This is a genomic window from Leucobacter faecis, assembly GCF_054456695.2.
The window spans coordinates 316,724-374,394 of the sequence record NZ_JBTJER020000001.1 but is presented as its reverse complement, the minus strand read 5'-3'; the positions used below and the strand labels follow the sequence as shown (position 1 = coordinate 374,394).

Annotated in this window: 47 protein-coding genes, 2 tRNA genes and 2 pseudogenes (1 of these 51 cut by a window edge); 17 read left to right on the top strand and 34 right to left on the bottom strand. The window is 64.4% G+C overall.

Annotation, left to right across the window (positions count from 1 at the left end; genetic code table 11):
• The 4 genes in view from sufC to sufB are tightly spaced (at most 4 nt apart) and all read right to left on the bottom strand, a layout consistent with a single transcriptional unit that may run on beyond the window.
• Positions 1-558 carry the 5' portion of a Fe-S cluster assembly ATPase SufC gene (sufC, locus tag ACXR2W_RS01720; protein WP_458812655.1) on the bottom strand. 201 nt of this gene lie to the left of the window's left edge, so the window shows 558 of its 759 coding nt (coding positions 1-558); its start codon is at positions 556-558; its stop codon lies off the left edge, out of view.
• Positions 559-562: 4 nt separating this feature from the next.
• Complete coding sequence (locus tag ACXR2W_RS01715; RefSeq protein WP_458812653.1) at positions 563-889, bottom strand: non-heme iron oxygenase ferredoxin subunit; 327 nt, start codon at positions 887-889, stop codon at positions 563-565.
• Positions 889-2,067 (bottom strand): Fe-S cluster assembly protein SufD, encoded by a 1,179-nt coding sequence (gene sufD, locus ACXR2W_RS01710; RefSeq protein ID WP_458812651.1) that lies wholly within the window; start codon positions 2,065-2,067, stop codon positions 889-891. Before sufD ends, ACXR2W_RS01715 begins: the two co-directional genes overlap by 1 nt.
• Before the next feature lie 2 nt (positions 2,068-2,069).
• A complete protein-coding gene (gene sufB, locus ACXR2W_RS01705) occupies positions 2,070-3,488 on the bottom strand; it encodes a Fe-S cluster assembly protein SufB (protein WP_458812649.1) in 1,419 nt (472 codons plus the stop codon).
• Between the two features lie 297 nt (positions 3,489-3,785).
• Between sufB and ACXR2W_RS01700 the strand changes: the two genes are divergently transcribed.
• Positions 3,786-4,691: a COX15/CtaA family protein gene (locus ACXR2W_RS01700; RefSeq protein ID WP_458812647.1), complete on the top strand. Its 906-nt coding sequence runs from the start codon at positions 3,786-3,788 to the stop codon at positions 4,689-4,691.
• 7 nt (positions 4,692-4,698) lie between these two features.
• Here ACXR2W_RS01700 and ACXR2W_RS01695 read toward each other — a convergent pair whose 3' ends face one another.
• Both ACXR2W_RS01695 and ACXR2W_RS01690 read right to left on the bottom strand, forming a co-directional pair.
• Positions 4,699-5,499 (bottom strand): methyltransferase domain-containing protein, encoded by an 801-nt coding sequence (locus tag ACXR2W_RS01695; protein ID WP_458812645.1) that lies wholly within the window; start codon positions 5,497-5,499, stop codon positions 4,699-4,701.
• Between the two features lie 469 nt (positions 5,500-5,968).
• On the bottom strand, positions 5,969-6,895 hold the full coding sequence (locus tag ACXR2W_RS01690) for a heme o synthase (protein WP_458812643.1): 927 nt from the start codon (positions 6,893-6,895) through the stop codon (positions 5,969-5,971).
• An 80-nt stretch (positions 6,896-6,975) separates the two neighbouring features.
• Here ACXR2W_RS01690 and tkt point away from each other — a divergent pair, with 80 nt between their 5' ends.
• From tkt to ACXR2W_RS01675, 3 genes are all read left to right on the top strand, one after another.
• A complete protein-coding gene (gene tkt / locus ACXR2W_RS01685) occupies positions 6,976-9,042 on the top strand; it encodes a transketolase (protein ID WP_458812641.1) in 2,067 nt (688 codons plus the stop codon).
• 83 nt (positions 9,043-9,125) lie between these two features.
• On the top strand, positions 9,126-10,241 hold the full coding sequence (tal, locus tag ACXR2W_RS01680) for a transaldolase (RefSeq protein WP_458812613.1): 1,116 nt from the start codon (positions 9,126-9,128) through the stop codon (positions 10,239-10,241).
• Complete coding sequence (locus tag ACXR2W_RS01675; RefSeq protein ID WP_458812610.1) at positions 10,238-11,929, top strand: phosphoglucose isomerase-related protein; 1,692 nt, start codon at positions 10,238-10,240, stop codon at positions 11,927-11,929. The genes tal and ACXR2W_RS01675 overlap by 4 nt, the downstream gene beginning before the upstream one ends.
• A 99-nt stretch (positions 11,930-12,028) precedes the next feature.
• Here the strand turns inward: ACXR2W_RS01675 and ACXR2W_RS01670 are convergent, their stop codons facing one another.
• The 13 genes from ACXR2W_RS01670 to ACXR2W_RS01610 all read right to left on the bottom strand — a co-directional run bounded on the left by ACXR2W_RS01670 (position 12,029) and on the right by ACXR2W_RS01610 (position 27,838).
• Positions 12,029-12,394, bottom strand: coding sequence for an RNA polymerase-binding protein RbpA (locus tag ACXR2W_RS01670; RefSeq protein WP_458812607.1), 366 nt, complete (start codon positions 12,392-12,394; stop codon positions 12,029-12,031).
• Positions 12,395-12,466: 72 nt separating this feature from the next.
• Complete coding sequence (gene secG / locus ACXR2W_RS01665) at positions 12,467-12,712, bottom strand: preprotein translocase subunit SecG (RefSeq protein ID WP_458812604.1); 246 nt, start codon at positions 12,710-12,712, stop codon at positions 12,467-12,469.
• Between the two features lie 61 nt (positions 12,713-12,773).
• Positions 12,774-13,568 carry a triose-phosphate isomerase gene (tpiA, locus tag ACXR2W_RS01660; RefSeq protein WP_458812601.1) on the bottom strand — a complete coding sequence of 265 codons (795 nt, stop codon included), beginning with the start codon at positions 13,566-13,568 and terminating at the stop codon, positions 12,774-12,776.
• Positions 13,565-14,767 (bottom strand): phosphoglycerate kinase, encoded by a 1,203-nt coding sequence (locus ACXR2W_RS01655; RefSeq protein ID WP_458812598.1) that lies wholly within the window; start codon positions 14,765-14,767, stop codon positions 13,565-13,567. Before ACXR2W_RS01655 ends, tpiA begins: the two co-directional genes overlap by 4 nt.
• Positions 14,768-14,844: 77 nt before the next feature.
• On the bottom strand, positions 14,845-15,462 hold the full coding sequence (locus ACXR2W_RS01650; RefSeq protein WP_458812595.1) for a superoxide dismutase: 618 nt from the start codon (positions 15,460-15,462) through the stop codon (positions 14,845-14,847).
• A gap of 168 nt (positions 15,463-15,630) precedes the next feature.
• Positions 15,631-16,605, bottom strand: coding sequence for a DNA-binding protein WhiA (whiA, locus tag ACXR2W_RS01645; RefSeq protein WP_458812592.1), 975 nt, complete (start codon positions 16,603-16,605; stop codon positions 15,631-15,633).
• A gap of 65 nt (positions 16,606-16,670) precedes the next feature.
• Entirely contained in the window at positions 16,671-17,549 is an 879-nt protein-coding gene (gene rapZ / locus ACXR2W_RS01640; RefSeq protein WP_458812590.1) for an RNase adapter RapZ, read from the bottom strand.
• Positions 17,546-19,507: an excinuclease ABC subunit UvrC gene (uvrC, locus tag ACXR2W_RS01635; RefSeq protein ID WP_458812587.1), complete on the bottom strand. Its 1,962-nt coding sequence runs from the start codon at positions 19,505-19,507 to the stop codon at positions 17,546-17,548. Before uvrC ends, rapZ begins: the two co-directional genes overlap by 4 nt.
• Positions 19,504-22,353 carry an excinuclease ABC subunit UvrA gene (gene uvrA / locus ACXR2W_RS01630; protein ID WP_458812638.1) on the bottom strand — a complete coding sequence of 950 codons (2,850 nt, stop codon included), beginning with the start codon at positions 22,351-22,353 and terminating at the stop codon, positions 19,504-19,506. Before uvrA ends, uvrC begins: the two co-directional genes overlap by 4 nt.
• Before the next feature lie 940 nt (positions 22,354-23,293).
• Positions 23,294-25,384, bottom strand: coding sequence for an excinuclease ABC subunit UvrB (gene uvrB / locus ACXR2W_RS01625; RefSeq protein WP_458812584.1), 2,091 nt, complete (start codon positions 25,382-25,384; stop codon positions 23,294-23,296).
• Between the two features lie 34 nt (positions 25,385-25,418).
• Positions 25,419-25,739: a hypothetical protein gene (locus ACXR2W_RS01620; RefSeq protein ID WP_458812581.1), complete on the bottom strand. Its 321-nt coding sequence runs from the start codon at positions 25,737-25,739 to the stop codon at positions 25,419-25,421.
• Between the two features lie 231 nt (positions 25,740-25,970).
• On the bottom strand, positions 25,971-27,203 hold the full coding sequence (locus ACXR2W_RS01615; protein ID WP_458812578.1) for a HipA domain-containing protein: 1,233 nt from the start codon (positions 27,201-27,203) through the stop codon (positions 25,971-25,973).
• Positions 27,203-27,838: a helix-turn-helix domain-containing protein gene (locus ACXR2W_RS01610; RefSeq protein ID WP_458812575.1), complete on the bottom strand. Its 636-nt coding sequence runs from the start codon at positions 27,836-27,838 to the stop codon at positions 27,203-27,205. Before ACXR2W_RS01610 ends, ACXR2W_RS01615 begins: the two co-directional genes overlap by 1 nt.
• A 117-nt stretch (positions 27,839-27,955) precedes the next feature.
• Here ACXR2W_RS01610 and ACXR2W_RS01605 point away from each other — a divergent pair, with 117 nt between their 5' ends.
• On the top strand, positions 27,956-28,723 hold the full coding sequence (locus tag ACXR2W_RS01605; protein WP_458812572.1) for a metal-dependent hydrolase: 768 nt from the start codon (positions 27,956-27,958) through the stop codon (positions 28,721-28,723).
• A 7-nt stretch (positions 28,724-28,730) separates the two neighbouring features.
• Here ACXR2W_RS01605 and ACXR2W_RS01600 read toward each other — a convergent pair whose 3' ends face one another.
• On the bottom strand, positions 28,731-29,000 hold the full coding sequence (locus ACXR2W_RS01600) for a MepB family protein (RefSeq protein ID WP_458812636.1): 270 nt from the start codon (positions 28,998-29,000) through the stop codon (positions 28,731-28,733).
• Positions 28,978-29,043 (bottom strand): annotated as a pseudogene (locus ACXR2W_RS01595) (MepB family protein); the annotation flags it as partial. The gene ACXR2W_RS01600 and the pseudogene ACXR2W_RS01595, both read right to left, overlap by 23 nt.
• 217 nt (positions 29,044-29,260) lie before the next feature.
• On the opposite strand from ACXR2W_RS01595, the gene ACXR2W_RS01590 reads away from it, so the two are divergent.
• Both ACXR2W_RS01590 and ACXR2W_RS01585 read left to right on the top strand, forming a co-directional pair.
• Positions 29,261-29,716, top strand: a complete 456-nt coding sequence (locus tag ACXR2W_RS01590; protein ID WP_458812569.1) for a MarR family winged helix-turn-helix transcriptional regulator — start codon at positions 29,261-29,263, stop codon at positions 29,714-29,716.
• A 40-nt stretch (positions 29,717-29,756) separates the two neighbouring features.
• Positions 29,757-30,911, top strand: a complete 1,155-nt coding sequence (locus tag ACXR2W_RS01585) for a serine hydrolase domain-containing protein (protein ID WP_458812566.1) — start codon at positions 29,757-29,759, stop codon at positions 30,909-30,911.
• A gap of 58 nt (positions 30,912-30,969) precedes the next feature.
• Here the strand turns inward: ACXR2W_RS01585 and ACXR2W_RS01580 are convergent, their stop codons facing one another.
• From ACXR2W_RS01580 to ileS, 6 genes are all read right to left on the bottom strand, one after another.
• Complete coding sequence (locus ACXR2W_RS01580; RefSeq protein ID WP_458812563.1) at positions 30,970-31,770, bottom strand: SDR family oxidoreductase; 801 nt, start codon at positions 31,768-31,770, stop codon at positions 30,970-30,972.
• Between the two features lie 106 nt (positions 31,771-31,876).
• Positions 31,877-33,064: a winged helix-turn-helix domain-containing protein gene (locus ACXR2W_RS01575; protein WP_458812560.1), complete on the bottom strand. Its 1,188-nt coding sequence runs from the start codon at positions 33,062-33,064 to the stop codon at positions 31,877-31,879.
• 4 nt (positions 33,065-33,068) lie between these two features.
• A complete protein-coding gene (ndk, locus tag ACXR2W_RS01570; protein WP_458812557.1) occupies positions 33,069-33,485 on the bottom strand; it encodes a nucleoside-diphosphate kinase in 417 nt (138 codons plus the stop codon).
• A gap of 69 nt (positions 33,486-33,554) precedes the next feature.
• Positions 33,555-34,058 carry a DUF4233 domain-containing protein gene (locus ACXR2W_RS01565; RefSeq protein WP_458812554.1) on the bottom strand — a complete coding sequence of 168 codons (504 nt, stop codon included), beginning with the start codon at positions 34,056-34,058 and terminating at the stop codon, positions 33,555-33,557.
• Positions 34,055-35,395, bottom strand: a complete 1,341-nt coding sequence (locus ACXR2W_RS01560) for a bifunctional folylpolyglutamate synthase/dihydrofolate synthase (protein ID WP_458812551.1) — start codon at positions 35,393-35,395, stop codon at positions 34,055-34,057. The genes ACXR2W_RS01565 and ACXR2W_RS01560 overlap by 4 nt, the downstream gene beginning before the upstream one ends.
• Positions 35,392-38,763, bottom strand: a complete 3,372-nt coding sequence (ileS, locus tag ACXR2W_RS01555; RefSeq protein WP_458812548.1) for an isoleucine--tRNA ligase — start codon at positions 38,761-38,763, stop codon at positions 35,392-35,394. The genes ACXR2W_RS01560 and ileS overlap by 4 nt, the downstream gene beginning before the upstream one ends.
• A 656-nt stretch (positions 38,764-39,419) precedes the next feature.
• On the opposite strand from ileS, the gene ACXR2W_RS01550 reads away from it, so the two are divergent.
• The 10 genes and pseudogenes from ACXR2W_RS01550 to ACXR2W_RS01505 all read left to right on the top strand — a co-directional run.
• A complete protein-coding gene (locus ACXR2W_RS01550) occupies positions 39,420-40,793 on the top strand; it encodes a quaternary amine ABC transporter ATP-binding protein (protein WP_458812545.1) in 1,374 nt (457 codons plus the stop codon).
• The gene (locus ACXR2W_RS01545; protein ID WP_458812542.1) at positions 40,793-41,674 is read left to right on the top strand and encodes an ABC transporter permease; all 882 of its coding nucleotides are present in this window, start codon (positions 40,793-40,795) and stop codon (positions 41,672-41,674) included. Before ACXR2W_RS01550 ends, ACXR2W_RS01545 begins: the two co-directional genes overlap by 1 nt.
• Before the next feature lie 30 nt (positions 41,675-41,704).
• Positions 41,705-42,604: a glycine betaine ABC transporter substrate-binding protein gene (locus tag ACXR2W_RS01540; RefSeq protein WP_458812539.1), complete on the top strand. Its 900-nt coding sequence runs from the start codon at positions 41,705-41,707 to the stop codon at positions 42,602-42,604.
• A gap of 104 nt (positions 42,605-42,708) precedes the next feature.
• Entirely contained in the window at positions 42,709-43,434 is a 726-nt protein-coding gene (locus ACXR2W_RS01535) for a glycine betaine ABC transporter substrate-binding protein (RefSeq protein WP_458812537.1), read from the top strand.
• 158 nt (positions 43,435-43,592) lie between these two features.
• Positions 43,593-46,175 carry a valine--tRNA ligase gene (valS, locus tag ACXR2W_RS01530; RefSeq protein WP_458812534.1) on the top strand — a complete coding sequence of 861 codons (2,583 nt, stop codon included), beginning with the start codon at positions 43,593-43,595 and terminating at the stop codon, positions 46,173-46,175.
• Positions 46,176-46,178: 3 nt separating this feature from the next.
• Positions 46,179-46,493, top strand: a complete 315-nt coding sequence (locus ACXR2W_RS01525) for a Fe-S oxidoreductase (RefSeq protein WP_458812531.1) — start codon at positions 46,179-46,181, stop codon at positions 46,491-46,493.
• A complete protein-coding gene (locus ACXR2W_RS01520; protein ID WP_458812528.1) occupies positions 46,481-47,440 on the top strand; it encodes a carbohydrate kinase family protein in 960 nt (319 codons plus the stop codon). Before ACXR2W_RS01525 ends, ACXR2W_RS01520 begins: the two co-directional genes overlap by 13 nt.
• Positions 47,441-48,264: 824 nt before the next feature.
• Positions 48,265-50,778: an HNH endonuclease signature motif containing protein gene (locus tag ACXR2W_RS01515; protein ID WP_458812525.1), complete on the top strand. Its 2,514-nt coding sequence runs from the start codon at positions 48,265-48,267 to the stop codon at positions 50,776-50,778.
• A 503-nt stretch (positions 50,779-51,281) separates the two neighbouring features.
• Positions 51,282-51,548 carry a hypothetical protein gene (locus ACXR2W_RS01510; RefSeq protein WP_458812522.1) on the top strand — a complete coding sequence of 89 codons (267 nt, stop codon included), beginning with the start codon at positions 51,282-51,284 and terminating at the stop codon, positions 51,546-51,548.
• A 14-nt stretch (positions 51,549-51,562) separates the two neighbouring features.
• Positions 51,563-52,192 (top strand): annotated as a pseudogene (locus ACXR2W_RS01505) (tyrosine-protein phosphatase); the annotation flags it as partial.
• Between the two features lie 77 nt (positions 52,193-52,269).
• Here ACXR2W_RS01505 and clpX read toward each other — a convergent pair.
• From clpX to ACXR2W_RS01470, 7 genes are all read right to left on the bottom strand, one after another.
• A complete protein-coding gene (clpX, locus tag ACXR2W_RS01500; RefSeq protein WP_458812519.1) occupies positions 52,270-53,544 on the bottom strand; it encodes an ATP-dependent Clp protease ATP-binding subunit ClpX in 1,275 nt (424 codons plus the stop codon).
• 111 nt (positions 53,545-53,655) lie between these two features.
• Positions 53,656-54,327: an ATP-dependent Clp protease proteolytic subunit gene (locus tag ACXR2W_RS01495; protein ID WP_458812516.1), complete on the bottom strand. Its 672-nt coding sequence runs from the start codon at positions 54,325-54,327 to the stop codon at positions 53,656-53,658.
• 23 nt (positions 54,328-54,350) lie between these two features.
• Complete coding sequence (locus tag ACXR2W_RS01490; protein WP_458812513.1) at positions 54,351-54,998, bottom strand: ATP-dependent Clp protease proteolytic subunit; 648 nt, start codon at positions 54,996-54,998, stop codon at positions 54,351-54,353.
• Positions 54,999-55,092: 94 nt separating this feature from the next.
• Positions 55,093-56,568 carry a trigger factor gene (gene tig, locus ACXR2W_RS01485; protein WP_458812510.1) on the bottom strand — a complete coding sequence of 492 codons (1,476 nt, stop codon included), beginning with the start codon at positions 56,566-56,568 and terminating at the stop codon, positions 55,093-55,095.
• A 57-nt stretch (positions 56,569-56,625) separates the two neighbouring features.
• Positions 56,626-56,703 (bottom strand) — tRNA-Pro (locus ACXR2W_RS01480).
• Between the two features lie 175 nt (positions 56,704-56,878).
• Positions 56,879-56,952 (bottom strand) — tRNA-Gly (locus ACXR2W_RS01475).
• A gap of 80 nt (positions 56,953-57,032) precedes the next feature.
• Complete coding sequence (locus ACXR2W_RS01470; protein WP_458812507.1) at positions 57,033-57,626, bottom strand: gamma carbonic anhydrase family protein; 594 nt, start codon at positions 57,624-57,626, stop codon at positions 57,033-57,035.
• Between the last annotated feature and the right edge of the window lie 45 nt (positions 57,627-57,671).

The following is a 57,671-nucleotide window of genomic DNA, read 5'->3' as shown; positions in this document are numbered from 1 at the left end:
GATCTTGAGCGCGTCAACGTCGAGGCCAGAGTCGGTCTCGTCGAGCACTGCGAACTTGGGCTTGAGGAGCTCGAGCTGAAGAATCTCGTTGCGCTTCTTCTCGCCACCCGAGAAGCCCTCGTTCACGTTGCGGTTCGCGAACGACTGGTCCATGCGGAGGTTGTCCATCGCGGTCTTGACGTCCTTCATCCACGTACGGATCGCGGGTGCCTCGCCGTCGATCGCGGTCTTCGCGGTGCGCAGGAAGTTGGAGTTGGTGACGCCGGGAATCTCGACGGGGTACTGCATCGCGAGGAAGAGGCCCGCGTGCGCGCGCTCGTCAACGCCCATTTCGAGCACGTCTTCGCTGTCGAGGTGAATCGAGCCGCTCGTGACCTCGTAGCGGGGGTGACCTGCGATCGCGTACGACAGGGTCGACTTGCCCGAGCCGTTGGGGCCCATGATCGCGTGGATCTCGCCCTGCTTGAGCGTGAGGTCGACGCCCTTCAGAATCTCTTTGTCGCCCTGCTCGGTCGTGACGCTGACGTGCAGGTCCTTGATTTCAAGAACGGAAGCCATAGCTTTAAATCTCTTTCGTGATGGTGGGGTCAATGTACACGTCGCCGTCTTCGATCTCGACGACATAAACGGGAACCGGCTCGTAGGCAGGCAGGTTCTGCGGCACACCCGTGGTGAGTGAGAACTGGGATCCGTGCGCCCAGCACTCGAGCGTGTCGCCTTCAACAAAGCCTTCTGAGAGGCTGATCTGGCCGTGAGTGCAGGTATCGCCAATGGCATGCACCACGCCACTCGAATCGAGGACGAGAGCAATCGGCACCCCGTCGATGTCAACCTTTACCGCTTGGTCTTGGGTGAGATCAGCGAGGGCAATTGCTTTCTGCCTGGCCATTACGCGAGCACGCTCTGTTCGAGCTCAGCGTCGATTGCCTGCTGCAGACGAGCCTCAATCTCCTCGTTACCGATGCGCTGAATCACGTCGACGAGGAACCCGCGCACAACAAGCTTGCGCGCCTCGTCTTCTGAGATACCGCGGCTCTGGAGGTAGAAGATGTGCTCTTCGTCGAACCGGCCCGTGGTCGAGGCGTGGCCCGCGCCCGCAATGTCACCCGTCTCGATTTCGAGGTTGGGGATTGAATCGGTGCGCGTGCCCTCGGTGAGGGTCAGGTTGCGGTTCTCTTCGTAGCTATCAGTACCTGCTGCCACGCGGCGGATCAGCACATCGCCGATCCATACGGCGTGCGCACCCTCGCCCTGCAGTGCGCCCTTGTAGGCGACACGGCTGCGGGTGTGGGGAGCGTTGTGGTCCATGTAGACCTGGTGCTCGAGGTGCTGGCCAGCGTCGGCGAAGTATGCGCCGTAGCTTTCGCCGTTGGCGCCCTGCTCATCAAGGTGAATCGAGGGGTTGAGCCGCACGATCTTGCCACCGAGCGAGACAACAATGTGCTGTAGGTTCGCGTCGCGTCCCACCGTCACGTTGTGGCTTGCCAGGTGAACCGCGTCCTCGTCCCACTCCTGGATCGATACGACGGTGAGGTTTGCGCCCGCGCCGACAACGATCTCGACGTTCTCGGTGAGGTTTACCTGGCCCGTGTTCTCGATGATCACGAGACCCTCTGACTGCGGAGCCGCCTCGATCACCGTGTGCGCGGCGGTCGCCGCGGTGCCGAGCTCCTGGCGCTTAACCGTGACGGTCTGACGCTCGGGGCTTGTCAGCAGAATGTGCTGCGCCACCTGGGCCTGGCCCCACGCGTTCGCGGCGGCCTGATCCTCAGGGATACCAGCGCGGCCCACGAGCTCAGAGTCCATGGGAATGTAGCTCACCTTGAGGCCGTCGGCCTCGCTGATCACGCTCGGCAGCTCGCCGCCACGCAGTTCGCCGGTCAGCAAGCCCTTGAGCTGGGCCACCGGGGTGAACTTCCAGTTGACCTCGCGGCCGGTAACCTCGGGGAAGTCAGCGACGTTGGTCGACTTGAAACGATCTGAGCGGGTCTGAATCGGTGCCCGATTGCCCCAGTCGCCGTCAGTGTGTGCCTTGAAACCGTGTTGTTCAGTCTGAAGCGTTGACATCTTTAACCGACGGATCCTTCCATGCTCATCTCAATGAGCTTGTTCAGTTCGAGTGCGTACTCCATGGGCAGCTCGCGCGAAATCGGCTCGATGAAGCCGCGCACGATCATGGCCATTGCCTCTTCTTCAGACAGGCCGCGGCTCATGAGGTAGAACAGCTGTTCTTCGCTCACGCGCGTCACGGTCGCTTCGTGTGCCAGCGTCGCATCATCGGTACGAATATCGATCGCTGGATAGGTGTCGCTGCGCGAGATCGTGTCAACGAGCAGCGCGTCACACACCACCGAGTTTGCTGCGTGGTGCGCGTTCGCCTCGACGCGGATCTCACCGCGGTAACCGGTGCGCCCACCGCCACGTGCGATCGACTTCGACAGAATTGACGACTTCGTGTTGGGGGCGAGGTGCACCATCTTGGCGCCCGCATCCTGGTGCTGGCCGGGGCCCGCGAAAGCAACCGAGAGGGTTTCGCCCTTTGCGTGCTCACCGACGAGGTACACCGAGGGGTACTTCATGGTGACCTTCGAGCCGATGTTGCCATCAACCCACTCCATCGTTGCGCCCTCTTCAGCGATCGTGCGCTTCGTAACGAGGTTGTAGACGTTGTTCGACCAGTTCTGGATCGTCGTGTAACGCACGCGTGCGTTCTTCTTCACGATGATCTCCACGACTGCCGAGTGCAGGGAGTCAGACTTGTAAATCGGGGCCGTGCAACCCTCGATGTAGTGCACGTAGCTGCCCTCGTCAGCGATGATGAGCGTACGCTCAAACTGGCCCATGTTTTCCGTGTTGATACGGAAGTAGGCCTGCAGCGGGATCTCGACGTGCACACCCTTGGGGACGTACACGAACGAGCCACCCGACCACACCGCGGTGTTCAGGGCCGCGAACTTGTTGTCGCCCGACGGGATGACGGTGCCGAAGTACTCCTTGAAGATCTCGGGGTGCTCGCGCAGCGCGGTGTCGGTGTCGAGGAAGAGCACGCCCTGCTCCTCGAGGTCCTCGCGGATCTGGTGGTACACCACCTCCGACTCGTACTGTGCAGCGACGCCGGCAACGAGACGCTGACGCTCGGCCTCGGGGATCCCGAGACGCTCGTACGTCTCTTTGATCTCCTCGGGCAGCTCTTCCCAGCTCGTCGCCTGCTTCTCAGTCGACCGCACGAAGTACTTAATGTTGTCGAAGTCAATTTCCGACAGATCAGCACCCCACGTGGGCATGGGCTTGCGTTCGAAGATCTTAAGGGCCTTCAGGCGGCGCTCAAGCATCCACTCTGGCTCATTCTTCAGAGCCGAGATTTCACGCACGACCTGCTCGTTGAGGCCACGCTTGGCTAGCGCGCCGGCCTCATCAGTGTCGTGCCAGCCGAACTCGTACTGACCCAAGCCTTCAAGCTCGGGCCGGTCGATCAATACCTCTGGCATGATCCCTCCCTCATTAGTTCAGTTCCGTTTCGCGAGAAACCCCATGCCGCGCCGAATTAGCGACCCATGCGACTGATGCCGCACTCATCGGGTTCCCTGCCACGGTGCAGTAGTCTGGGCCGCGAACGATGGCGATCCGTAGCGAGAAATTGCCTATCGGATCGACGATCACAACCACAGCTTCCTATTCTACAGTTTTTTGTATGAAAACGGGAGGGGCACGCCCTGCCCCATGGTGTATGTAGGAGCTGCCTGAGAGGAGCCCAGTTGTCTCGCGCGACCACCAGCCATTCACCCGTGAGCAGTCCCCCCGCCACGGGTCACACGATTTCACGCTGGCTGCGCTTCAGCGCGTGGACCTCGTTCGTGCTCAACACTGTCATTATTGCGACGGGCGGGGCCGTGCGTCTCACGGGTTCTGGGCTCGGCTGCCCCGAATGGCCGCTGTGCGCCCCGGGATCGCTCGTGCCCACGGAAGAGCTGAGCTACCACTCGCTCATTGAGTTTGGCAATCGCACCATTTCTGGCCCGCTGCTGGTCTTTGGCATACTCGTGGTGCTTCTGAGCTGGCGCATTCGTCGTGCTCGCCGTGATCTGTTCAGCATGTCGGTGATCGTGTTGGCACTCGTAGTGCTCCAGGCACTCGTCGGCGGCGTCATCGTCTGGATGCACCTGAACGCAAACCTGGTCGCGTTCCACTACGTAGTGTCACTCATTCTGGTGTGCCTAACGGCTGCCTATGTTGCTCGCATGTACGAGGCCGCTGGCCCCCGCGAAATCGTCGTACCCAAGCCGTTTCTCATCACCACGCACATTGCAACACTGGTCATGGCGATCACGGTGTTGTTTGGCGTGATTACTACGGCCTCGGGCCCACACTCGGGAGATGCCACGATTCAGCGGGACGGTGTTGACGCAGTGTTCATGAGCCATGTGCACTCGTGGCCCGGTTACGCCTCCCTCGCCCTCACCATCACGCTCGTCATTTGGGCTGCCGCACAAAAGCTGCGCCCGCTCCGCTGGTTCGTGGCGCTTCTTGCGGTGCTCGTTGTGCAGATCCTAGTGGGTGTCTTTCAGGCGCGCGCCGGCCTGCCGCCGTTCCCAGTGGGCGTGCACATGGTCCTTGCGACGCTGACGACCGCAGCGATGACGGTCGCCGTGCTGCGACTCAAGCGCCCAGTCGCGCTCGAGCCCGCCGCTTAAACAGGCACTATACGGTCGCGAGGATCTCGGCGTGCGGCATCAGCAGCCAGCCGTCGGGATCCTCCGCGAAGTGCCTCCAGCCAGCTGCGATCCGTTCGAGTGTCGCCCGGTCTGCGAGCCCTAAACGCAGCGCGTTCTCGGCAAACGCAGATTCGAGCGCACGCTCGGCCCACATGCCACCCCACCAGACACGATCCTCGTCGCTCTCAAAGAGCCACAGCGACGCCGAGCAGGTAACGTCTGACAAACCGGCCGCTCGAGCCCAGCGCTTCAAGTGGCGGCCCGCCGCGGGCTCTCCGCTCACTCCGCGGTGTACACGGAGGTACAGTTCAAGCCACTCATCGAGTGCGGGCGAATCGGGCGCCCAAATCACGCCCTCATAGTCGACATCGCGTACGGCCACCGTACCGCCGGGTGCCGTCACCCGTTTCAGTTCTCGCAGCATGGCAATCGGATCGCCAACGTGCTGCAGCACCTGGTGCGCGTGCACGACATCGAACGACGCGTCAGGGTACTCGAGCGCGTACGCGTCGCCCGTCTCAAACCGCAGATTGGGTAAGCTCGCCACATCAAACTCGGCTGCGGCCCTGGCGACCACGTCGGCCGAAGCATCGAGGCCAACGGTGAGCCCCGGGGCCACGATCCGGGCCAGATCGGCCGTGATTGTGCCGGGCCCCGCACCGACATCGAGTACGCGCTGGCCCGCGACGAGCCTCGGCAGCAGGTAAGCTGCCGAGTTCTCGGCGGTACGCCAGGTGTGCGAGCGCAGCACGCTCGCGTGATGGCCGTGGGTGTATTCGTCTGCCATGCCCGCAGCCTAGCGACTTTCGCGCGCCCGCGCGCCCGCGCGGGCGCTTAGAAACTGGGCAGTCCAGCGAGCTTGCCCTAGGTGGGTGGGTCGGTACCGTGTCCCAGCCCTCCGGCACCGTCACCACATAGCGCGCCAGTGGCCTCGCACCCCACGCACACAGCGCGAGGAGCTGGGTGAACAGCACACTGAATGCCTCGAGGTGACACTTCTCTGAACCGCGCGAGGGACCGATAGTCGGGTGGCTGGTGGTCTACACGGCGGGGGTCGACTGGTGTGATTGGGGGCAGACCGCGTGAGTCTTGCATCGTCGACGAGGCGGCATCGAAATGACGAGTCGCCACGATAAAAGCGTACTTATCGTGGCGACTCGTCATTTCGATGCATAGTCATGGTTGCTCGAGGGCGCGGCTACAGGGCAGAACGCATTACTGACCCACGCATCTAGGGCAGGCCGGCGAGATGCGCCCTAGAACGGCAGCAGCGGGTCGACCGCGATCGCGATCGAAAGCACCGAGAGGTACGTGATCGAGCCGTGGAACACGCGCATCGGCTTGCCCTCACGGCCGCGAATCGCGCTGCCGTACAGGCGGTGCGCCTCGAACAAGAAGTGCGCCCCGGCGGCGACAGCGACGACCGTGTACACCCAGCCCATCGGGCCAAAGGGGATCAGCAGCAGGCTCGACACGACGGTCGCCCACGTGTACAGAATGATCTGCAGGCCCACGGTCACGCGGCCGCGCACGACCCCGAGCATGGGCACGCCAGCGGCGGCATAGTCGTCGCGGTAGCGCATCGACAGCGGCCAGTAGTGTGCCGGGGTCCACAGGAAGATGATGAGGAAGAACACCCAGGCAGCCCACCCGAGCGTGCCGGTGACGGCGGCCCAGCCGATGAGCACGGGGAAACAGCCTGCGATGCCGCCCCAGATGATGTTTTGTTCGCTGTGGCGCTTGAGCAGCAGCGTGTAGATCACCACGTAGAAGAAGATGGCGCCGGCGCCGAGCGCGGCAGCGAGCCAGTTCGTGGTGAGTGACAGCCACACCACCGAGAGTACGCCCAGCACCCACGAGAAGATGAGCGCGTTGCGATCAGAGATCTCGCCCGTGACGAGCGGCCGGTTCTTGGTGCGCTTCATCTTGCGATCCATGTCGCGGTCGATGTAGCAGTTGAATGCGCCAGCAGACCCGGCGCTCAGCGCGCCACCGATGAGGGTGGCGAGCACGAGCCAGAGGTTCGGCAGCCCGCCCTCTGCGAGAATCATCGCGGGCACGGTCACGACGAGCAGCAGCTCCATCACTCGCGGCTTGGTGAGCGCGACATAGTTCTTGATCGTGCGCCCAATCGACCGAGGGGTCTTGGGAACCTGAACATGAGCTTCATTCTGGGTGGACATCACACCCCATGGTACCTGTTCAACTCTGTAGGATCATTGAGGGTGCGTATTCACGCGCGCGTAACGAGGAAAGGTTTGCCTTGGGTAACGAACTTCAGTGGGATGAGCTCGACAATAAAGCGGTAGACACCGCCCGCGTGTTGGCGGCCGACGCCGTCGAGAAGGTGGGTAATGGTCACCCCGGCACGGCGATCAGCCTGGCACCGGTGTCGTATCTCTTGCACCAGAAGGTCATGAACCATGACCCCGCCGACCACAAGTGGGCGGGGCGCGATCGTTTTATTCTGTCGATCGGCCACTCGTCACTCACACAGTACGTACAGCTGTACCTGGGCGGGTACGGTCTCGAGCTCGACGACATTAAGGCACTGCGCACATGGGGTTCGAAGACCCCCGGCCACCCCGAGTACGGTGACACCGACGGTGTCGAGATCACCACCGGCCCGCTCGGCCAGGGCCTCGCGTCGGCCGTCGGCTTTGCGTACGCGGCCCGCTACGAGCGTGGCCTGTTCGACCCCGAGGCCGCGCCCGGCACGAGCCCCTTCGACCACAACATCTACGTGATCGCGGGCGACGGTGACCTGCAGGAGGGCGTCACCAGCGAGGCTTCGTCGCTGGCGGGCCACCAAGAGCTCGGCAACCTGATCGCGATCTACGATTCGAACCAGATCTCGATCGAAGACGACACCGACATCTCGTTCTCTGAGGACGTGGCGAAGCGCTACGAGTCGTACGGCTGGCAGGTCATCGAGGTTGACTGGAAGAAGACCGGCGCCTACGTCGAAGACATCGTCGAGCTGAACGATGCGATCGAAGCGGCAAAGGCCGAGACCGGCAAGCCGAGCCTCATCATTCTCAAGACCATTATCGGCTGGCCTTCACCCGGCAAGCAGAACACGGGCGGCATTCACGGCTCGAAGCTGGGTGCTGACGAGCTCGCTGGCCTGAAGACCGCTCTGGGCTTTGATCCGGATCAGCATTTCGCCGTAGCGCCCGAGGTCATTGAGCACACTCGCCTCGCCGTGGCCCGCGGTGCCGAGCGCCGCGCCGCGTGGCAGGAGCGCTTCGATGCTTGGGCCGCCGCAAACCCCGAGCGCAAGGCACTGTTCGACCGACTCGAGGCGCAGGAGCTGCCCGAGGGGGCACTCGAGGCGCTGCCCGAGTTCGAGACCGGTTCGAGCATCGCGACGCGCGCCGCCAGCGGCAAGGTGCTCGCGGCCCTTGGCCCGATCATGCCCGAGCTGTGGGGCGGCTCTGCAGACCTCGCAGGCTCCAACAACACTACGATTCCCGGCGCCGCGTCGTTTGTGCCCGCGAACCACTCCACCTCGACCTGGACGGGTAACGAGTACGGGCGCGTGCTGCACTTCGGTATTCGCGAGCACGCCATGGCCGCGATTTTGAACGGCATTCAGCTGCACGGCAACACGCGCAGCTACGGCGGCACGTTCTTGCAGTTCGCCGACTACATGCGCCCCGCTGTGCGTCTCGCCGCCCTCATGAACGTGCCCAGCGTCTTCGTGTGGACCCACGACTCGATCGCGCTGGGCGAAGACGGTCCGACGCACCAGCCCGTGGAGCACATGGCCGCGCTGCGCGCTATTCCGAACCTCGCAATGGTGCGCCCCGCCGACGCCAACGAGACCGCGATCGCGTGGCACGAGGTGCTCAGCCGCCACGCGGGCCCCACCGGCCTCGCGCTGACGCGCCAGAACGTGCCCGTGTTTGAGGGCACCGCCACTGACGCGGTGCGCCGCGGTGCGTACGTGCTCGCAGACACCCCGACCGGGCAGCTTGACGTGATCATTATCGCGACGGGCTCCGAGGTGCAGTTGGCTGTCGAGGCGCGCGAGCGTCTCGCCGCTGAAGGCGTAGGCGCGCGCGTTGTGTCGGCGCCCTGCCTCGAGTGGTTTGCTGAGCAGACCGCTGAGTACCGCGCAGAGGTGCTCCCCGCTACCGTGAAGGCCCGCGTGAGCGTTGAAGCCGGCATTTCGCTGGGCTGGGAGCGCTACATTGGCGACGCCGGCCGCTCGGTCTCGATCGAAACGTTTGGCGCTTCAGCCGACTACGAGACCCTGTTTGAGAAGTTTGGCATCACCACCGACGCCGTGGTCGCCGCCGCACACGACAGCATCGCCCAGGTCTAATCCGGGCACCCGGTGTGGCACGGCCCTGCGCCGTGCCACACCCCCAAAGCCAACACCCCCTATCAAGAACGGAGACGCATTCTATGACGAATTTGCGTACCCAAGCGCTCAGCGATGCTGGCGTAAGCATTTGGCTCGACGATCTCTCGCGCGAGCGCCTCGAAACCGGCAGCCTCGTGAAGGCTGTTGAAGAGCTCAACGTGGTGGGCGTGACCACGAACCCCACCATTTTTCAGAAGGCCATTGGTGCGGGCATCGGTTACGGCCCGCGCATCGCCGAGTGCGCACGCCAGGGTCTTGACGTCGACGCCACCATCACCGAGCTCACGAGCGCCGATGTGGCCGATGCCTGCGACGTACTGCGCGGCGTATATGACGCCACCGCGGGCCGCGACGGCCGCGTCTCGATCGAGGTCGAGCCGAACCTTGCGCGAGACACCGCGGGCACCGCACAGCGTGCCAAGGAGCTGTGGGCGAAGGTTCAACGCCCCAATGCGATGATCAAGATTCCCGCCACGCGCGAGGGACTCGAGGCCATCACTGAGGCCACCGCGGCGGGCATCAGCGTGAACATCACACTGATTTTTAGCCTCGAGCGCTACCGCGAGGTCATCAACGCTTACCTCACGGGTCTCGAGCAGGCCCGTGCGGCAGGCCACGACCTGTCAACCATTCACTCGGTCGCTTCGTTCTTCGTATCGCGCGTCGACACCGAAGTTGATGCTCGCCTCGAGAAGATCGGCACGGCCGAGGCGCTCGCGCTCAAGGGCAAGGCAGGCCTCGCCAATGCCCGCCTCGCATACGAGGTCTACGAAGAGTCATTCGCGAGCGAGCGCGCGGTGCACCTTGTGTCGCTCGGCGCGAATAAGCAGCGCGCGCTGTGGGCTTCGACCGGCGTGAAGGACCCGGCGCTGCCCGACACGCTCTACGTGACCGGACTCGTCGCCCCGAACGTCGTCAACACGATGCCCGAGGCCACGCTCGAGGCCGTGGCAGATCACGGTGACTTCGCAGACGCCGCCACCGTTGTTACGAGCTCCTACGCCGAGTCGAACCAGGTGCTCAACGCACTCGACGGGCTGGGGATCGACTACGCCGAGGTGACAGAGCTGCTCGAGACCGAGGGACTGTCGAAGTTCGATGATTCGTGGGACGACCTCACCGCTACGGTTGAGGCGGCTCTGAAAGCGCAAAAGTGACCGCCCAGCCTCTCGCTGAGGTGCACGTGCGCATCGCCGATCACCTCGCCGCCGCACCCGTGTTTCGTGACGCCCTCGCCGCACTCGTGCGCGATCAGGTCGCGAGCCGCACGTTCGCGCTTGACGCGACGCTGTGGGGCGAGGCTGCACAGCCCGAAGCTCAGGTGAGGCTCGGGTGGACCAACGTTGACGCGGCGGCGGCCGAGCTGCTGCCGCGCATCGCGGCGCTGCGCGCCGAGTTCGCGGCCCAGGGCGTCGATCGCTTTGTGCTCTGCGGCATGGGCGGTTCGAGTCTCGGCCCGGCCGTGATCGCGCAGTGGGCCGGCGTCGAGCTCACGATGCTCGACTCGACCGACCCCGCCGCCGTGGCGCGTACGCTCGCGGGCGATCTCGCTCGCACGGCCGTCATCGTGAGCTCGAAGTCGGGCAGCACGATCGAGACACGCAGCCACCTCGACACCTTTGAGCAGGCGTTCGAAGCCGCGGGTATTGAGCCGGGTAGCCGTCTCGTGATTGTCACCGACCCGGGTTCTCCCTTCGAGGGCGAATCACGCGACGCGGGCCGCCACGTGTTTCTCGCCGACCCCAATGTGGGCGGGCGGTTCTCGGTGCTCACGGCGTTCGGGCTGGTGCCCGCGGGGCTCGCAGGCGCCGACGTCGCGGGCCTCGTACGCGAGGCCGATGCGGTACGCACACTACTCGGCAAGGACTCCCCCGCGAACCCCGCGCTGCAGCTCGCAGCCGCCATGTTCGCGGGTCTCCCCGCAAGGTTTGTGCTCGCCCTCGACGAGGCACCCTCGGCTCGCTGGGGCCTCGGCCGCTGGGCCGAGCAGCTCGTCGCCGAGTCGACGGGCAAAGAGGGCCTCGGGGTGCTGCCTATCGCGCTGCCCTCCGATGCGCCTGAGTTCGCGGCCGTACCGCCTTGCGTCGTCACCGCACGGGTCGCCGGCCCTGGCGCTGAGGCGGCAGAAGCTGCCGCGACGACAGAGACGGCAGAGGCCGGATCCGGAGCGCGAGACCTCACGGTCTCGGGCGCGCTCGGTGCGCAATTTCTTGCGTGGGAGCTCGCGACCGCGGCGCTCGGCCGGCTCATGGGCATCGACCCGTTCAACCAGCCCGACGTCGAATCGGCGAAGGTTGCGGCACGCGCCGCCCTCGCTGAGGCAGAGTCCGTCGCCGCTGATGACGCAAGTGCGGCCGCGGCCACGCGAATAACTGCGTCCAAGGGGAACACCACCGTGCTCGCGAAGCCCGCTGGCGCCACGGTAGAGACCGCTGCTGACATCGTGTGCACCCTGCGCGCGATGACTCCCGCAGGCGGCTACCTCGCGGTGCAGTGCTACGTTGACCCGCAGGGGGCGCTGCGCGCACCCCTCGAGCTGCTGCGCACGCGCCTCGCCACCGCCCTCGGGGTACCCGTGTCACTCGGCTACGGGCCCAGCTACCTGCACTCTGTCGGGCAGCTACACAAGGGCGGGCCGACGCTCGGCGCGTTTTGGCAGCTCACTGATCCGGGGTCTGAAGACCTTGCGATCGCGGGCGCCGAGAGCAGCTTTGGCACGCTGCTGAGCGCGCAGGCGCGCGGAGACCGCGGTGTGCTCATTGAGCGGGGCAGGCCCGTGCTCGCTCTAGCGCTCGCGCCGGGCGATGCGAGCGTGATCGAGCAGGTCATCGAGCTGCTCGCGTAGCGACCTCTCCTGGCACGCTGCCGCGCCTAGCATTCGGCCGCGTACAGCAAAGCGGGCGAGACCAAAAGGTCTCGCCCGCTTTGCTGTATCTAGCTCGGTCTATGCCTTGCTGCGTGCGGTGCCGCGACGTGCGCGCAGCTTCTCGAGGGCGGCGTCAAGCAGTTCGACGGCCTCCTCCTCGGTGCGGCGCTCCTTCACGTAGGCGAGGTGCGTCTTGTACGGCTCGTTCTTGAGCACCTGCGGCGGGTTCGCCTGGTCGCGGCCCGCGGGGAGGCCCGAGGCCGGGCAGTCGATCTGCTCGGGAATGTCTTCGGGCGAAACATCTGATGCGAAGTAACGCACCGTTTCGTTTCCGAGGGCATCCCAGTATGAAATTGCCGTGCGTTCTGCGCGTGCGCCGTGATCCATCTCCCCCATGGGGCCCGATCCGACACGTGCGCCGCGAATGGCGTTACTGCCTGCCACTAGAAACCTTTCTTTCGAGTACGAACGTGTGCCCGACGCCTCACAGGCGCCGGGCACACGTGTGATGAAGCTTTAGAGCGAGAACCGCTCGAGCAGCCCCAGGCCCACGATGGAGGCCACCCACACCACCGACACGATCACGGTGATGCGGTTCAGGTTGCGTTCGGCGACCCCTGATGAGCCGAGGCTCGAGGTCACACCGCCACCAAACATGTCAGACATGCCGCCACCCTTGCCCTTATGGAGCAGAATGAACAGCGTCAGCAGGAGGCTCGTCAGCACGAGGATGACGATCAGGGCGATCTTAAAAATGAGCACGCGAGTGACCTTTCACGGGTTGCGGGCGTGGAAAACCTACGCCCCAGTATAGTCGGGCTACCTAGGCGCCCGTGACGTGCTTGCGAAACTGCGCGATCCGCGAGAACTCATCGGCTTTGAGGCTTGCGCCACCGATGAGCGCGCCGTCAATGTTGGGCTGCGCCATGAAGCCCGCGATGTTCTCGCTCGAGACCGAACCTCCGTACAAAATGCGGGTCGCGTCTGCGCGCTCGTCGCCCACCACATCGCGCAGGGCTGCGCGCAGCGCCGCGATAACCTGTTCGGCTTGCTCGGCTGACGCCGCCTGGCCGCTGCCAATCGCCCAGACCGGTTCATACGCAATCACAAACTCGGCCCCCTCGGGGAGCTTCGCGACCGCAGCCGTCATCTGAGCGAGCGGGATCGCGGCCGGGCCGTGCTCTTCAAGGTCTGCCGCGGTTTCACCGACGCAGATCACGGGTACCATGCCAGCGTTGCTGGCCGCGCCGGCCTTTGCCCCGATCAGCTCGTCGGTTTCGCCGTGCCCGTTGCGACGTTCAGAGTGCCCCACCAGGGCGTACCGTACATCGAGCTTCGCGAGCATCGCCGCCGAAATGTCACCCGTGTATGCGCCCGCCGCCTCGGGCGAGAGGTCTTGCGCACCGAGCGCCATCGGCAGCTTGTCTGCGGTGAGCAGCGTCTGCACCGATCGCAGGTCGGTGAACGGAGGAAACACGGCGACTTCGACGTCACTGTAATCGTGCCGGGCGTCCTTCAGTGACCACGAGACCTTCTGCACAAGCGCAATGGCCTGCAGGTGGTCGAGGTTCATCTTCCAGTTGCCCGCAATGAGGGGTGTACGTTGTGCTTCGCTCACGCGAGCACCTCCAATCCTGGCAGCTGCTTACCCTCGAGAAATTCGAGGCTCGCACCGCCTCCGGTAGAAATGTGTCCAAAATCGGTGTCGGCAAAACCGAGGGCGCGCACGGCTGCAGCCGAGTCGCCACCACCCACGACGGTGAAGCCGTCGGTGTCTGCGAGCGCCTGCGCGACGGTGCGAGTGCCACCCGCGAATGCCGCCATCTCGAAGACGCCCATCGGGCCGTTCCAGAAGACGGTGGCAGACTGGCTGATCACCCGCGCGAACTCGGCGGCCGAGTCTGGGCCAATGTCAAGGCCGATGCCCGTTGCACCAAAGCTCGACTGACCGATCGCGTCTGCCGCCACGGTCTCGTGTGCGGCGTCTGCCGCGAAGGCCGCTGCCACGACCACATCGGTCGGCAGCACGATGCGTACGCCGCGGCGTTCGGCCTCGGCCAGGTAGCCGCGCACGGTGTCAAGCTGGTCTTCCTCGAGCAAGCTCGACGCAACGTCGTGCCCCTGAGCCGCGAGGAATGTGAAGAGCATGCCGCCGCCAATGAGCAGCGTGTCGACGCGTTCGAGCAGGTGGGAGATAACGCCCAGCTTGTCTGACACCTTCGAGCCGCCGAGCACGACGGTGTAGGGGCGCTCGGCGCGTGCGGTGAGGCGCTCAAGCACCTCAAGCTCTGCCGCGACGAGACGGCCCGCCGCGCTCGGGAGCACACCCGCGAGTTCGGTGACGCTCGCCTGGCGGCGGTGCACGACACCAAAGCCGTCAGACACAAACGCGTCTGCGTGCTCGGCCAGCTGCTTCGCGAACGCGAGACGCTCCTCCTCGTCTTTGCTTGTTTCGCCCGGGTTGAAACGCAGGTTTTCGAGCAGCACGACATCACCGTCAGCAAGCTCGGTGATCGCGGCACTTGCGTCTGCGCCTACGGTTTCACCGACAAAGCGCACGGGGGCTTCAAGCAGCTCGCCCATGCGCGTAGCGACGGGGCGCAGCGAGTAGCGCTCTTCTGGGGCACCCTTGGGGCGGCCCAGGTGGCTAATGAGTACCACGCGGGCGCCCGCATTGCGCAGCTCCCGAATCGTGGTGAGTGAGGCGCGAATGCGGCCATCGTCGGTGATGACGCCTTCAGAGAGCGGGACATTGAGGTCGCAGCGAACGATCACGGTCTGTGAACGCAGCGAACCCAGTGATTCAATAGTGCGCATGTGGTGCAGAAGTTCCTTCGGGTTGCATAACAGCGCCCCGGGGCCCGCGCGTGCGAGCCCCGGGGTACTTGAACGGGTTAGATCAGGCCCGGCGTCTGAGCGCGTGCAGCTTCGAAACGCTTCGCGACGTCCTGCCAGTTCGCGATGTTCCAGAACGCCTTGACGTAGTCAGCGCGCACGTTGAGGTAGTCCAGGTAGTACGCGTGCTCCCACACGTCGAGCATCAGCAGCGGCACGGTGCCAGCGGGGAGGTTGCCCTGCTGGTCGAACAGCTGCACAATGTTGGCGCGCTGTCCGAGCGCGTCCCATGCGAGCACTGACCAGCCCGAGCCCTGCACGCCCATGGCCGAGGCCGTGAAGTGCGCCTGGAACTTCTCGAACGAGCCGAAGAACTCGTCGATGGCTGCTGCGAGCTCGCCCTCGGGGCGGTCGCCACCCTCGGGCGACATGTTGTTCCAGAAGATCGTGTGGTTGACGTGACCGCCGACGTTGAACGCGAGGTCCTTCTCAAGCTTGTTCACGTTTGCGAGGTTGCCCGACTCGCGGGCTTCTTCGAGTGACACGAGCGCAGCGTTCGCGCCGGTGACGTACGCCTGGTGGTGCTTCGAGTGGTGCAGCTCCATGATCTTGCCGCTAATGTGCGGCTCGAGCGCCGAGTAATCGTAGGGAAGATCGGGAAGTGAGTAGGCAGCCATAGGGGCCCTCCAATCGCAGTGACGAACAGTTGTCACTGCCCAGTCTACGCCTCTCACGACGAAGACAGCCGGGGGCCCGCCGTCGATTTCTCGACGGGCGGACCCCCGGCTTCGATCAAGCGGCGCACACGCGCGCAGCCTGGCGAATCAACCTAGCGGTGTGACCGCTTAGTCGATCACCTCGGGAAGACTCGCCTCGGTGCCTGGGATCCCACGCGCCTCGGCCTCCTTGTCGGCCATCGCCAGCAGACGCCGGATCCGGCCCGCAATCGCGTCCTTCGTGAGCGCGGGCTCTGCGCGCGCCCCCAGATCGTCGAGGCTCGCCTCGCGATGCGTGAGGCGCAGCGTGCCGGCGTACTTCAGGTGCTCGGGCACCGCATCGCCCAGGATCTCGAGCGCGCGCTCGACACGCGCGCACGCCGCCACCGACGCCTGCGCGGAGCGGCGCAGATTCGCATCGTCAAAGTTCACGAGGCGGTTGGCGGTCGCGCGGGTCTCACGCGCGCGCTTGAGCTCTTCCCAGCGCGTGCGAGCCTCCTCGGCCCCCATCACACCGAGCATCTGCCCGATGGCGTCTGTGTCGCGCACGATGACGCGGTTTTGGCCGCGAATTTCACGGCTCTTCGCGTCAACACCGAGCCGGCCTGCGGCACCCACGAGCGCCATCGCCACCTCGCTCGTTGGGCATGCCAGCTCGAGGCTCGCTGAGCGACCGGGAGCGGTCAGGCTGCCGCGGGCGAGAAACGCGCCACGAAGAATCGCAGCGAGCTCGGGCTGAGCTCCCGTGGTAAGGCGGTTCGGCAAACCGCGAATCTGGCGCCGGCGCTGGTCGAGGAGGCCCAGTTGACGCGCGAGCGTCTCACCGTCAATGACGCGCACCAAGAACTGGGGTGCGCCCGGCCTGGTGGTCGACGGCGGCAGTTGCTTCGCATCAGAGCGCACACCATAAAGCTCGGCGAGGTCCTTGCGCACACGCTGCACGATCTGAGGCGTGTGCAGCTCAACTTCAAGGGCAATGCGACCCGAGATCGAGTGCAGGCCACCCGCAACCCGCAAAACGGTCGCGACCTCAGCCATGCGCTCGCTGGTGCGTTGCACCTGGACGCGAACGAGCTCGTTCTTAACCTCGGGGGTAGACAGCACGAATAGGGATCCTCTCAAACAGGAAGGCGAAAAAGAAACGGGGCGGGCGTGAACGCGAACGCGTCTTATTCGCGACCGAGGTCGCGGTGACGCAGACTCACGCTGACGCCCGGAAGCCCGGCGAGGCGATCCGCTAATTCACGGGCCGTCGCCACCGAACGGTGCTTACCGCCGGTACAGCCGACTGCGAGCGACGCATGCCTTTTGTTTTCGCGCTGGAATCCCGCGAGAACTGGCGTGAGCGCCGCGACGTAGTGGTCGAGGAACTCTGCCGCGCCATCGCGACTGAGTACATAGTCTTTCACCTCGGCATCAACGCCGGTTAGCGCCCGCAGGTCGGGCTCCCAGAAAGGATTGGGCAGAAAGCGCATGTCGGCCATCAGGTCGACGTCGGTGGGAGCACCATACTTGAAGCCGAAGCTCACGACCGACAGCTGCAGGCCCGGCGTATCTTCGTCTGAGAAGAGTTCGCGCGTGGCCGTCGACAGATCGTGCACGTTGTAACGTGACGTGTCGATCACAACATCACTCGACGCACGCAGCTCTTGCAGCCGCTCACGCTCGAGACGGATTCCCTCGAGCAGGCTGCCCGATTCACCCTGCAGCGGGTGGGGCCTGCGCACGGCCTCATAGCGGCGTACGAGTATCTCGTCTGTCGCGTCGAGAAACACGACGCGCACGGTGGCGGACTCACGCAGCTGCGTCACGGTCGCTTGAATATCTGCAAACAGGTCGCGGCCACGCACGTCAATGACCGCCACAATGCGCGGTAGCGCACCTCCTGAGCGGTCGGCCATGTCTGCGAGCGTCTTCAACATGGCCAGCGGGAGGTTGTCTACGACGTACCAGCCCAGGTCCTCAAGGGTGTTGGCGACGGTGCTGCGACCGGCACCAGACATGCCGGTGACGATAAGAATCTCCTGTTTTGAGACCGTCTCGTTCACTCAGCACCTCCCTCGTTCGTTTCTAATGCTTCGTCAATCTTAGCGTCAGCTGCGCCGTCGCGCGCGCCGGTTTCACTCAGGTGGCTAAGAACTGCATCTGCAAGCGCTTGTCCGAGGCCCGGCACGGAGCCCAGTTCTTCGCGTGAAGCGGCGCGCAGTCGGGCAACTGACCCAAAGTGTTTGAGCAGTGCTGCCACCCGTTTGGGCCCGAGCCCCGGCACCTCGGCGAGCTGACTGGTGATCGCGGTACTGCGGCGCTGCCGCTGGAAGGTGATGGCGAAGCGGTGCGCTTCGTCACGCACGCGCTGCACAAGAAACAGCGCCTCGCTCGTGCGCGGCAGGATCACGGGGAACGGATCGGCGGGCAACCACACCTCTTCGAGGCGCTTCGCGATACCGCACAGCGCAACATCATCGACGCCGGCTTCTGCGAGCGCGCGGGCGGCGGCTTTGACCTGCGGTTCGCCACCGTCGACGATGAGCAGCTGCGGCCTGTCACGATAGATTCCGGTGGGCGCTTCTCCCGCCTCACGAGCCTGGTTCAGCTGCGCGGCCCGGCGCGAGACCACCTGATAGATCGAGTCAGTGTCGTCGGTCGTTTCTTCGATGCGGTACTTGCGATAGGCGCCCTTTGCGGGCAGCCCGTCTTCAAACACCACGAGCGAAGCCACGACTCCCGTGCCCTGCAGGTGCGATACGTCGATGCACTCAATGCGCAGCGGCGGTTCGGTCATATCGAGTGCCTGCTGCAACTCTGCGAGCGCGTCGGTGCGGGCCGTAATATCGGCCGCACGCTTCAGCTTGTACCGAATGAGGTGCTCCCCCGCGTTGAGCACCGCGCGTTCGAGCAGCTGCGCTTTGTCACCGCGCTCGGGCACGTGCACGCTCACTCTGCCACCGCGAGGCCTGCGTGCGCTGAGCACCGCCTCGAGCTCGGGCTGGTTCGCGGGCCCTCGCGGCACGAGCACCTGCGCGGGCGGCACCCGGTCGCCGTCATAGGCCGACTGGATCACCTGTTCAAGCAGCGTCGCGGGCGAATCATCGAGCTCGACATCGACGATCCAGCTGCGTTCGCCCCGGATCCGGCCGCCGCGCACGATGAACTGGTGCGCGGCAGCCGCCAGTTCGTCTGAGCGCAGCCCAAACACGTCGACGTTCACGTCGTGCGCGAGCACGATCGCGTTCTTTTCGAGCACGTGCTCGACCGCGCTCGCCTGGTCGCGCAGGCGCGCCGCATCTTCGTAGCGCTGTTCGGCCGCAGCGTCGCGCATGCTGCGCTGCAGCACTCGCAGGTGGCTTTGGTCGCCGCCGTTCAAGAAGGCGACGAGTTCTTCGACCCGGGCACGGTGCTCTTCGATCGTGGTGAGCTGCGAGCAGGGGCCCGCGCAGCGGCCGATTTGCCCGGCGAGACAGGGTTTTCCTGAGCGCATGGCGCGCTTGTAGTCGGCGTCGTTGCAGGTACGAATGGGAAACGCCTGCTGCAACAGCGCCGTCGTCTCTTTGAGCGCCCACACCTTGGGGTACGGCCCGAAATAGCGCGCACCTCTGATTTTCTCGTTGCGGGTAATGATCAGCCGGGGGGCCTCCTCGCGCAGCGTCACCGCGAGGTAGGGGTACGTCTTATCGTCTTTAAACTGCACGTTGAACGGCGGCTTAAACTCGGTGATCCAGGTGTGCTCGAGCACGAGCGACTCGGTGTCGGTAGCGACGACTGTCCAGTCCACGCGCGCCGCGAGCGCCAACATGCGCTGGGTGCGCGGCTGCAGCGCATGCAGCGGCTGAAAGTAGTTCGACAGGCGCGCGCGCAGGTTCTTGGCCTTGCCGATATACAGCACACGACCGTGACGGTCACTGAACCGGTAGACCCCCGGGCTAACGGGAATCTCACCCTGGGCAGGGCGAAACTCGTGACGCCGGTCGATCTGCCCAAAAATACCGGTCGCGGGAGCGTCGCTCACGCCGACGCTTTCGCCCGCCCGTGCAGCACCTCTGCCAAGAACCTGCCGGTGTGGCTTTCGGGGTGCTTCGCGAGCTGCTCTGGTGTGCCCTCAGCGATGATCATGCCGCCGCCCGAGCCGCCCTCGGGGCCGAGGTCAATGACCCAGTCAGCGCTGCGGATCACGTCGAGGTTGTGCTCGATGGTGATGACCGTGTTGCCCTTGTCAACCAGACCATTGAGCACAAGCAGCAGCTTGCGTACGTCTTCGAAGTGCAGGCCCGTCGTGGGCTCGTCGAGCACATAGATGCTGCGACCGTTCGAGCGCTTCTGCAGCTCGGTGGCGAGCTTTACGCGCTGCGCTTCACCGCCCGAGAGCGTCGTCGCGCTCTGCCCAAGGCGCACATAACCGAGCCCCACGTCAACGAGCGTCTTCATGAAACGGTGAATCGATGAGATCGGCTCAAAGAACTTCTCGGCCTCCGCGATGGGCATGTCGAGCACTTCAGAGATGTTCTTACCCTTGTATCGCACCTGCAGGGTCTCGCGGTTATAGCGCTTGCCGCCGCACGACTCGCACGCCACATACACGTCGGGCAGAAAGTTCATCTCGATCTTGAGGGTGCCGTCGCCCGAGCATGCCTCGCACCGGCCGCCCTTCACGTTGAAGCTGAAGCGACCTGGCAGGTAGCCGCGGGTCTTCGCCTCGGGGGTCTCTGCAAAGAGGTTGCGGATCTTGTCAAATACGCCCGTGTAGGTCGCGGGGTTCGAGCGCGGGGTGCGCCCGATGGGAGCCTGGTCGACATGCACGACCTTGTCGAGGTGGTCGAGTCCGGTGACGCGCGTGTGTTTGCCAGGCACGAGCCGTGCACCGTTGAGCTGGTTGGCGAGCACGCGGTAGAGAATGTCGTTGACGAGCGTCGATTTGCCCGAGCCAGACACCCCCGTCACTGCCGTCATGATGCCCAGCGGAAACACGGCGTCGACGCTCTGCAGGTTGTTGGAGCGAGCACCCACAACTTTGAGTTCGCGCTGCTTGTCACGTTTACGTCGCTTCTTCGGCGTCTCGATCTCGCGCCTACCAGACAGGTAATCAGCGGTGATCGAGCGCGTGTTATCGAGCAGCTCGGCGTACTCCCCCGAGTGCACGACCGTGCCGCCCTCGACACCGGCCCCCGGCCCAATGTCGACGATCCAGTCGGCCGCCTCAATCGTTTCTTCATCATGCTCAACCACGATCAGGGTGTTGCCGAGGTCGCGCAGCTTAATGAGGGTTTCGATGAGGCGCCGATTGTCACGCTGGTGCAGGCCGATAGAGGGCTCGTCGAGCACGTAGAGCACGCCGGTGAGGCCCGATCCGATCTGGGTAGCCAGGCGAATACGCTGCGCTTCGCCGCCCGACAGCGTGCCCGCACCGCGGGCAAGGGTCAGGTAGCCGAGGCCCACCTCGATCAAGAAGTCAAAGCGAAGCCGGATCTCGCGCAGCACCTGTGCGGCGATCTTCGCTTCCCGCTCGGTGAGCGTGACCTCGTCAAAGAAGCGCTTCGCGTTTTCGAGGCTGAACTCGCCGACCTGCGCGATCGACTCGTCGTTGACGGTAACCGCAAGCACCTCGGGTTTGAGCCGCTGGCCGTGGCAGGCGTGGCACGGCACCTCGCGCAGAAACTCGCGCCATCTGTCACGCTTCGTGTCACTCTCGGCTTCGGCGTACTGCCGCTCAATGAACGGGATCACGCCCTCGAAGCCCGAGCTATACTTCACCTCGCGACCAAAGCGGTTCTTCCACCGCACGTTCACCTTGAAGTTGTTGCCGTAGAGCACGGCCTGCGTTACGTCTTCGGGCAGCTCGCTCCACGGCGTATCGAGCGAAAATTCTAGGTCGTTCGAGAGCCCCACGAGTAGCTTCTCGTAGTACTGGTACAGGCTCTTGCCCTGGCTCGTCCACGGCACGATCACGCCCTCGGTGATCGCGAGCTCGGGGTCCCCCAGCACCAGGTCTTCGTCCACTGACATGCTGGTGCCGAGGCCCGAGCAGGTGCCGCACGCGCCAAACGGAGCGTTGAACGAGAACGTGCGCGGCTCGATTTCGGTGAGCTGCACAGGGTGCTGGTTGGGGCACGACAGGTGCTCGGAGTACTGCTGCGTGCGATCCGGAGCCTTGGCATCGAGATCGACATAGTCGATCGTGACGATGCCGCCCGCCAGTTTCAGCGCGGTTTCGAGGGAGTCAGTGAGGCGGCCGAGCACGTCGGGGCCCGCGACGAGCCGGTCGATCACGACCGAGATCTCGTGCTTGACCTGCTTCTTGAGCTTGGGCGGGTCAGACAGCTGCACGAGCTCGCCGTCGACAATCGCGCGCGAGTAGCCGCTTGCAGCAAGCTCTTGGAAGAGCTCTACAAACTCGCCCTTTTTCTTCACCACGACGGGCGCGAGCACCTGGAACCTGGTGCGCTCGGGCAGTTCCATGAGCTGATCTGCGATCTGCTGCACGGTCTGCGACGCGATCTTCTCGCCACACTGGGCGCAGTGGGGCACGCCGATGCGCGCCCACAGCAGGCGCATATAGTCGTAGATCTCGGTGATCGTGCCGACCGTTGAGCGCGGGTTGCGGTTGGTCGATTTCTGATCGATCGAGACCGCGGGGCTTAAGCCCTCAATAAAGTCGACGTCTGGCCTGTCGACCTGGCCAAGAAACTGGCGCGCGTAGGCGCTGAGGGACTCGACGTAACGCCGCTGCCCCTCAGCAAAGATAGTGTCGAACGCGAGGCTCGACTTGCCGCTGCCCGAGAGCCCCGTAAACACAACCATCGAGTCGCGTGGAATCTTAAGGTCGACGTTTTGCAGGTTGTGCACCCGCGCTCCCTGCACGCTAATCTGCGCGTGCGCGGCAGAGGAACGAACGGGAGTGGGGCTGGCTTGAGTGCTTCGCGAGGTCACCGCTCTATCTTATGCCGCCGGGCCTGAATGGTCGAACATATTTCCTATTCGGTTGCGCACGGTCCCCAATCACGCCACTTCGACTCGTCCCGCCCTGCTGAGATCTTCTCGTAGCCTGCAAGCGCTCGGAAAGTCTGCGCGTATCAGAATCGACCGCATACCGCGCACTGGCGATGACGTGGTGACACATCCGCTTCAAGTCAGAACGCACTTCTAGCATGCGCAGTATCACCCAAAGAGCAAGCGTCATATCGTCCTCTGACACCTCATCGCCCGCTTGCGCTCGACCCTGGTCGTCAACATGAGCATCTTCTTCAAGCATCGGCACGCGCGGCAACAGTTCTACCTCGATCAGATTCACAATCGCGGGCTCCCATGCCGGATCAGAACGCAGTGATCCGTTCTCCTGCAAAATGTGAAAGCGGCACCAGTCGTCTGGCAGGTGCAGCCACATTTCGGAGCTAAAGAAAACTTCGATACTGCAGCCGACGCCCAAAGCCTGAAGTCAGGCACACGCAAACGCGCGTGCCGCATCCAGTCATACAGAATTTGAGGCGCACCGTCGTCGGAGCGTATATCGAGGTCGTCGCTGCGCCGGTCAAACCGGGTCGAAACGTAGGCGGTGGCCTCCCAAAACTCCTCGTCCGTGAGTGACGCCGCAGCAAGCAGCCGGTTTGCGCGTCCCCGTGAACAGGTTGATTCAGACATGCCCCGAGTGTGACTCACGCGACAGTCGCGCATAGGGGGGTTAGGCAATCTGTGGAGAACGGGTCGAATCTGCATCAAACCTGCGCCTGTGAGCGACTCGCTACGGTCATGCCAACAGCGCTCGCCCCGGGTGCCCTGCGGCGAGCGCTGTTGACTTTCCGCCTTACAGATGCCCCGCCGCGTCCATGCTGCGCAGCTCGCGCTTCAGTTCTGACACCTCGTCGCGTAGCCGCGCTGCGAGCTCGAACTTCAGCTCGTCGGCCGCGGCCAGCATCTGCTCGGTCAGCTCCGAGATGAGCGTCTCAAGCTTTTCGGCCCCTTCGCCCGCGATCGCCCCGGCGCGTGCCGCCGCCTTGCCCTTGGCGCGCTGCGGTGAACCACCCTTGCGCTGTGCGTGCGCGCCCGAGCGCGAGAGCACATCTTCGGTGTCGGCGGCCTCGCGCGCCAGCATCTCGGTAATGTCACCGATCTTCTTGCGCAGCGGCTGCGGGTCGATGCCGTGCTCGGTGTTGTACGCCACCTGAATCTCGCGGCGCCTCGTCGTCTCATCGATCGCCTCGCGCATCGAGCGTGTGATTTTGTCGGCGTACATGTGCACCTGGCCCGAGACGTTACGCGCGGCACGACCGATCGTTTGAATCAATGACGTCGACGAACGCAGGAAGCCTTCTTTGTCTGCGTCGAGGATCGCGACGAGCGACACCTCGGGCAGGTCGAGCCCCTCGCGCAGCAGGTTGATGCCGACGAGCACGTCGTAGACGCCGGCGCGCAGCTCGGTCAACAGTTCGACGCGGCGCAGCGTATCGACGTCGGAGTGCAGGTAGCGCACGCGCACGCCCGCCTCTTCCATAAACGTGGTGAGCTGCTCCGCCATTTTCTTGGTGAGCGTGGTCACGAGCACGCGCTCGTCACGCTCGGCGCGCGCCCGCACCTCCTCGAGCAGGTCATCAATCTGTCCCTCGGAGGGTTTCACAATGATCTCGGGGTCGACGAGCCCGGTCGGGCGAATGATCTGCTCGACGACGCCGTCTGCACGCTCCATCTCGTACTTGCCCGGGGTGGCCGACAGGTACACGACCTGGCCCACCCGGTTCTGAAACTCAGAGAATTTGAGGGGCCGGTTATCGAGTGCGCTGGGCAGCCGAAACCCGTGATCCACCAGCGTGCGTTTGCGCGACGAGTCGCCCTCGTACATGGCCCCGATCTGCGGCACCGTTACGTGTGACTCGTCGATCACGACCAAGAAGTCGTCTGGGAAGTAGTCGAGCAGGCAGTGCGGCGCATCCCCTTGTTTGCGGCCGTCGATGTGACGCGAGTAGTTCTCGATGCCAGAGCAGAACCCAATCTGCTCCATCATTTCGAGGTCAAAGGTGGTGCGCATGCGTAACCGCTGCTCTTCCACGAGCTTATTTTGCTGCTTCAGCTCGCGCGTGCGCTCATCGAGCTCGGCAGAAATGGTGCCCATCGCCCGGTTCATCACCTCGCGGCTCGCGACATAGTGCGAGCCGGGAAACACCGACACCGTCTCAACCTGCTTCACGACGTTACCCGTCACCGGGTGCAGGTAGTACAGCGCCTCAATCTCATCGCCGAAAAACTCGATCCGGATCGCGAGCTCCTCATACATGGGGATGATCTCGACCGTGTCGCCTCGCACGCGGAAGTTGCCGCGCACGAACTCAATGTCGTTGCGCTGGTACTGCATGTCGACGAAGCGGCGCAGCAGCACATCGCGGTCGAGGCGGTCGCCGACGACGAGCGGCACCATCGCCTCGTAGTATTCCTCGGGCTTGCCGAGGCCATAAATGCACGAGACGGTCGACACGACGACGGTGTCGCGACGACTCAGCAACGCGTTGGTGGTCGAGTGCCGCAGCCGCTCGACTTCGGCGTTCACCGACGAGTCCTTCTCAATGAAGGTGTCGGTCTGCGGCACGTACGCCTCGGGCTGGTAGTAGTCGTAATAGCTGACGAAGTACTCGACCGAGTTGTTGGGCATCAGCTCACGAAACTCGTTCGCGAGCTGCGCCGCGAGCGTCTTGTTGTGCGCGAGAATCAGCGTGGGCCGCTGCACCTGCTCGATCAACCACGCCGTCGTCGCAGACTTACCCGTTCCGGTCGCTCCCAACAGCACCACGTCGGTCTCGCCGGCATTAATGCGCTGCGCGAGCTCTGCGATCGCTTTGGGCTGGTCGCCACTGGGTTCGTACTCAGAGATAACCTCGAACGGCCGTACGCTGCGTGTGGGCTCCATGCTTTTGAGCTTACTCTGCCCATGCTGGCAGGGGCTACATCGTTGAATTGATGCGGTTCTTGCTCATATCGTTGCGGCGTGGGCGCAGAAGCGCCGGCAACGCTCCGTAACCAATGCCCGCCATCGTATATAACGCCCCGACCCCCATGGGTAACCCCAACGCATCCGGCTGGTCAAGGGCGCTCTGTGCTGCACTAATCCACGTGGCAGACGAGGTGGCCACCATCGACCCCCCGAGCGCGATCACCCACCGTGATGCCAGCACACCAGGGCCCGTCACAAAGTACCCGACAACCGCGATCAGCAGACCAACCAAAGCCACAACACCGCAGCTGACGAAAAGGCTCTCGCTCAAGACAGCCGAGTCCGAGAGGCCGCCCACGCCCCAGTGCGAAGGCAGCTCTAGCGGGAGCCGATTGCTCCACGTGAATCGGAGTATCAGCAGAACAAAGACGGGAGCGATCAGCGCCAAAACGCTCAGCAGCACTCGCGCCCAGTACTGGCCGCGGAGGTTGAGCGCGGTGCTCTGGTCGTGTGCGGGCCTGCGATCGTCGCGCTCTCTCCCAGTGACGACAGTTCTCATTTGCTAGGCGCCCTTCGCGGGGATGTCGCCCGTTTGCCGGTCTGCCGACTCGAGAATCTCGTCTAGCGCTCGCCGCGAGACGCGAGAGTGGCTCACCGCACCGACCGTGGTGTCGAGGTGCTCGCGCACACCGTCAGCGACCTCTTGCACAACAAGCCTGACCCTTTCTGGGTCAAGCCCCGCGTCGACAGCTGATTCGGTCCAATCATCGGGCGTGATGGTCAAGAAGTGGTCCATGTACCCGACCGGCATTGCGAGTGACTGGCCGTATTCAGGGAACATGCCGATCGGTATGGCGTCGTACAGGGGTGACAGGGTGATGCTTCCTTCTTGGTGCAGCAGCGAGTAGTTCTTGCCGTGCGCGTCGGCGTTACCGATGATCGCGTTAAACGCGTACTGCCGATAGAACTCATACCCCAGCTCGTCGTCACCGGTCTCGCGCCGCAACATCGCGGTGATTTCGTCAGGCCCGACCAGGTACTTCTGATCCGGCGAGACCCCGAGTGCTTGGGTCATGTCTTCGGCGTGGATCCGACGACCTAACTCCTCTGACTCAGCGAAGCGGTCAAAGCGTGTGATCTGAAAGGTCGTCTCACCCGCAAACTCCACCTGCGCCGACCTCGGGGCAGCCACACCAGACAGATTAGCTAGACGCAATGTGGCGGACTCGATCTGTTCAAGCCCGCTGTGTTCACGCGACTCCGGCTTGAGTATGTGCGTTGAGGGCGTCCAAGCGTCCGACCAAAAGTCCCCGAAAGAAGTACGAGTGAGCGCGAACTTGGATTGCGCACCCGCGAGAGAAAACCTCGGCGGCACACCTGAACGAGCGAAACCCGTGCCGCCCCGGCGGATCTGAGCAATGCGATCCGCTATCTCATCTTCAGTAGCCGCGTACAAGAATGGCTGCCCCTGCACCGGGCCCACCAAGTCAGAGTGCAGCACGATACCACCGGGCAGGTCCCCTCCGATCGCCGTGAGGAGATCCCAGGACGACGTACTTCGCGCGCCGGTCGACGCTTGAATTGCATCGCGAGCAGCTCCACTTTCAGGCAACAGTGCCTCTAAGAAATTGTCTGCCGCCTCGGGCGAGACCGCTTCGCCATACGGGAGTGAGATAGACAGTCGAGCGTCAGACCCAGAGCTGTAAACAAACCTCGATCGCTGAAACGCACCTGATGCACGTTCAAATCGACCTATCAGTTCCCCACAAACCCAAGCATGCAAAACTTCTGACATCAGAGCCCCCGAGATACGTTCATTTTTGTTACGGGAATGTCGAGAGCGCGCGCGATTCTCCACGCGATAGGTGGGCTCATAGCCTCATAGGTTCCCCGCTCGATTTGTCGCACCTCGTATGCAGAGAGCCCCATGCGCACAGCAAGCTCCTCGGACGAGACACCTCGCAGAATCCTAAAGTCCACGATGCGCTGCCCAAAGTCTCGAGCCGAGCGAATATGGATCACCGGCCGTCTACTGATCGTCAGCCTCACTTCTTCGTCCAGGTGCATACGAGCCGCGAGCACAACTGCCGCCCCAGCAGGAGCCGTGGGTAATGCTTGCCCATCGAAGTAATCACGAATCAAAGCCGCAGGGTTGCTTGACTGATGCAGTTGACGCACAACACTCGCTAACCGCTGCTTGCGCATCCCTGTCGCGTGACTCAAACTTCGGGTAAGGAAGAACTGCGCCAGGTCGGCTTGAGTGTTCGCACCGAGCGGGCGACGGGTCTTCTTAGGCGCAGAAGCCGACTCAACAACCCAGGCTCCCCCTACTCCCTTGTGGGCAGGCACTTTGCCGGTACGCGCTAGCCTGCGAGCGTGCTGAACCGTTACGCCCCGACCCCGCGCGAAGTCAGCAATGGTTGTAGACATAACACTTATCGTTCCACGCAATATTGAGAACGTCAAGTGTGACCCCTGCGCCCACAGGACACTCGCGGCGTGTTCGAATAGGAGTTCGACACACCTTGCCGCCACACTGAACTCATCATGATGGGTTACAACCACGCACTCTCGGGAGCGGCCGCCTGGGTCGCTATCGCTGCCAGCACCCCCGCCCTCCCCACTCTCGGCCTCGTCGAAATGTCGCCGTGGCAGTTGGCGGCGGGTGCAGTCGTGTGTGCGGGTGCCGCCCTGCTGCCCGACACCGACCACCACAGCGCCACCATCGCCCACTCCGTCCCCATTGCGGGGCGGGCCGCGACAACCCTCGTGGGCTCAGTCACTGGCGGGCACCGCAAGGGCATGCACTCGCTTCTTGCCGTGATCGGCTGCTGGTACCTAAGCGGCTGGATCGGAACCCATGCCGTCGCGGGGTCGATTGCAATCGCCGCACTTCTCGCGTTCGCAATCAAAACCATTGGAATCGTCAAGAAGTGGTGGCACGCGTGGGCGCTCGGCGTGCTCGCCGCAACCGCCTTTGCAGTCTTACTGCCGCAGCATGCCGACTGGTTTCAACCCGGCTGGTTTCAACTCTGCGTCACCGTCGGGTTCGCCGCCCACATCGTCGGCGACTTTCTCACCACCGAGGGCGTGAACTGGACCTGGCCTCTGACGTTCAAGGCACCCCGCGCCATCAGCCGCACCCCGGGCCTGGGTCTCATCTGGAAGCGCAACGGCTACCTTGCGCTGCCCATTCTCGGCAAAACCGGATCACGGCGCGAAAAGATCCTCGGCTCCTTACTCGGCCTCTATGCAGTCTGGGGCATCACCGAGAGCGTGATCGTGAGCGCCAGCTCCGCGATCGGCGCCCACTAGCAACTACCTAGAATTCTTGCCAGGCCTCAGCCTGGGCGAGCTGCGCCTTCCGTGCCGTCTGATTGAGCCCTGCGCACCACGCTGGGTATACGCGAAAACCTCGCTTGCCCGGTCTGCCCGGTGCGCTCGTAACGCCGAGCCGCGCCAGGTGCTCGGCCGTGAATCGAAACCGGCCACGTCTGCCCCCCCTCTGCCAAAAACACGAGCAACCCGGCCCCCGGCTCCGCCGCCGGGAACGGTTCGGTTTCGCCTCGCTCGCCGCGCCGCCATAGGGCAACAAACCCGCCCGGCTTCACCGGCGTGACCCTCGCTGTGCGCACTCGCCACTGCTCGGGGCCGATGTGCGCGAGCCCAGCTTCATAATCACTTCCTTGCTCCTCGGGGGTGACGTGAATGTCTACCGCCGAAAGCTCGAAGCCAGAAGACACGAAAGCTGCAAACGCGGGGTATGAAGTGAGTGACACCACACGAATCTAGCACCGCCCGAACACCCCGCCGTTTAGATCCACACTGTAACTAAGTGCTACTGTCACAGTCATGGAGCCCACTATTCTTGACCGTATTTTGGCGGTTGAGGCAATGTTTGAACGCGAAACCCAGCTGGTGTTTGCCGACACAGGCCTCACTGAAACCCGCGTGCACGCGCTTCGCGTACTGCACCACGGCGGAGCTTCAACCCAGCAGCAGCTTGCCAAGGTTCTGGGCACCACTCCGCGCAGTGTCTCAGCTCTCGTCGACGGGCTCGAGGCGGCCGGATTCGCCCGCCGCAACCCGCACCCGACCGACCGGCGGGCCGTACTTGTAACGCTCACCGAACAAGCCGAGCGCGCCATGCTGCAGGTCCAGGCCAGCCGCGAGTGGCTCGCCCGTGAGCTGCTCGGCGCCGTCGCGCCGGAAGACCGTGACGCGTTCGAGCGTGGACTCAACGCCGTGTTCTGGCACATGAACGGTCGCGCGCAGCAACTCCACGACGAGCCAGACTCGCAGTCGTAACACGCTAGCGGCGCGGCGCGCGAGCTGCTTATATATGCGTATGAGACGGTTCGTGCTGGCCGCGGGTCTCACCGCGGCCCTCTTCACCCTGGCTGGCTGCGCGGGCGGCTCTTCTGAGACACCAACGCCCTCCGCTCAGCACACCTCGCCCGAGAACAGCCAGGAGGCGCCCAAAACCGCCGACGCTACGCTCAGCGCGGCGTTTGAAGAAGGACTCGTAACCGCCGGAATCCCTGGCGGCACGCTCTACGTCACCACACCCTCCGGCGACATAACTGATTCCTGGGGTACCGCCGGTGTCAGCCCCGATGCGCGTGTGACAGCCGGCACCGTCTTCGCCTACCGCAGCATCACTAAGTCGTTCATCGGCACCGTCATTTTGCAGCTCCAAGACGAGGGTGCGCTTTCACTCAGCGACCCCATCGCAAAGTACGTCCCCGGTGTGCCCGGCGGCGATGAGATTACCCTCGATGATCTCGGTCGCATGCGATCGGGGCTCGCCAACTACACCACACTGCCCGCGCTCCAAGAAGCGCTCGCGACGCGGGCTGCCGATCCAGTCCCCACCGACACCCTGCTCGAGTGGGCCTACGCGGCGTCACCAGATTTCGCGCCCGGTGCGCGCTACGAGTATTCAAACACCAACACGCTACTGCTCGGCCAGGTGATCGAGGCCGTCACCGGTGGCTCCTGGTTTGACGCGGTGAACACGCGCATTCTCGATCCGCTCAAGCTATCGAGCGTCGCCGACGGGTTCTTAACGAGCGCTCACGATGCCACGGGTTTCAATGTGACGGCCGATGCTGATCCGGAGCCGCTGCCCACGGTAGCGCCCGAGTGGTTTGGGGCAGCGGGTGCGCTCACGGGCACCGCACAGGATCTTGCCGCGTGGGGCGCCGCGCTCGGTGACGACGAGCTGGTGAGCGAAGCGAGCGGGCGCGCCCGCGTCGAGTCGCTCGCCCCGACAGGCGAAGACAGTGCGAGCCCAGCGTACGACCGCTACGGGTTCGCGCTCGGCGAGATCAGCGGCTGGCTGGGCCACACGGGAACGGGCCTCGGGTTTCAGTCGCTCGTGATGCATGACGCCGCTACCGACCGCACCGTCGCGATCTTGGTGAACGGCACCGGTGACGACCCCGACGCCCCCGCGCATATTTTTAAGGGCCTACTCCCCCTGCTCGACGAGCAGAAGTAGCAGGCCCAGCTGCTCAGCTACTGCGGCGCAGTGACCGCGGTCAGCTACCGCGGTTCAGCTACCGCGCGTCGTTCCACGACCAGATGTCGTCACCGCGCAGTGTCGCGTCGGTGCCGCCATCGCAGTAGATCGTCTGGCCCGCACAGTGCGAGTTCTCGACGCTCGTGAGCCAGATCAGCAGGTCGGCGATCGTCTGAGCCGGCTGGTGGTAGTTCAGCGGCATCGGCGTGGTCGCATCAACCATCGCTGCGCCCTCGGGTGTCGACAGCATCTCCTTCGTCATGGGCGTGATGACGACGCCGGGCGCGACGGCGTTGAGGGGAATTCCGCTCCCCGCCCAGGCCTCGCTGATCGACTCGCGTCGGATCCAGCGCGAAACGCCGCGCTTTGAAGTCGAGTACATCTGGTAGCCGATGCGCGGGCCCTGAGCTTCAAGGCCGGCCGCAATCTCGAGCGCCCGCTCCTCGTCGCCCGAAAGCTGCGCCTCGAGCAGCTCCTCTGACACGGGCTGCATGGTCGCGATCGATGAGACCACCGCGGCGCGAGGTGCCTTCGACGCACGCAGCGCCGGCAGCATCGCCGTAAGGAACTCGGTCACTCCGAAGTAGTTGATCGCGCACGTCTTGGCGATCGGGGCTGAAATGCCGGCGCACGCGATCACGCCGTCCACGACGCCGCCCGCAAGCTCGGTCGCCTGCGCTGCCGCAGCGAGGCGGCCCGCGGGGGTCGAGAGGTCACCCGTCACCTCGACGTCTTTCAGGTCGACCCCGATCACACGGTGACCGCGCTCACGCAGCGTTTCGGCTGTCGTGGCGCCGATTCCTGAGGCTGCTCCGGTGACTACATAGGTACGCGACATGGTGTGGCTCCGTTTCTACACATGACTGGGCGCAAGCTCCGCCCACGCATGCGACTGTACGCCCCCGCCATCTGAGCGCATCTCACCCCGTTCTCAGTCAGATGCTTTACACCTGCAGCGAGAGGTTGCCCACCCCCGAAGTTCGCACATCGGTGAGCCCTTGCCACCGGGCGGCCTGGGTGAGCAGCTGGTTCGCCACCTCGGGCGTGTGCGCGGGCGCCCCTGGTTCTTGCCAGGCGGCCTGCACGAGCAGGGCTCGCTTAGCCCGATCTGCTTTCAGGTCGATGCGGCCGACCAGGCGGCCGCCCACCATCAACGGTAAGCAGTAGTAGCCGTACTTGCGTTTGGCCGCGGGGGTGTAGATTTCGATGCGGTAATGAAACCCAAACAGCCGCTCGGTGCGAGGGCGAAACCACACGAGCGGATCAAACGGGGTGAGCAGCGCATGCGGGGCAAGCCGCGCTGGTACCCGGGCCTCAGCGTGCATCCACGCTTTCTCGGGCGCGCCGCGCCCCGTCACCCAGCCCGCCACCTGCACCGGCACGAGCACCCCCGCTTCTTGCAGGTCGCGCACGGCACCTCGCGCATCGCTCAGGCGGATCCGGTGGTAATCGGCCAGGTCAGCGAGCGTCGCGACTCCTAGCGACCTGGCAGCGCGCTCGATGAGCACGCGCTGAGCGTCAGCGCGCGGCACGTCGGCCAGAGCGGCCCCCGGCAGCACGTCTTCTGCGAGCGCGTAGCGGCGCTGAAAACCGTAACGCCCGGCCGACGCCACTTCGCCGCGCGCAAAGAGCAGTTCGACGGCGCGCTTCGTGTCGCTCCAGTCCCACCACGGGCCGCGCGCGCTACGAGGCCCCTCTTCAAGCTCGCGCACGAACTGCGGGCCGGCGTCACGCAGCTGCGCGCGCACCCGCTCAATTTCGGGCGCGAGCGCCTCGGCCCGGTCTGCGTGGCGCACACGAAACTCGCTCATGCGCCACTGAAACAGCGGCCTGTCATTCACCGGCACAAACGCTGCTTCGTGCGCCCAGTATTCGGTGTACTCGCCGCTTTCCCACAGGTGCGCATCGAGCGCATCGGTCGGGTATTCACCATGCCGTGAAAAGACCGGCAGGTAGTGGCTGCGCGCAAACACGTTGACCGAGTCGATCTGCAGTACGTGCAACCGGTCAAGTGCTTGGTCGAAGGGCCGCCGGGTACGCAAACGGGGCGCAGCGGCGGTAAACCCCTGCGCCCCGAGAGCGATACGGCGTGCTTCAGCGGGGCTCAGTGAAAGCGTGCCCCGGGCGGTCACGAGCTTAGGCGAACCACAGCCCGAGCTCACGCTCGGCCGACAGCGTTGAGTCAGAACCGTGCACAAGGTTCTGCTGCACGGCAAGGCCCCAGTCGCGGCCCAGGTCGCCGCGGATCGTGCCGGGTGCGGCAGTCGTCGGATCGGTCGTGCCGGCGAGCGCGCGGAACCCCTCGATGACGCGGTTGCCCGTCGCCCGCACCGCCACAACCGGACCCGATGACATGAACTCGATGAGCGGTTCGAAGAACGGCTTGCCCTCGTGCTCGGCGTAGTGCTCGGCCAGCAGCTCGCGGCTGGGCGTCACCATGCGCAGGTCGGCGATCTCGTAGCCCTTCGCCTCGATGCGGCGCAGGATCTCGCCGGTCAGGCCCCGGGCGACGCCGTCGGGCTTCACCAGGATCAGGGTTTCTTCTGCAGACATGCATACTCCTTTTTCAATACAAGAGGTCGGTTTGATTCTATCGGCGCGAGGCTACCGCTCGCGTGCGGGCTACTGTGCGGCGAGCCACACGGCGCGGTCGCGGTCGATCTTCGCGCCCTTCACCATGCAGAAGATCCACAGCGCGGTGAAAATACCGCCCACAAAGAACGCCATCGGCACGAGAAAGCCCGTCGCGAGCATGAGCACGTGCAACACCCAGCCGGTGATAATGCCGGCCCGGCCCACGCGCATCAGCGCGAGCCCCACGATGGTCACTAGGCCCAGCACCCCACCGATCACGAGGCCCAGCGCGCGCGGCTCAAGCGTGCCGAGCCCAAACAGGGTGAGCCCGATCAGCACGACAATGATCAGCTCGAAACCGAGCACGATCGACGCGAGGGCCTTCTGCGTGCGCATCGCGGTGTCGCCTGCCGCGGCGCCCGAGATGCGCAGGGCGGCGTTGTGCGCCGAAGCTTCTGACGGCGAGAGCGTCAGCTCCTCTGGCGTCGCGTCTTGCGGCGCCAGGTTCTCTCGCTCCGGATCGCCCGGCACGCCGTCTGCGTTTCGCTTCACTTCTCGTTCCACCCTTCGCTGCGGGCGAAGTCAATCGCTTCGCCCGCGAGTACGACCGAGCCCACGACGAGCACGGCACGGCCGCCCGCGCCAGCGGCCCACGCGTAGGCCGCGTCGAGCGCCTCGGGCAGCGAGTGTGCCACCTCGATGGGGGTGCCAGGAATCTCGGTCTCGGCGAGAGCGTACAGCGCTTCAACGTCACTCGAGCGGGGCGACGCGACCGGGGTCAGCGTGACCCGGTGCGCGATCGGCGCGAGCTCACGCATCACCCCCGCCGCGTCTTTCTCCTCGAGCACACCGATCACGAGCGCGAGCTCGTCAAACGCGAACGACTCTTCGACGGCGCGGGCGAGCGCCCGCGCGCCGTGCGGGTTGTGGGCGGCGTCGACGTACACGATCGGGTCGGCGCTAATCAGCTGCAACCGGCCCGGCGATGTGAGCTGGCCGAGGCCCTCGTCGAGCACCTCACCCGGCAATGGCCGGTCGCTGCCGAAGAACGCTTCGGCAGCGGCAATTGCGAGGGTCACGTTCTCGGCCTGGTGCCCGCCGTGCAGCGGCACAAACGCGGGGTCGTACCCGACGCCCGAAAGCCCGCGCACGTCAATCTGGCGGCCCCCGACGGCCAGCCGGTCGTCCACGAGCGCAAAGTCGCGCCCCAGCACGTGCAACGGAGCGCCCTTGGCCTCTGCCGCCGCGGTGATCTCGGCGAGCGCCTCGGGCTCTTGCACGGCCGACACCACAGTTGATGAGGCCTTGATGATGCCTGCCTTGGTGCGGGCGATGCCCGCCAGGTCGTCGCCCAAAATGGCGACGTGGTCGAGGCCGATCGGGGTGAACACGGCGACCTGCGACTCAACAATGTTGGTCGCGTCCCACTCACCGCCCAGCCCCACCTCGATGACCGCCACCTCGACGGGTGCGTCTGCGAAGGCCAGGAATGCGAGCACCGCGAGCGCCTCGAAGAAGGTGATGGGACCGTGGCCGGCGGCCTCGAGCTCGGCATCGACCACCTCGAGCGGCAGTTGCAGCTCACGCCACGCCGACGCGAGTTGCTCTTCGTCGATCGGCTCACCGTCGACCATGAACCGCTCGGTGAAATCGACGAGGTGGGGGCTCGTAAAGAGCCCCGTGCGCAGGCCGTGTGCGCGCATAATCGATTCGATTGCGCGGCTCGTCGACGTCTTACCGTTCGTGCCCGCCACGTGAATCACGGGGAAGTCGAGCTGCGGGGAGCCCGCGAGCTCGGCCAGCCGGCGCACCGGCTCGATCCGGGGCCTGGGGTTCGCCTCGCCTACGCGCGTGAGCAGCGCGTCGTAGACCTCAGTCGCCGCGCTCATCGAGCACCCCCAGCCTGGCTTGCCGCGCCGGTCGCGTCGATCGTGATGATGAACGGCGCCTTCGCGGTGCCGAGCGCCTTTGCGCCGGTGATGAACACGCCGCCGCCGGGCGACGCGATGTCGTCGACGATCGCGTCGATGCCAATCGCCTCTTGCACCGCGATGCCCTCGGCGAGCGTCTCGGCCGCGATCAGCGCGCTGTGCGCGAGCAGTGCGTCGGCGTGTGCGGGCTCGGCGTTCAGCGCGAGCACGATGCGATCGCTCACATCGAGACCCGCGTTCTTACGCGCCTCTTGCACGGCCCGGATCGCATCGCGAGCGATGCCCTCGGCCTCGAGTTCGGGGGTCGTTTCGGTGTCGAGCAGCACGAACCCACCGCCCGCGATGAGCGTAAGCGCCGTCTCGTCATCGTCGCCCGCACGCAGGGTCAGCTCGTACTCGTGGGGCTCGAGGGCGATGCCACCGGCAACGATGACACCGTTCTCTTCGGCCCAGTCGCCCGATTTGGCGGCCTTGATGGCCTGCTGTACCTGCTTGCCGAGGCGAGGGCCCGCCGCCCGCGCGTTGACGGCGAGCTGCTGCACGATGCCGTGCTCGCTCGCACTGTCTTCGTTTTGCTGTGTGAGCGTGACACGCTTCACGTTCAGCTCCTCGCGCAAGATGGCTGCGAAGGGCTCGAGCGCGGCAGGGCGCTGGGTGACGACCGTGAGCTCGGCCAGCGGCAGCCGCACGCGCAGCTTGCGCGCCTTGCGCAGCGCGAGTGACTGTGACGTGATCTGACGTACCTCGTCCATCGCGGCGACGAGCTCATCGTCGACGGGAAACTCGCTCGCATCGGGCCAGTCGGTCAGGTGCACCGAGCGGCCACCGGTGAGTCCGCGCCACAGCTCTTCAGTAACGAGCGGCGACATGGGGGCCGCAACCCGCGCGACCGTCTCCAGCACGGTGTAGAGCGTGTCGAAGGCCTGCTTGTTCTCGGGCTTGCTGTTTGCGCCGTGCACGCCCTCCCAGAACCGGTCGCGCGAGCGGCGCACGTACCAGTTGGTGAGCACCTCGGCGAAGCCGCGCAGCGCGTCTGCTGCGCTCGTCGTGTCGAGTCCCTCGAGGTGATCGCCCACCTCGCGCACGAGCTGGCCCGTCTTCGCGAGAATGTAACGGTCGAGCGGGTCGCTCGAGTCGGTGCGGCGCTCGGCCGTCACGCCGTCGGCGTTCGCATACAGGCTGAAGAAGTACCAGGTGCTCCACAGCGGCAGAATGAACTGGCGCACGCCCTCGCGGATCCCCTCTTCGGTGACGATCAGGTTGCCGCCGCGCACCACGGGTGATGCCATCAAGAACCAGCGCATCGCGTCTGAGCCGTCGCGCTCAAACACCTCGTTCACGTTGGGGTAGTTCTGCAGCGACTTCGACATCTTGTTGCCGTCGCTGCCGAGCACGATGCCGTGGCTGATCACGTTCTTGAACGCGGGGCGATCAAACAGGGCGGTCGCGAGCACGTGCTGCACGTAGAACCAGCCGCGCGTCTGCCCGATGTACTCGACGATAAAGTCGGCGGGCTGGTGCGTGTCGAACCACTCCTGGTTCTCGAACGGGTAGTGCGCCTGCGCGAACGGCATCGATGCCGAGTCAAACCACACGTCGAGCACGTCTTCGATGCGGCGCATCGTCGACTTGCCGGTGGGGTCGCTCGGGTTGGGGCGGGTGAGGCTGTCGATGTAGGGCCGGTGCAGGTCGATCTCGCCGTCGGCATTACGCGGCAGCTCACCGAAGTCGGCTTCGAGCTCGGCGATCGAGCCGTAGACATCGATGTGCGGGTACTCGGGGTCGTCGCTCTTCCACACCGGAATCGGGCTGCCCCAGTAGCGGTTGCGGCTGATCGACCAGTCGCGTGCACCCTCGAGCCACTTGCCGAACTGGCCGTGCTTCACGTTACTCGGCACCCAGTTGATGTCTTCGTTGGTCTCGAGCAGGCGATCCTTGATCTGCGTGACGCGCACAAACCAGCTCGAGACGGCCTTGTAGATGAGCGGGTTGCGGCAGCGCCAGCAGTGCGGGTACGAGTGCTCGTAGCTCGCTTCGCGCAGCAGCCGGCCCGCGGCCTTCACCATGCGAATCAGCGGACGGTTGGCGTCCATCCACAGCTCGCCTGCGACGTCGCTCACCGCGCTCAAGAAGCGGCCGCCCTCATCGAGGCTCAAGATCGTGGGAATGCCTGCCGCCTGCGCGAGCCGCTGGTCGTCTTCACCGTAGGCCGGGGCCTGGTGCACGATGCCGGTGCCGTCGGTCGTGAGCACGTAATCGTCAACGAGGATCTGCCAGGCCGAATCGGTGCCCCACTCCTCGGTGTCGGTGTAGTAGTCAAACAGCGGCTCGTAGCGCACGCCAGCGAGTTGCGCGCCCGTGACCGTGCCAGTGATGGCTTCGGCGGCCTCGGCGGCGTTCTCGTAGCCCAGCTCTTTTACGTGGTTCGCCACGAGATCTGACGCGAGCAGGTACGAGGCGTTGCCTGCCTCCCCGCCGTCTGCCGCACCCGCTGGCCCCGCGGGCACCACAACGTACTCGATCTGCGGCCCGACCGCGAGCGCAAGGTTCGTCGGCAGGGTCCAGGGGGTCGTCGTCCACGCGAGAGCGCGGGTGCCCGCAAGCCCCAGCGCTTCGGCCTTTTCGCCCGTGAGTGGGAACGTCACCGTGACCGACGGATCCTGACGCATCTGGTACACGTCGTCGTCCATGCGCAGCTCGTGGTTTGACAGCGGCGTCTCATCGCGCCAGCAGTAGGGCAGAATGCGTGAGCCCTCATAGGCCAGCCCCTGGTCGTACAGCCGTTTGAACGCCCACAGCACGCTTTCCATGTACGACAGGTCGAGGGTCTTGTACCCGCCGTCGAAGTCGACCCAGCGCGCCTGACGCGTGACGTACTCTTCCCACTCCTTCGTGTACTGCAGCACTGACTCGCGGGCCTTCGAGTTGAACGCGGCGACGCCCATCTCTTCAATCTCAGACTTCTCGGTGATGCCGAGCTGCTTCATAGCTTCAAGTTCGGCGGGCAGCCCGTGAGTGTCCCAACCAAACTTGCGGTCGACGTGGCGGCCGCGCATCGTCTGAAACCTGGGAAACACGTCCTTCGCGTAGCCCGTCAGCAGGTGGCCGTAGTGCGGCAGGCCGTTCGCGAAGGGCGGGCCGTCGTTAAACACCCACTCTTCGCAGCCCTCGCGCTGGCGCAGCGACTCGGCAAAGGTGTCGTCTTTTGCCCAAAAGTCGAGCACACCGCGTTCGACTGCAGGAAGCGACGGTGACGGAGTCACGCTGTGGGCGTGGCCCTCGCCGGGAAGCGCGGCGTCGCCGGTGGGCTGCTGGGGGTACGGCATGTGGATCCTCACTCGGTGCTGTTCGTGCCGCACGCGGGGCGTGCGGTGTTTCGCGCCGGGACGAGTGAGACTGTGCGCATCACCCGCGGTACCACCCCGCTTGCAGTGCCGCCGCCGCTTTCGCCGCCGCAACACTCACCACTTCATTCGGCGATAACGGGCCGTGACCGTCTGAATCTACTGAGTGAGCGGGGCGTATGCCTCGCTCACTGTTCTGCCAGAAACTCCCCGGTGATTGCCGGATCAAAGTCGTATGCGTGCAGTCTACCAGTGCTGCAATCGACCGCTTCAATGTAACAACGGGGTAACGATCAACGAGTATGAAAATACCTGATCACAGCCCCAAGTGAGTGTGCTACGCGCGCCCGACCAGCCCAGCACCCCTTGCGCCCCGGCAACAAGCGTTGTTAGCGTCGAAGACAGCGTTGTGTGCGAAGGGTGTGATTCATGCCACTCGTCCGCGGGCCGAATCGTCGAGAGCCGGCGACCCGCGTGTGACCCCCCGGTCAGCGAACACCTTTTGCCCCGCAATACAGATTCAGGTTTTTTGAGAAGCCTGCGCCGTACGCCGCGCACGTCTGCCTGGCGAGCGCGAATTTGGCGTACCCATCAACCATTTAGAAACCGCGGCAAGTGCCGCGCAGGAGATCACTATCGTGACCAACACATCACCCAAGAGCGCACCTCATGCGCCCGATTCGCCCGCGATTGAGGTGACCGGGGCATATAAGGTCTTCGGCCGCCGCGCGAAAGAGGCCGTCAAGCGCCTGCGCGCGGGCGCCTCACGCGAAGACGTCAAGCAGCTCGGCACCGCCGCGGTGATCGACGCAAGCTTCAGCGTGCAACCCGGCGAGATCTTCGTGGTCATGGGCCTTTCAGGCTCGGGCAAGTCGACACTCATTCGCATGCTCAACGGCCTCGGCGAAACCACCGGCGGCTCCATCTCGGTGTTTGGGCACGAGATCGTAGGCATGAACGCGGCAGAACTGCGCGCGGTACGCCGCGACCGCCTCTCAATGGTGTTTCAACACTTCGCCCTGCTTCCCCACCGCACCGTGCTCGACAATGCCGCATACGGCCTCGAGATCCAGGGCGTCGGCCTCTCAGAACGCCGCGAGCGGGCACAGCACTGGCTCGAGCGCGTCGGCCTCGCAGGCTGGGAAGATCACCTCCCGGGCGAACTCTCGGGCGGCATGCAGCAGCGCGTCGGCCTCGCCCGCGCGTTCGCCGCGGACACCGAGATCCTACTCATGGACGAAGCGTTCTCGGCGCTCGACCCACTGATCCGGCGCGAGATGCAAGAGCAGCTCGTCGAGCTGCAGCAGGAGCTCGGCAAGACGATCGTGTTCATTACGCACGACCTGAACGAGGCGATGTTTCTCGGCGACCGGATCGCGGTCATGCGCGACGGCCGGATCGTGCAGGTCGGCACCCCCAATGACATTCTCACCGACCCCGCCAACGACTATGTCGCGCAGTTCGTGCAAGATGTCGACCGCGCACGCGTGCTCACCGCGGGTGACGTGATGGAGCCACCGCGCGCTGTCGTGCCCGCCACCGCTGGCCCCCGCGCCGCGCTGCGCATGATGCGCGACCTGCAGACGTCGGCCTGCTTCGTGACCACGGGCAGCCGCAAGCTGCTCGGTGTCGTGCGCGACAAAGACATGCTGCGGGAGGTGCGCGAGGGCGGGACCGATCTCACCGAGAAGCTGCGCCCCACGCCCTCAATCGTGGGCCGCGACCAGTACATTGCCGACCTCTTTGAGCTCGCGGTCGAGAGCCCCCTGCCCGTGGCAGTCGTCGACGACCAAGACCGACTCATTGGCGTCGTGCCGCGCGTGACGCTGCTCGCGTCGCTCACGAACGTGCCCGCAGTCACCACGGAGATTCCCATTATTGAACCGACGCCCGATGTACCGAAGGCGGTGATCACCGAGACGCTCGCGCAAACACACCCCGGGCAACCCCTCGGTGGAGCGGCTATGGGCGCAGACACAATTTCAGGCGCAGCAAGCGAGGTGGCACAGTAATGACTGACTTCAGACTTCCCCTGGGCGACGGCGCGAACGCCGTCGTCGACTGGCTGACGAGCTCGGCCGACGGTCTATTCACGGTGATTCGCTCGGTGTTGAACTCGGCATACGCCGGCCTCGACTTCGTGTTTGCGACTCCCCCGTTCTGGGCAATCATCATCGTGCTCGCGGCCATCGCGTGGCTTGCAAAGGGCTGGAAGCTCGCGCTCGGCACCACGATCGGCCTGCTCGTGATCGTGGGCGTTGACCAGTGGGACGAGGCAATGAGTACGCTCGCGCTCGTGATTCTCGCGAGCGTGATCGCGCTACTGATTGCGATTCCACTTGGTATTCTCGCCGCCCGCAATGACTCGGCATCGAAGGTGATTCGACCGATTCTCGACTTCTTGCAGACGATGCCGGCGTTTGTGTACCTGATTCCTGCGCTCATGTTCTTTAGCGTGGGTGTTGTGCCCGGCATCGTCGCCACGATCGTGTTTGCGCTCGCCCCCGGTGTACGCCTGACCGAGCTGGGTATTCGCGGCGTTGATAGCGAGGTCGTTGAAGCGGGCTACGCGTTTGGTTCGACCCCCGGCCGCATTCTGCGCCAGATTCAGCTGCCGCTCGCGATGCCCTCGATTATGGCGGGCGTCAACCAGGTGATCATGCTGTCGCTGTCAATGGTCGTCATCGCCGGCATGGTCGGCGCGGGCGGGCTCGGCGGTGAGGTCGTCAAGGCTCTCAACCGCATCGACATTGGGCTCGGCTTTGAAGCCGGCGTCTCTGTCGTGATTCTCGCCATGATTCTCGACCGCACCACCGGCGCACTCGGCACACGCAAAAAGAAGCGTAAAGCCCCCACTACTTCCAGTACCCAAAACGAGCCGGTCGCAGCGTAACCGCTGCGATTCGGATACGAAAGGAACACCATGAAGAAGCGTTTTCTCACCGGAGCAATCGCACTCGGCGCCGCCGCGGCGCTCGCGCTGACGGGCTGCTCGGCGGGCGACTCGGGCGACTCTGACAGCAAGGCCGGCGGTGACGACAAGGGCACCGTCACCATTGGTATGTTCAACTGGGACGAAGATATCGCGGTAACGCACCTGTGGAAGACCGTGCTCGAGGAGCAGGGCTACGACGTCAAGATCGAAGCGGCAGACCCCGGCCCCGTGTTCCAGGGGCTCGCTGACGGCGCCTACGACACGGTGCTTGATGTATGGCTGCCGCTCACCCACGCGAGCTACCTTAAAAAGTACGGTGACGACATCGTCGAACTGGGCGCATGGAACGACGAGGCGAAGCTGACCATCGCGGTCAACGCTGACGCCCCGATCGACTCACTCGACGAGCTGGCAGAGAACGCCGACCTGTTCGACAACAAGCTCGTGGGCATCGAAGCGGGTGCCGGTCTCACCGAGACCACTGAGAACGCCGTGATCCCTGAGTACGGTCTCGAGAAGATGGACTACATCATCTCGTCAACCCCGGCAATGCTGACCGAACTTGACTCGGCCATGTCAAAGGGCGACAACATCGCCGTGACGCTGTGGCGCCCGCACTGGGCCTACGATGCGTACGACATCAAGGACCTCGAGGACCCGAAGGGCGCGCTCGGCGAGGCAGAAAGCCTCTACTCGTACGGCAGCAAGACCTTCAAGGAGGACTTCCCCGAGGTCGCCGAGTGGATCTCGAACTTCAAGATGAGCTCTGACCAGCTGCACTCGCTCGAGAACATGATGTTCAACGAGTACGACGGCGACGACTACGAGCCGATCATCGCAGACTGGATCTCGCAGAACCAGGACTACGTGGACTCGCTGACGAAGTAGTTCGCACGAGACCAACGAATATACTACCGCGCACCTGCGCGGTAAGGAAGGGCGCCTCCCGCGTAGCCATGCTCGCGGAAGACGCCCTTCGCCGTAGAAACGCAATGCGCCTGTGGCGCGGGAAACGAAAAGGGTACGACGTCACCATCGATGCGGCAGACGTGAGCCCGGTGTTCATTGGATTGGCCGATGGTAGCTACGATTTTGCGACGCAGGTCACCCTGCCCGAAATTCACAAGTCATTCGTGGACGAGTATGGCGACGATCTCGTCGACCTCGGGGCTTGGTATGACCAGGTGCAGATCACCGTCGCGGTCAACGAAGACGCCCCGATCGACTCGCTTGCGCAGCTTGCTGAGCACGCCGATGAGTTTGATAACAAGATCGTGGGCATTGAGCCGGGCGCGGGCCAGACGATCCTCATGGATGAGACGGTCATTCCGGGTTACGGTCTTGAGGGAATGGACTTTGTAACCTCTTCGACCGCGGCCATGCTCGCGGCGCTGGAGGGCGCGACGAATGCGGGCGAGAACATTGCGGTCTCGCTGTGGGAGCCGCACTGGGCGTACCGCGAATATCCGATCAAGAATCTCGAGGACCCCGAGGGCCTGCTCGGTGAGACCGAGTCTGAGCACGTGTTCTCGAGCACCGAGCTGCCCGAGCGCGAACCTGAGGTTGCCGAGTGGTTACGCGCGTTCAGCATGACGCCAGAAGAGCTGACCGAGCTCGAACACGAGGTCTTTGTGACGCACGCTGACGAAAAACCCGCGGTGGGCGTCGCCGCGTGGGCCGATAAGAACCCCGAGTTTATGAAGCAGCTCACCCAGTAGGCCTTGTGGCCTCACCGTCCCCGCGTGCCACACCAGCTGTGTAGCACGCGGGGACGGTAGACTAGTGGGGTTGACCATTAGGCACCCCGGCCCTGCATGCCGACGACACGGTGCCGCCTACATCGAACCGACTACACGTCGAGACCGGAGCAGCACGCATGAGCGCGATCCCCGACAAGCCGAAACTCGAAGGCCTCGAGGAGAAGTGGGGCACCGTCTGGGACGAAGCCGGTACCTACGCGTTTGACCGCAACGGCGCAGGCGAGGTGTACAGCATCGACACGCCCCCGCCCACCGCCTCAGGATCACTGCACGTCGGTCACGTCTTCTCATACACGCACACCGACACCGTGGCCCGCTATCAGCGCATGCAGGGCAAGCGCGTCTTCTACCCGATGGGGTGGGACGACAACGGCCTGCCCACCGAGCGTCGCGTGCAGAATTACTATGGCGTGCGCTGCGACCCGACGCTCCCCTACGTCGATGGTTTCGTGCCCCCGCACGACGGCGGCACCGGCAAGAGCATCAAGGCCGCCGACCAGCAGCCCATCTCGCGTCGCAACTTCATTGAGCTGTGCGAGAAGCTGACGATCGAAGACGAGAAGCAGTTCGAAGACCTCTGGCGCACCCTCGGCCTGTCGGTGGACTGGGCGCAGACCTACCGCACCATCGGCCAGGACTCGCTGCGCGCCTCGCAGCTCGCGTTCATTCGCAACGTCGAGCGTGGCGAGGCCTACCAGGCGCAGGCTCCTACCCTGTGGGACGTCACGTTCCGCACCGCCGTCGCACAGGCCGAGCTTGAGGATCGCGAGCAGCCGAGCGCGTACCACCAGCTTGCCTTCCACCGCACCGACGGTGGCGGTGACATTCTGATCGATACAACACGCCCCGAACTACTGGCGGCCTGTGTCGCGCTCGTGGCACACCCCGATGACGAGCGCTTCCAGCCGCTCTTTGGCACGACGGTGCGCACTCCGCTCTTCGACGTCGAGGTGCCCATCATGGCGCACCACCTGGCGCAGAAGGACAAGGGCACGGGCATCGCCATGATTTGTACGTTCGGTGACGTCACCGACGTGGTGTGGTGGCGCGAGCTGCAGCTGCCCAACCGCGCGATTCTCGGTTTCGACGGCCGCATCATCTCTGAGGCCCCCGAGGCGATTACGAGCGAGGCTGGCCAGGCCGCCTTCGCCGAAATCGCTGGCAAGACCGTGTTTAGTGCGAAGCAGATCGTGGTCGATAAGCTCACCGAGTCGGGCGAGCTCGTGGGCGACATTCGCAAGATCACGCACCCCGTCAAGTTCTTCGAGAAGGGCGACAAGCCCCTCGAGATCGTGTCGACGCGTCAGTGGTACATCAAGAACGGCGCGCACGACGAGGGCGTGCGCGAGCGACTGCTCGCCCACGGCCGGGAGCTCGACTGGCATCCCGACTTCATGCGCGTGCGCTACGAGAACTGGGTCGAGGGGCTCTCGGGTGACTGGCTGATCTCGCGCCAGCGCTTCTTCGGTGTGCCGATTCCCGTCTGGTACCCGCTCGACTCAGACGGCAACCCCGTCTTCGACCAGCCGATCATTCCCGCCGTCGACCAGCTGCCCGTCGATCCTTCGAGCGATGTGCCCGCGGGTTACACCGAGGAGCAGCGCGGCAAGGCCGGCGGTTTCCAGGGCGAGGTCGACGTCATGGACACCTGGGCGACCTCGTCACTCACCCCGCAGCTCGCGGGCGGCTGGGAGCGCGACCCCGAGCTGTTCGCACAGGTCTACCCATACAGCCTGCGCCCGCAGGGTCAAGACATCATCCGTACCTGGCTGTTCTCGACGGTGCTGCGCTCTGAGCTCGAGTGCGGCCAGCTGCCGTGGAAGAACGCGGGCATCTCGGGCTGGATCCTTGACCCCGACCGCAAGAAGATGTCGAAGTCGAAGGGTAACGTCGTCACGCCCGCGGGCATGCTCGCGCAGCACGGTTCTGACGCCGTACGCTACTGGGCTTCGTCCGCGAAGCTCGGCACCGACGCTTCGTTCGATCCGCAGAATCCCACGCAGATCAAGATCGGCCGTCGTCTTGCGATCAAGCTGCTCAACGCAGCGAAGTTCACGCTGAGCTTTGACGCTTCGGGCGCCGGATCAGTCACCGAGGCGATCGACCGGTCCATGCTCGCGAGCCTCGCGACCGTGATCGAGCAGGCGACCCGCGCGTTCGAGAACTACGATCACGCCAAGGCGCTCGAGCTCACGGAGTCGTTCTTCTGGACGTTCTGTGACGACTACCTCGAGCTCGTCAAGGAGCGCGCACACAACGCGACCGGGCAGGATCAGGCCTCTGCCGTTACGGCCCTGCGCACCGCGCTTGGCGTATTCGCGCGCCTGTTTGCACCGTTCCTCCCCTACGCGACCGAAGAGGTGTGGTCGTGGTTCAATGAGGGTTCGGTGCACCAGGCAGCCTGGCCCGTCGCGTCTGAAGCGGCAGACCTCGCCGGTGATGGCGCAGACGCTGGCCTGCTCGACCTCGTGGGCGGCGCGCTGATTCGTGTGCGCGGCGCAAAGACTGACGCGAAGGCGTCGCAGCGCACCCAGGTCACGCTCGCCGTCGTGCAGGTGCCCGCCGCTGATCGCGAGCGGCTCGCTCTCGCGGCCGGCGATCTTTCGGCTGTCGGCCGCATCACCGAGCTGCGCATCGAGGTGGCCGACGTTGATCACGTCACGGTCGCCGAGATTCAGCTCGAGCAGGCAGAGGGCTAGACCGTGCAGCTGGGGGCGCGTTGGCGCGCAGGTGATGCACCGCACCGCGGCGTGCCCCCGGTGCTGTACTCGGCCATCGCCGAGCAGGAGGCCGCCTATCCCGCGGCCTCCGCGTGGACGCTCACCTTTCTCGAGGGGCGCCCGCGGTGCACGCTAGACGATGCGGTCACGGTGGGCCTCGATGCGGCGGGTGCCGTAACCGTCGAAGCCGTGCAGTCGCTTACCCCGGGTGGGTCTGCACCTGGATCCGGAGCAGCAGCTGGCGCTTCGACAGTGAGCGGCGTTCCAGACGACGATGACGACGATTGGCTGAGCTAGTGGCGGAGGTGGCGCCTGCCGCGCGGGGCCCATTCGCGCTCGTGATTGGTGAGGCGCTCATCGACATTGCCGAGCATGAGGCCTCTGACGCCGCTCCCCTAGAGTACGTCGGCGGCAGCCCGGCCAACGTCGCGATGGGGCTCGCGCGCCTCGGCCACCCGGCGCTGCTCGCCACCCACCTGGGGGCAGATGCGCGCGGCGCCCGGATCCGTGACGCCCTCACTCGCGAGGGTGTGCAATGTAGTGCCGGATCTTTCCAAGCTGCCCGCACATCGACCGCGCGCGCCATCATCGACGCCGCGGGCGCGGCCCGCTATGAGTTCGACATTGACTGGCGGTTCGACGCCGCTACGGTGGTGGCCGAACATGGCGCTGTGGCGAGCAGCACTCTCGACTACGCGCTCGTGCACACCGGATCGATCGCGCTGTTCCTTGAGCCTGGCGGAGCCGATGTAGTTCACTACCTCGAAACGCTACCCGGTGACGTTGTCGTGACCCTTGATCCCAACGTCAGACCGACGCTGATGCCCCCGCACGAGACCGCGCTTGAACGCTTCGAGCGTACGGCACGCCGCGCACAGATCGTCAAGCTCAGCGACGAAGACGCCGAGTGGCTCTACCCTGGCCTCTCTCCTGAGTCTGCTGCGAGGCAAATCCTCGCGCTCGGTGCCGACGTGGTCGTCGTAACGCTGGGGGCCGCTGGCGCCCTCGCAGTGACAAAGACTCAGCGCATCGAGGTTCCCACAGCGGCGACCCGCGTCGTCGATACGATTAGCGCCGGCGATTCGTTCATGGCTGCGCTCATTTCAAGCGCGCTCGAGCTCGGCGTTGCAGGGCTGACATCACACCTGGACGCTGTGATGGACCGCGCTTCGCGCGCTGCCGCTATTGCGGTGTCACAGGCGGGCGCGAATCCACCGCACCGCGCACAGCTCGACGCCGATTAGCCTGGTCATTCTGCGCGACCCCACCCCGTCATTCTGCGCAACCCCACCCCGTCATTCTGCGCAACCCCACCCCGTCATTCTGCGCGACCTCACCCCGTCATTCTGCGCGACCTCACCCCGTCATTCTGCGCGACGAAGGAGTCGCAGAATCCAGTCTTCACCCTTCGGCGCTCTCGAAGGGTCACTGCTGATGCCTGCGCTTCTACTGGTTGCGGTCAGGTGGAGGGCGGCTTCGAGCACACCTGTGGGCAAAGGTTGTATCTCACTATTCACCCGGGTGCCAGCGCCCACCCGCGTCACGAGTAAGCCCTCCTCCTCTAGCGCCTTGTACGCCTTCACGACGGTGCCGGGAGCAACACTAAGCCTGACGCAAGTTGCCTCACTGACGGCAGACGCTCACCAGAGGCCAATACGCCCACCGAAATGAGCCCCCAAGAGCTGATCCCTGATTTGCTCGCTCAGGCCCAGAGCCCGTAGCAAAAGAAGGCCCCTCTTGGCATCAGCACCTCGGACTCAAGTGGACACGCTTCCTTTCGTTACACCACACAAGCCCCGCCCTTCGCCACACTGCGCGAGCACGCCCCCTATGGCCATGCGGTGCGAGTGCACCCCCTATGGTCATGCTGCCACCCCCTATGGTCATGCTGCGCGACGAAGGAGTCGCAGCACCCATTCCACTCCCAGACCGGCCGGCTGCCCGCCTTCCGACGCACATCAGGTCGAGTCGTCCACAGCCCCCTGTTTCGACCGAAAATTGGCGTGATTACGCCAAATCTGTGGATAACTTCACTCGAATAAACCTACGATCCGTGAAACAATAGGGTATGGAAGCCAAACCCTCACCACAGCACGAAGAACCCCTCGCGGGCCTCTTCACTGAGGCTGCGAGCGAGGGTGCTGATGCGGGCTTGAACGACGCGGCCGCGGCCGGTGTTTCAGGCGTGAGCGCTGTTGCGGGGGTGACTGATGAGTCGGCAGTGCCCCCTGTGGCGGATGCTGTAGGGGGCGCCGGCGTGGGTGCTGCTGGCAGGTTGGGGATGCAGGCGAAGTGTGACGAGATCGTGCAGCTTATGGCGCACGTGCAGTCCTTGTTTCCGGCCGACTGCCCTGGCGCTGACGCGCGTACGGTCGTGAACGCGCTCACCGACGAGGGGGCGAGTGATTTCGCGAAGATCGTGGCTCAGGTGATGCGCAAGTGTTCTGAGCTGGAGGTACTGAGTGCCGGGGTGGTGGGAAGCCGGTCGGTGAAGCGTGCCGGGCGGCCCGGGGTGGCGCAGGCGAGTGGTTTCAAAACGGGTGTTGAGATGATGCAGCACCTCACGGGGAGTTCGTGGGGTGAAGCGTCCCGCAAGGTGCGGGTGGGCCAGAGCATGCTCGCCGGTGAGACCGCCGAGCGCGAAGCCCGCGAACAGCGTGAAGCACTCGCGGCGCGGTTTGGTGCCTGCACGAGTGACACGGGTGACGGCGCCGATGGCACAGCCGACGGCAGTGGCGGTGACGATGGTGATCTGGCCGGTGTTGACGCCGCAGCTTCTGCCGCAGCGGCGGCGGAAGCAGCGGCGGCGGAGGCCGTGCTGGTGTTGGCGGTGCCGTGGCATACGGTGCTTGACCGGGCTGTGTCGCGTGACCTGCTCACCGACCCGCAAAACGATGCGATCAGGCAGGGCCTCGGCGCCCCGCCGCACGCCCCCGAACCAGACACCCACACTGCAGACGCCCCCACAGGCGCCACGGGTGCTACGACAGGCGCCACGGCAAACGCTGCAGCAAGCAGCACTACATCTGCCGCCGCGGCGGCTGCGGTAGCGCCAGCGTGTGCGTTCCACACGGCCGCCTACGCGGCCCTCCACACTTCCCACCCCCAAAACAGGACTGCCGGCAATCCCGCCGACGGCACTACCGAGAATCCCGCTGGCGGCACTACCGATGGCACTGCCAACGGTTCTACCGGCGCTTTTCTCACCACGAGTGCGGGTTTCTTTGACGCGGGCTCGTGTGGGGGCCGATGTGAAGCGGCTTTGCTGGTGTTGTGGTGGCAGGCCGGGCTCGATCTTGTCGGGGCGGCCCAGCACACCCGGGTGGAAGAGCTACGCCGGCAGGCGCGAGCGATTCGTGATCTCCTCGACCCCGACGGGGCCACCCTGCGCCGTAACCAACGGTACGAGGCGCGCTCGTTCAGGTGGTGGACGGATCAGAAGGGGCAGTTCCATGCCCGCCTCACCTGTGACGACGACGCGGGAGCATGGATCGGGGCGATCTTTGCGAGCGCGCTGCGCCCCCGCCGGGGCGGGCCCCGCTTCATCGACCCCGACGAGCAGGCCGCGGGCGACGAACTCGCGCAAGACCAGCGCAGCCACGAACAAATCTCACACGACCTCCTCATCGACCTGCTCCAGTCGGGCGCGGTCGCTGATCAGAAGACCGTGTTTGGTACCCAGCAGGTGGGGGTGCGGGTGGTGCAGGTCGTGAACCGTGAAGCATACCTCGCCGAGCAGGCTGAGGCCCGCGCCGCTGAAGCGGCCGCGGAAGCCGCGAAGGCCGCGAAGAAAGCGGCCTGGCAGGCGGCCCGCGGCAAGACTCCCGCAGCGCAGCAGCCCACAGGTGCGCAGGCACCGGGTGCACAGACCACGGTCGCCGCTCCCGCATCATCCGCGGCCCCTGTGGCTCCAGCGGCTCCAGCGGATCCGATCGGGGTGGTCGCCTGGTACGAAGACGGCCTCACCATCACTTCTGACGCGGTCGTCGCCAAGCAGCGCTGCAACGCCGGCGTCGTGCACGTCACCGTCGACGAAGACTACAACCCCCTCGACGTGGGGCGCGAACAACGGCTCTACAACGGGGCCCAACGCATCGCCCTCGCCACCCGTGATGGCGGGTGTCGCTGGCCGGGCTGTGACCGGCCCGCTTCGTACTGTGAAGCACACCATATTGACCACTGGCACTCCGACCAGGGCCGCACCGACATCGATCGAGGGATCGCCCTCTGCTCAGCGCACCATTTGCAGCTCCATAACTACGGATGGAAGATCACCCGCGACGGGCGCGGCCCCTTCATGCTCCATCCACCACCCGGGCCTGAGGGGACAGCTCCGCCCATCATCCTCGAAAACCCACCCCCATCAGCCACCCGGGCACCACAATCACCACCGGGTGTGACCGGGCGACCTGATCTTGCCGCCGCCACGGCCCGAGCGGCAGCACCCACCTTCGAGCTCACCCAGACCGAGCTCGCGACACCACTCCCCATCACCTACGGGATGCAACTCGGCGCCGCGAGGGCGCGGCGCTTCAAACCAGCCGACCAGCGGGCCTACGCACAAGCCAACGGGTACGCATAGGCACGGGCGGGCAACAACGAGCTATCCAATCAGGCACGAGCGGTCACGAGCAGACACCAGCAGACACCAGCAGACACGAGTAGTCACAGGCAGTCACAGGCGCCCGAGCCGGCATAGGAGCTTACGACTTGCAGGGTCCAGGTTCAAGGCTCAAGCTTTGGCTACAGAGGCTCGCAAGCCCCGTGCGCTCATCCGCCCGAGGCAAGAGACGCTGGCGCATCATGGTTCCGACTCCCCCTACACAGAATGCCGAACCCGGGCATTGCCGAGCCGCCTTGCAGCGTGGGATAGCCTCTGGGCTGATCCTGCAGAACGACGATGCAAATCGCACCACGCGGCGCGCGTTCACGCCATCGCTCCCCTTCACAACAGGCCCCACGAGCATGCACGAAGCTTCGCATCACGTTCACGCGCCACGCACCCGCCGTCCACCTTAAAGTCGCGAGCGCGACATCTCACTTGGACAGACTAATCAGGTCTTAGACAATCCGAGAGAGGGCAACATGCCGCAGTCGATTCGCACCACCGTTCGCAGTTCCATCATCGCCGCGTCAGTCCTTGCAGCGATCACCCTGACGGGCTGTCAACAAGCGGCGGCACCGTCCGCCATGAGTGCACCAGCAGGCGCCGCTGACATCGGCGAGGTGTCAGTCACCACGCCCCGCCTCAAAACCGCCGACAACTTTCGTGACGTTGCCGGCACCGACACCGCGCTCGGAGTACCCGGCGGGTACCTCGCTTCTGGCGTAGCGTACCGCTCTAACGCCTAGACGTCGACGATAGCGATCTTGCTACCTTGAGCGACCTCGACATCGACACAATCATCGACCTGCGCACCCCCGAGGAAATCACGAAGCAGCCCGACCGGGTTCCTGAAGGCACCAAGTATGTGAACATCGATATCTTGGGCGGCAGCACTACCGCAGCCAACCCCAACGCTGATTTTGCAGTAAGCACGCCAGAAGACGCAGCCCAGAAACTGATCGATGTCAACGACGGCTTTGTGCGAGACGCAGGTCAACGTGCCCGGTTTGGTGAAGTTCTCACCACCATCGCCGAGACCGAGGGGCCCGTGCTGTTTCACTGTACCGCAGGCAAAGACCGTGCCGGTTGGACAAGCGCCATTCTGCAACTCGCCGCTGGCGCCGAAGAAGCCGATGTCATGGACAACTACTTGGCCACCAATGCATACTCCGCTGAGCGAGTCGCAGCCACCAAAGAAAAGGTCGTTGAATCGCGTGGCCCTGAGGCAGCCGAAGCCATCGGGGTGCTGCTGGGAGTGCAATCCGAATTTCTGCAAGCCAGCCTCGACGCCGTACACGACGAATTCGGCGACATCGATGGTTACCTGACCGACGGCCTCGGTCTTTCCGATGAGACCGTGACTCAGCTGCGTGAAAAGCTCACCGTTTGACGCGATCACACAAACATGCCCCGGTTCACCGCTGTGTTGCGGCGAACCGGGGCGCGCTAATTCTAGGTGTTCGCTAGTTAGGCGCTCTCGCGCCCCAGCTGATGCGACTCGATCACCCGCGGGGCCGCTTCGCCCAGCACTGACTCCCGCGTCACGATGACCTTCGTCACGGTGTCGCTGGAGGGCACCTCGAACATCACCGGACCAAGTAGGTTCTCGAGGATCGCGCGTAGACCGCGTGCTCCGGTCTTGCGTGCCACCGCGAGCTCGGCGATAGCCTGCAGCGCCTCGGGCTCGAATTCAAGGCTGACGCCGTCAAGCTCGAACATGCGCTGGTACTGCTTCACGAGCGCGTTCTTAGGCTCCGTCAAAATCTCACACAGTGCCGACACATCGAGCGGGTCCACCGTCGCGATCACGGGCAACCGCCCAATGAACTCGGGAATCAGCCCGTACTTATGAAGGTCCTCAGGCTGCACCTGTGAGAAGAGCCGGTCGCTGTCACGCTTGCTGGCGACCGTCGCACCAAACCCGATACCGCCCTGCCCCAAGCGCGAGCCGATAATCTCTTCGAGGCCAGAAAACGCGCCCGCGACGATGAACAATACGTTGGTTGTGTCCAGCTGCAGAAACTCTTGATTGGGGTGCTTACGCCCACCTTGAGGGGGGATCGATGCGACCGTGCCCTCAAGTATCTTCAACAGGGCCTGCTGCACGCCCTCACCCGACACGTCACGCGTAATCGAGGGGTTCTCGGCTTTGCGAGTGATCTTATCGATCTCGTCGATGTAGATGATGCCCGTCTCAGCCCGCTGCACATCGAAGTCTGCCGCCTGCAGCAGCTTCAGCAGGATATTCTCTACGTCTTCGCCGACGTAGCCCGCTTCAGTTAGGGCAGTCGCATCTGCTACCGCGAAAGGTACGCCCAGTTGGCGAGCAAGGGACTGCGCGAGGTAGGTCTTGCCACAGCCGGTCGGGCCGATCATCAGAATATTCGACTTCGCGATTTCGACCTGTTCCGCGGCACTCTCAGCGCTCGTCAGGGTCGAAAGCGCACGCACGCGCTTGTAGTGGTTATAAACCGCTACCGCGAGCGACTGTTTGGCCCGCTCCTGACCCACAACATAATCGTCGAGGAAGTCAGAAATCTCGCGGGGCTTATGCAGAGTGAAGTCAGAGGGCTCAGCGGGTTGATTCTCGGTCAGCCGCTCTTCAATAATCTCGTTGCACAGCGCGACACACTCGTCACAGATATAGATCTGCGGGCCGGCTATCAGCTGCTGTACTTGCTTCTGCGACTTACCGCAGAAGGAGCACTTGAGCAGGTCGCTGCTTTCGCCGATCTTCGCCATGCGGAGGCTCCTTTACGCTCAAACGAGAACTACTGAAGACACTAGCGCGCACCGCCGACAAAGCCAGACGGCACGCCGCGGGCCCGGGAGCACGCTCCCGGGCCCATCGACTTATTCTCCCAGAACAGGCTGAGGGTTCTTGCGGCTCGTCAACACCTGGTCGACCAGACCGTACTCGAGAGCCTCCTGGGCGCTGAGAATCTTATCGCGGTCGATATCGGTGTGCACCTGCTCGGGGGTACGCTTCGAGTGCTTCGAAAGCGTCTCCTCGAGCCACTCCCGCATACGCATAATCTCGCGCGCCTGAATCTCGATGTCCGAGGCCTGGCCGTGACCACCCTGCCCGGTCGAAGGCTGGTGGATCAGCACGCGCGCGTTCGGCAGCGCGAGGCGCTTGCCCGGCGTACCACCCGCGAGCAGCACGGCAGCGGCCGAGGCAGCCTGGCCGAGGCACACCGTCTGCACGTGTGGGCGAATGTACTGCATCGTGTCGTAGATCGCCGTCATCGCGGTAAATGACCCACCGGGCGAGTTGATGTACATAGTGATGTCGCGCTCAGGGTCCTGGCTCTCCAGCACGAGCAGCTGTGCCATCACATCGTCGGCCGAGGCGTCGTCCACCTGCACACCGAGGAAGATGATCCGGTCTTCGAAAAGCTTCGCGTAGGGATCCTGGCGCTTGTATCCGTACGCTGTGCGCTCCTCAAACGTGGGCAGCACGTAGCGCGAGCCGGGCATTTGCAGCTGCGAGCCGCCGGAACTTGGCATGTGGTTCATGTTCATAGAATCTTCTGTTCCTGTTCTGACTACTTGCTCGTACCGCCGCCGCCGACGACGTCGGTAGCGGAGTCGCGGATGAAGTCAACGAAACCGTAGGCGAGAGCCTCATCGGCCGTAAACCAACGATCTCGGTCGCCGTCTTCGTTGATCTGCTCGACCGTCTTGCCAGTCTGAGCAGCCGTGATCTGTGCGAGGCGGTTCTTCATCGACGTGATCAGCTGAGCCTGCGTCTGAATATCGCTCGCCGTGCCACCAAAGCCACCGTGGGGCTGGTGCAGCAGAACGCGAGCGTTCGGCGTAATGTAGCGCTTACCCTTGGTGCCTGCCGTCAGCAGGAACTGCCCCATCGAGGCGGCCATGCCGATGCCAACGGTAACAATGTCGTTGGGCACAAATGACATCGTGTCGTAGATCGCCATGCCAGCGGTAATGGAGCCACCGGGCGAGTTGATGTACAGGTAGATATCGGCTTCGGGGTCCTCGGCCGCGAGGAGCAGGATCTTGGCACAGATCTCGTTCGCGTTATCGTCGCGAACCTCTGACCCGAGCCAAATGATCCGGTCCTTGAGCAGTCGTTCAAACACGCTGACCGGTGGTGTCTGTTCAGCCATTCGGCGCTCCATTCGTTGTCGTCTGGTACGAGAGTATCGAGTTCTTCGGGCCGAAACGGGCATGTTCGCCGTCGGCACACACGCCGCTGACGCGAGAATCCCCCGCCCCGATACCGGGGCGAGGGATTCTCGAACTACTGCGGCGTCAAGCAGATGCTTACTCTGCAGCCTTCTCAGCTTCAGCGGCCGCCTTCTTGGCAGCGCGGGTTGCTGCAGCCTTCTTGGCTGCTGCCGAACGAGCGGCCTTCTTCGCGGCCTCCTCGTCTGCTGCAGCATCTGCTGCGGGTGCTTCTTCAGCCGGAGCTTCGGCAGCTGCCTCAGCATCTTCGTCGGCGTCGTCCTCAACGGGATCGTTGTCGACAGCCGTGAACTCGGTCAGATCGACCTTGTTGCCAGCCTGGTCGACTACCTCAGCCTTTGCGAGCGCGATAGCCAGCGCCTTGTTGCGGGTAACCTCGCCGAGGATGACACCCATCTGGTTGCCCTGGCTGATCGCCTGGAGGAACTGGGTGGGCTCCATGCCGTACTGCTGCGCCGACTGGAAAATGTACTGCGACAGTTCGTTCTGCGTCGGGGTCACTTCCTCAGCCTCGACGAGCGCGTCGAGCAGCAGCTGCAGCTGGATCTGCTCTTCAGCCTGCTTACGAACCTCTGCACGGTGCTCGTCGTCCTCGAGACGACCCTCACCCTCAAGGTGACGGTGCACTTCTTCTTCCACGAGCTCCTCAGAGATCGGGATACCGGCCTGCTCGATGAGCGTAGCGGTGAAGAGGTCGCGTGCCTGCTGGCCCTGGGCGAAGACCGACGCACGGCCGGCCTGCTCCTTGAGGCTCTCGCGCAGCTCGTCGATCGTGTCAAACTCGCTTGCGAGCTGTGCGAACTCGTCGTCAGCCTCGGGAAGCTCGCGCTCCTTGACAGCGGTCAGCGTCACAGCAACTTCTGCGTCGCGGCCCTCGTGCTCGCCACCCAGCAGCTGTGACGTGAAGGTCGTCGACTCACCGGCGGTGAGCGTCTCGATGGCCTCATCGGTGCCTGCGAGCAGGTTACCTGCGCCCACCTCGTACGAGATGCCGCTTGCCTGGTCAACTTCTTCGCCGTCGATCGATGCGGTGAGGTCGAGCTCAACGAAGTCGCCGGTCGCTGCGGGGCGATCAACAGTCACGAGAGTGCCGAAGCGCTCGCGCAGCTTGGTCATTTCTGCCTCAACGGCAGCCTCATCGACCTCAGCGTTGTCAACGGTCAGCTTGATGCCGTCGTAGGTGGGCAGAGTGAACTCGGGGCGCACCTCAACCTCGAACACGAGAACGAGCGTGCTCTCGGGATCCTTAGCTTCGATCCACTGCGCAACATCAGCGGTGGGGCGACCCATGGGCTGCTCCCCCGACTCTGCGAGTGCCTGCTGGAAGAAGGTGTCAAGCGAAGCGTTCACGGCTTCCTGGATCACTGCCTCGCGGCCAACGCGCTGATCGATGATCTGGGCGGGAACCTTGCCCTTGCGGAAGCCGGGCACCGAGACCTGCTCGGAGATCGTCTTGTAGGCCTGCTTCAGGTGCGGCTCGAGCTCGTCGAGCGTAACCTCCACGCTCAGCTTGGCGCGGGTCGGGGTGAGCTTCTCAGCAGTCGTCTTCGGCAATTTGGCCTCTCATCGGGTTGAAATCTTGGATTATGCCTGAGTCGGGCCAAATGACCCTGGTCGGGGCGACAGGATTTGAACCTGCGACCTCCCGCTCCCAAAGCGGGCGCTCTAGCCAAGCTGAGCTACGCCCCGAAACCTGTAGGTTTCTGGTGTTGTTGGCACTCGGAAGTGCGCAACCCGAGCAAGTCTAGCCGAAGGAAGACCGTTTGCGCATATCGTGTGCGTCTCGCGTGTGGCGCCAGGCCCCAGGGGCCACAACACGCTGAAGACTCCACCAAATAGGAGCGGCGCTCTGCCGAGAAATACTTGGAGGGGCTGACGGGAATCGAACCCGCATAACCAGTTTGGAAGACTGGGGCTTTACCACTAAGCTACAGCCCCGAACCGCTGATGCGGTCGGGTGGCGCTTGCGCCTCAACGATCATACTGCACATGGAGCGCGAGATTGCACACGGGCAATGCTAACCGCGTGTCGCGTCGCGGTGGGCTGCGGTGTAGCCGGCGTAGCGCTCGGCGTTGAGTCGCACGGTTTCGCGATCACCATGACGCAACTCACGAACGATACGTGCGGGCACCCCAGCTACGAGCGACCCCGGCGGCACGCGCATCCCCTGTGGCACGAGTGCCCCCGCTGCCACGAGGGAGCCGGCTCCGACGACCGCACCGCTGAGCACTGTCGCGTTCATGCCCACCAGGCACCCGTTTTCGATTTGTGCTCCGTGCACGACCGCGCTGTGCCCCACCGAGACGTCGTCACCGATGACCGCGGGGTTGCCCGCTTGAGTGTGCACGACCACACCGTCTTGCAGGTTTGTACGCGCCCCAATGCGCACCGCATCCGAGTCGCCGCGCACCACCGCGTTGTACCAAACGCTGCTGCCTTCGCCGACTTCTACGTCACCGACCACGACCGACCCCGGCGCAAGCCAAACCGTCCCGTGAAGGCGGGGTGATCCGTAGGGCGGCACAGCGATAACAAGTCCGTGCCGATCGCGAGACTCTCCGCTGCTCCCCTGCTCGTCGCTCGCCTGCCCAGCAACTGAGTTCTCCACCATGAGACACCCCTTCTCAAACAATCCTGAACTACGCAGAAAAGCGAA

What these genes read in the sequence shown, in the direction of transcription:
- ACXR2W_RS01715 (WP_458812653.1), bottom strand. Translation starts at nt 889, where the DNA reads ATGGCCAGGCAGAAAGCAATTGCCCTCGCTGATCTCACCCAAGACCAA.
- sufD (WP_458812651.1), bottom strand. Translation starts at nt 2,067, where the DNA reads ATGTCAACGCTTCAGACTGAACAACACGGTTTCAAGGCACACACTGAC.
- sufB (WP_458812649.1), bottom strand. Translation starts at nt 3,488, where the DNA reads ATGCCAGAGGTATTGATCGACCGGCCCGAGCTTGAAGGCTTGGGTCAG.
- ACXR2W_RS01695 (WP_458812645.1), bottom strand. Translation starts at nt 5,499, where the DNA reads ATGGCAGACGAATACACCCACGGCCATCACGCGAGCGTGCTGCGCTCG.
- ACXR2W_RS01690 (WP_458812643.1), bottom strand. Translation starts at nt 6,895, where the DNA reads ATGTCCACCCAGAATGAAGCTCATGTTCAGGTTCCCAAGACCCCTCGG.
- tal (WP_458812613.1), top strand. Translation starts at nt 9,126, where the DNA reads ATGACGAATTTGCGTACCCAAGCGCTCAGCGATGCTGGCGTAAGCATT.
- ACXR2W_RS01655 (WP_458812598.1), bottom strand. Translation starts at nt 14,767, where the DNA reads ATGCGCACTATTGAATCACTGGGTTCGCTGCGTTCACAGACCGTGATC.
- ACXR2W_RS01650 (WP_458812595.1), bottom strand. Translation starts at nt 15,462, where the DNA reads ATGGCTGCCTACTCACTTCCCGATCTTCCCTACGATTACTCGGCGCTC.
- uvrB (WP_458812584.1), bottom strand. Translation starts at nt 25,384, where the DNA reads ATGGAGCCCACACGCAGCGTACGGCCGTTCGAGGTTATCTCTGAGTAC.
- ACXR2W_RS01615 (WP_458812578.1), bottom strand. Translation starts at nt 27,203, where the DNA reads ATGTCAGAAGTTTTGCATGCTTGGGTTTGTGGGGAACTGATAGGTCGA.
- ACXR2W_RS01610 (WP_458812575.1), bottom strand. Translation starts at nt 27,838, where the DNA reads ATGTCTACAACCATTGCTGACTTCGCGCGGGGTCGGGGCGTAACGGTT.
- ACXR2W_RS01605 (WP_458812572.1), top strand. Translation starts at nt 27,956, where the DNA reads ATGATGGGTTACAACCACGCACTCTCGGGAGCGGCCGCCTGGGTCGCT.
- ACXR2W_RS01590 (WP_458812569.1), top strand. Translation starts at nt 29,261, where the DNA reads ATGGAGCCCACTATTCTTGACCGTATTTTGGCGGTTGAGGCAATGTTT.
- ACXR2W_RS01585 (WP_458812566.1), top strand. Translation starts at nt 29,757, where the DNA reads ATGAGACGGTTCGTGCTGGCCGCGGGTCTCACCGCGGCCCTCTTCACC.
- ACXR2W_RS01580 (WP_458812563.1), bottom strand. Translation starts at nt 31,770, where the DNA reads ATGTCGCGTACCTATGTAGTCACCGGAGCAGCCTCAGGAATCGGCGCC.
- ndk (WP_458812557.1), bottom strand. Translation starts at nt 33,485, where the DNA reads ATGTCTGCAGAAGAAACCCTGATCCTGGTGAAGCCCGACGGCGTCGCC.
- ACXR2W_RS01560 (WP_458812551.1), bottom strand. Translation starts at nt 35,395, where the DNA reads ATGAGCGCGGCGACTGAGGTCTACGACGCGCTGCTCACGCGCGTAGGC.
- ileS (WP_458812548.1), bottom strand. Translation starts at nt 38,763, where the DNA reads ATGCCGTACCCCCAGCAGCCCACCGGCGACGCCGCGCTTCCCGGCGAG.
- ACXR2W_RS01545 (WP_458812542.1), top strand. Translation starts at nt 40,793, where the DNA reads ATGACTGACTTCAGACTTCCCCTGGGCGACGGCGCGAACGCCGTCGTC.
- ACXR2W_RS01540 (WP_458812539.1), top strand. Translation starts at nt 41,705, where the DNA reads ATGAAGAAGCGTTTTCTCACCGGAGCAATCGCACTCGGCGCCGCCGCG.
- ACXR2W_RS01535 (WP_458812537.1), top strand. Translation starts at nt 42,709, where the DNA reads ATGCGCCTGTGGCGCGGGAAACGAAAAGGGTACGACGTCACCATCGAT.
- valS (WP_458812534.1), top strand. Translation starts at nt 43,593, where the DNA reads ATGAGCGCGATCCCCGACAAGCCGAAACTCGAAGGCCTCGAGGAGAAG.
- ACXR2W_RS01515 (WP_458812525.1), top strand. Translation starts at nt 48,265, where the DNA reads ATGGAAGCCAAACCCTCACCACAGCACGAAGAACCCCTCGCGGGCCTC.
- ACXR2W_RS01510 (WP_458812522.1), top strand. Translation starts at nt 51,282, where the DNA reads ATGCCGCAGTCGATTCGCACCACCGTTCGCAGTTCCATCATCGCCGCG.
- clpX (WP_458812519.1), bottom strand. Translation starts at nt 53,544, where the DNA reads ATGGCGAAGATCGGCGAAAGCAGCGACCTGCTCAAGTGCTCCTTCTGC.
- ACXR2W_RS01495 (WP_458812516.1), bottom strand. Translation starts at nt 54,327, where the DNA reads ATGAACATGAACCACATGCCAAGTTCCGGCGGCTCGCAGCTGCAAATG.
- ACXR2W_RS01490 (WP_458812513.1), bottom strand. Translation starts at nt 54,998, where the DNA reads ATGCCCGTTTCGGCCCGAAGAACTCGATACTCTCGTACCAGACGACAA.
- ACXR2W_RS01470 (WP_458812507.1), bottom strand. Translation starts at nt 57,626, where the DNA reads ATGGTGGAGAACTCAGTTGCTGGGCAGGCGAGCGACGAGCAGGGGAGC.